This window comes from Allobosea sp. BH3 (genome assembly GCF_025499465.1).
Taxonomy (GTDB): domain Bacteria; phylum Pseudomonadota; class Alphaproteobacteria; order Rhizobiales; family Beijerinckiaceae; genus Allobosea.
Window position 1 is genome coordinate 226,697 of the sequence record NZ_JAIMCA010000006.1, and the last position, 57,671, is coordinate 284,367.

Sequence of the window (57,671 nt, forward strand, 5' to 3'; positions counted from 1 at the left end):
TCGGCGGCATCGGCTTCGGGCCGGACGCGACCGACGTGTTCATGGAAGGCCTCTACCTGCCGATGCTGAAGCTGATCGATGCAGGCCAGGTGAATGAGAGCGTGATGGCGATCATCCGTGCCAACACCCGCCAGCCGGTCGATACGGAAGGCGACACCTATTCGCTCGCCGCTTGCAACGACATGGGCGCCAAACGGCTGGTCGAGATGATGGAGGAATTCGGCATCGAAACGCTCGACGAGCTCGCAGATCATATCTGCGAGCGCTCGCGCGAAGCGGTTCTGGCCGAAATCGCCAAGCTACCCAAGGGCACCTGGAAGAACGAGATGGTGGTCGACGGCTACGAGGCGCCGGTGACGCTATCCGCGACTCTGACCATTTCCGCGGACGGCATCCACGTCGACTACACCGGGACGTCGCCTCAGGCCGCGCGCGGCATCAACGTGCCGCACTCCTACACCACCGCCTATACGGTCTTTGGGCTCGGATGCGTGGTGGCCGCACAGATTCCAAACAATGCAGGCTCGCTGGCGCCGTTGACTGTCTCGGCACCGCCAGGCTCGATCCTGAATGCGCCGAAGCCGGCCGCTGTCTCATCCCGCCATATCATCGGCCAGATGCTGCCTGACGTCGTGTTCGGCTGCCTGAGGCAGATCATTCCGGAGCGGGTGCCGGCGGAAGGCACTTCCTGTCTGTGGAACCTCAATGTCCGTGGGCGCACACATGCCGGCGCACAGGGCAATTACGGTTTCGCCATGGCTGTCACCAGCAATGGCGGGACCGGCGCGCGCTTCGACAAGGACGGGCTCTCGGCGACCGCCTATCCTAGCGGCGTCAAGGGCACGCCCGTCGAGATCGCCGAGACGCAGACGCCTCTGATCTTCTGGAAGAAAGAGCTGCGCCCAGGCAGCGGCGGCGAGGGGCGCACGCGCGGCGGCCATGGCCAGATCATCGAGATCGAGAGCGGTGTCGCTGCCCCCTTCGAGATTCTCGCAGCCTTCGACCGTATCGACCACCCTCCCCGCGGCCGCGACGGTGGCAAGGATGGCGCAGCCGGTTATGTCGGATTGAAATCCGGCAGGAAGCTCAAAGGCAAAGGCTTCCAGGAGATTCCTCCAGGCGATCGCCTCGTCGTGTTGACACCAGGCGGGGCCGGCATCGGCGACCCGGCGGAACGAGACACGACGCTGATCGCGCGCGATGTCGAGGACGAACTAGTCGTAGGCTGAAGGCGGCTGCTGTAGCTGGCCCGTCGGGGCCGGCTTTCGGCCCCGGCGATCCGCGTCTCCGTCTCCCTTCCGGCGGCACGACGCCCGAGACGCGGATGCTCGCCATGCGGACGGGCATGACGCGCACGCAGATCGGCGGTCCAATTCGAACCCGGTCCAGGCTCAGCTTGGCCGCACTCTTGCATCGTCCCGGGAGGAACCAACGGGATACCGCAGAGGCTTTCGACATGGCTGACCATCGCATCGCGCGGCGCGCGTTCCTCCTTGCCTTCGGCGCACTCGGGCTTCTCGCCCAGCCCGCCGCCGCGCAGACCAAGCTTGATCTCTCGACCGTCTGGCCGGAGGCCAATTTCCACACGCAGAACGCGATGCGCTATGCCGCCGAGGTCAAGAAGGCCACCAATGGCAGCGTCGACATCATCGTAAAGGCTGGCGGCCAGCTCGGTTTCAAGGGGCCGGAGCATTTGAGGGCGGTGCGCGACGGCATCGTGCCTATGGCCGATGTGCTGAACATCCAGCAGGTCGGCGACGAGCCCCTGCTCGGTATCGAAAGCGTGCCCTTCCTCGTCGGATCGCCTGAGGAACTCAAGGTCCTGCACAAGCATGTGCGGCCCGAATACGACAAGATCGCCGCGCGCAACAACCAGAAGATCCTCTTCGTCGTGCCCTGGCCGACGCAGTATCTCCAGCTCAAGACCAAGGTCACCTCGGTCGACGGCCTCAAGAACATCAAGATCCGCGTGCCGGACAAGAACGCTGCCGACATGCTCAACGCCGTCGGCATGTCGGCCGTGCTGATCCCCTGGGGCGAGACGATTCCGGCATTGGCTTCCGGCGTGGTCTCCGGTGTCTCGACCTCGTCGGTCTCGGGCGTCGACGGCAAGTTCTGGGAGTTCCTCAAGACCCTGCTACCGACCAACCACGTCTGGTCGTCGCAGATCGTGACGATCAACCTCGATAGCTGGAACAAGCTCAAGCCCGAAGAGCGCAAGGCGATGGAAGAGCTCGCCGCCAAGCTCGAACCGGAGTTCTGGGCCGCTTCGCTCAAGGCAGACACCGATAGCCTGAACCGCCTCAAGGAGGGCGGCATGGAGGTCGTGCCCGTTCCAGACGCCATGATGACCGAGCTGCGTGCCAAGACTGCCCCGATGCTGGAAGCCTTCCTCAAGCGCGTTCCGGCGGCGGAAAAGCCTGTGCGGGCCTATCTCGCAGAGATGAAGCGCTGAAGATGGCGCCTGCTTCCTCGCCCAACGCAGCGGCGCCCGCGCCGCTGCGGCTCCTGCTCGACGGCATCGACCGGCTCGGTCGGCTCGACGGCTGGATCGGCGGCGGCTGCCTGCTGGCACTCACGCTGCTGATGCTCTGCGAAATCGGGACGCGCTTCTTCTCGAATTTCCTGCCCTTCTTCCCGGCCTCGATTCCCGTGGCCTGGGAGTATTCCTCCTATCTGATGGCCGCCTCCTTCACCTTCGGGGCGGCGATGACGTTGCGGGCGGGCGGCCATATCCGTGTGACGCTGCTCATCAACAACACCGCGCCGGCGCCGAGGAGAGCGCTGGAGATCGTGAGCAGCCTGCTGGGCTTCGCCTTCATGTGCTTCCTGACCTACGCCATGGTGCGCTTCACCTGGGGGGCGTTCAGCCGGGGCCAGACCTCGATCTCCAGCGATACGCAACTCTGGATACCGCAGGCCGTCGTCACCTTCGGCATGCTGCTGCTGGCACTCCAGTTCCTCTCCCGAACGATCCAGGCCGTGCTCGGCCTGCCGCTCGAAGACCACCGCATGAAGGCAGCGGCGCCGGCGGACTGAACGCCGGCCCTTCGCCCTCATTTTTCAGCCTTCTGCGAGGCCGGCCACGCCGGTCGGGAACACGCCCATGTCCATCGAAGTCATCGTGATGTTCGCGATCCTGTTCAGCCTGCTGGCATGCGGGCTCTGGATCGGCCTGACGCTTGCCCTGACCGGCACGACGCTGCTCTTCCTCTTCCGCGACATCCCGCTCGACCGGCTGCTGCCGCAATACACATGGAACATCCTGACGACGCAGGAGCTGCTGGCGTTGCCGCTCTTCATCCTGATGGGGGAACTCCTGTTCCGTACCCATCTGTCGAAGGCCCTGTTCCAGGGGCTGGCACCCTGGGCCGGGCTGCTGCCGGGGCGGCTGCTGCACGTCAACATCTTCGGCTGCACGATCTTCGCCGCGATCTCGGGCTCCTCGGCGGCGACGACGCAGGTCGTCGGGCGCATTGCGCTGATGGAGCTTCTGAAGCGCGGCTACTCCAAGGACATCGCCATCGGTTCGCTGGCGGGGGCCGGGACGCTCGGCTTCCTAATCCCGCCCTCCAACATCATGATCATCTACGGCGTGCTGGGCGACGTCTCGATCCTGAAGCTGTTCACCGCCGGATTCATCCCCGGCTTCCTTCTGGCAGGAAGCTTCATGGCCTGGGTGATGATCCACACCGCGATCCGCCGCGACCTCGTGCCGGCCACCGAGAACGACCTCAAGAACCTGAGCTGGACCGAGCGCTTCGCCGCGCTGCGCGACCTCGCTCCCGCGCTCTTCCTGATCTTCTGCGTGCTGGGCTCGATGTATGGCGGCATTGCCACCCCGTCCGAAGCCGCCGCCGTAGGCGTGCTCGGCGCGGCCATTGTCACGGCCATCCAGGGCTCGCTCAATTTCGAGGCGGTCAAGGGCATCCTCATCGGGTCCGTGATCACCTGCGCGATGATCGCGCTGATCGTTCTCGGCGCCTCGATCCTCGGCAATGCCGCGGCCTTTCTCGGAATTCCCCAGGCGATCGCGGCCTTCGTGAAATCGCTCGAACTGACGCCGCTGATGCTGATCGTAGTGCTGATCGCGTTCTATATTGTGCTCGGCTGCTTCCTCGACGGCTTCTCGATGATCGTGATGACGCTGCCGATCGTGCTGCCGATCGTGAAGCAGGCCGGTTTCGACCCCGTCTGGTTTGGCGTCTTCATGGTGCTGGTCGTCGAGATGGCGCAGATTACGCCGCCGGTCGGCTTCAACCTCTTCGTTATCCAGGGTCTGACGGGAGACGGGCTCGGCTATATCGCCAAGGTGACCTTCCCTTATCTCGTCATCATGGTGCTGTTCACGCTGCTGCTCACGATCTATCCGCAGATCGTGCTGTGGCTGCCGGAGGCACTGGCGCGCTGATCGTAATTTCAGCAGCGTGAAGCACCACACAAGCTTCACATCTCGCGAGTTTGAAGCCTGCAGCCTGCTCTCGTGCAATGCGCCAAGAGCAGAAGCTGGTGCCTTGCTCAGAAGCGGACATTTACTAGGGCTGAGCAGCACAGGGCGGCGACCCAGAGCCGAAATCACGCGGACGCACCGGCTTGCCCTTCGCCGATTGCGTCAGGTGTCGCTCTGCGTGGACAGACCGGAGTTCCGTCGACGCTCCGACTGCTATGCTGCGGCGGTGCGTCCGCCGAGATAGGCAGCGCGGATCTCCTCGTTCGACCAGAGTTGATCCGGCGCGCCGGAGAGCACGAGCTTGCCGGTCTCCAGCACATAGCCGCGATCGGCAACGGACAGGCCCATTCTGGCGTTCTGCTCGACCAGCAACACCGTCGTCCCGCGCCGGCGAATCTCGGCGATGATTGCGAAGACCGCCTGGACGATGACCGGTGCGAGGCCAAGCGAAGGCTCGTCGAGCAGCAGAATGCGCGGCTTCGCCATCAGCCCCCGTGCCACCGCCACCATCTGCTGCTGGCCGCCCGAGAGCGTCCAGCCGAGCGCATTGGCGAAGCGGCGGATATCGGGGAAGAGATCGAACATCTCGTCAGCCTCGCGCTTGATCGCGGCGGCCTTCATGCCGGCTCTGTTCGAGGCGCCGAGCATGATGTTCTCGCGGACGCTCAAGCCCGGAAAGACGCGTCGGCCTTCCGGGACATGGGCGATGCCCCGGCGCACGATCTCCTCGGGCCTCAAGCCGACGATCGACTGGCCCTCGAAGAGGATGTCACCCGAGGCCGGCTTCGCGAGGCCGGAGATGGCGCGCAGCGTGGTCGATTTGCCGGCTCCGTTCGAGCCGAGCAGGGTAACGACCTCGCCGGCCTCGACGACGAGCGAGATGCCGTCGACGGCTTCGACCTCGCCATAGCGGACAACGACGGATTTCAGTTCAAGCAGGGACATCGGGAGCCGTTCCGAGATAAGCCGCGATCACATCGGGGTGCTTCAGCACGTCGGCGGAATAGCCGTCGGCGATGCGACGGCCGAAGTTCAGCACGGTGATGTGCTGCGCGACCTCGCTGACCAGGGTCATGTCGTGGTCGATGATCAGGATGGTGAGGCCGCGCGCCGAGATGCGCTTGAGCAGGTTGCGCAATTCGACCTTCTCCGAGGAGTTGAGGCCCGCACCCGGCTCGTCGAGCAGGAGAAGAACCGGATCGGCCGCGAGCGCCCGGGCGATTTCGACCGCCCGCTGGTGGCCGTAGGAGAAATTAGCAACGACCTCGTCGGCCCGCTCCTCCAGATCGACGAAGGCAAGCGCCGCCCTCGCCCGCGCCAGCAGCGCGGCGGGATCGTTGCCGACCGCGCTTCCGGGGCGCTCGGCGCCGACCATGACATTCTCAAGCGCCGTCATCGAGCGCCAGAGTCGGATGTTCTGGAAGGTACGGCCGAGGCCGGCCTTGGTGCGCGCATGCGGCGGCAGGTCGGTTATGTCCTGCCCGTTGAGTTCGACGGTGCCGGCCGTGGCCCGATAGAGGCCGGAGAGGACGTTCAGCGTCGTGGTCTTTCCGGAGCCGTTCGGGCCGATCAGCGCATGCACACCGCCACGCTTGATCGTGAGATCGACCTCGTCGACCGCCTTCAGGCCACCGAAATGCTTCGAGAGGCCCCGAACCTCCATGACGGTCTCAGCGCCTTCGCCGCCGCCCGACATTTGCAAGGCTGCGCCGGAGCGGCTCGGCAGCACGGCGCGCTTGAAGCGGTCGAGCTGGCTGCGCAGATAGCCCCAGATGCCGTCCGGCATGAACAGCACGATCAGGATCACCGCCGCGCCGTAGATGGCGAGGTAGAGGCCGGGGATGCTCTTCAGGAAGCGCAGCCATTCCGGAATCAAGATCAGCAGGCCTGTGCCGATGACGGCGCCGATCGGCGAGGCGACACCACCGAGCAGCACCATGGTCAGGAACACCACGGATTCCGCGAAGGAGAACTGGTCCGGACTGACATAGGCGAAGCCGCCCGCGAAGAGGCCGCCGCCGATGCCCCCGAGGATGGCGGACAGCGCGAAGGCGGTGACTTTGGTCCGGTAGACGTCGATGCCGGCTACGCCGGCGGCGAGTTCGTTGTCGCGCACCGCCCGCATGGCGCGACCGAGCTTGGTGTCACGCAGGCGCCAGACGAGGTAGCCGAGACCGGCGAGCATCGCGATGCAGAAGGCGAGATAGGTCGAGCCGTCGGCGAGGAACCCCGGGCGCGGAATGGCGCGCACGCCGTCCGGGCCCTTGGTGACCGGGATCCAGTTGATCAGCACGAGCGTGACGATCTGCTGGAAGGAGATCGTCACCATGGCGAGGTAATGCCCGCCCAGCCGCAGCGTCGAGGCGCCGAGCAGCGCGCCGAAGCCCGCTGCCATGCTGGTGCCGATCAGCAGGCAGACCCAGAAATTCAGGCCGTATTCGGTCTGGCCGATGCCCACCGCATAGGCGCCGAGCCCGAAGAAGGCCGCCTGCGCCAGATTGATCTGGCCGCAGAGCCCCAGCACGATCGTCAGGCCGAGCACCGCGGTGGCGTAGGTCGTCGCCTGCAGCGAGATGTTCAGCACATACCCGGTCTTGGGCACGACGATGGCGAGCGCCATCGCGGCCAGGACCAGCAGAACGAAGGCCAGGACTCCCCAGCGCAGGCGCGGCCGGATATCGCCAGTGGTGGCGGTGGTTTCGGTCGTGCTCATGCTTTTTCCGCCACGCGCTCGCCGAAGATGCCCTGCGGCCGGAAGATCAGGAAGGCGATCAGGACCAGGAAGGCGAAGCCGTCCTTGTAGGGGACCGAGATGTAAGCGGCCCCGAAGGTCTCGATCACGCCCAGCGCAAGTCCGCCGATGATGGCGCCGGTCACGTCGCCGAAACCGCCGATGATGGTGGCGGCAAAGGCCTTCAGCGCGATGGTCGCGCCCATGCCGATTGAGACGAACAGCACCGGCGCGACGAGGATGCCGGCGATGCCGCCGATCACCGCCGAATATATGAAGGTGATCATGATCATGACCGCGACCGGGATACCGAGCAGCGAGGCCATCTCCTTGTCCTGCGATGTCGCCTGCAGCTTCTTTCCGAGCAAGGTGTGCTCGAAGAACCAGTATTGCAGCGCGACCAGCAGCGCGGTGACCACGATGATGAGCACGTACTGATTGTCGAGGTAGACCGGCCCGAGCATGAAACCGGGTGTATCGAACCAGCCGGACAGCACCTCCGGCTCCGGTCCGTGGATCGCCAACGTTGTATTGGCCATCAGGATCGAGGCCCCGATCGTCGAGATGATCACCGGCAGATAGGTGCGGTGGCGCAAAGGGTAATAGACCGCCAGATTGAAGACCGCGCCGAGCCCCGCCATGCAGACCAGGGCAAGAACGAAAGCGACCCAATAAGGCAGGCCGATCTTGAGGGAGAACACCACCATCAGGAAGGCGGCCACCATCGAGAACTCGCCCTGCGCGAAGTTCACGACATTCGTGGCCCGGAAGATCAGGACGAAGCCCAGCGCGACCAGCGCATAGACCGAGCCGATACCGATCCCGGTGAAGAGAAGCTGAAGAACGAGATCCATCTGTCTACCGCGCTTGGTGGGGCCAATCGGTCCTCCGCGGCGAACGGCCAAGGCCGCCCGCCCCGAAAGGCGTGGTACGAGATGCGCCGGGCGCTTCGACGGCTACGGGGCTCGCTACCGAGCCCCGTCACGGGCACCGACCTCTGGTGAAGAGAGCCGGCCCCTGCGCCAGCGGATCAGCCGAGACTCGGCGTAAAGTCGATCCGCTTGTCGAACTTGATGTCGCCCTTGTCGTTCTTGACGATGTTGTAGCCGTGCAGGCCATCACCGTTCTTGTCGAAGTTGTATTCGCCCTCGGCGCCCTTGTGGCCGCGGATGGCGAGCATGGCCTCGCGCACCTTGTTGGGCTCGGTCGAGCCCGCCTTGTTCATTGCCATGGCAAGGCAGGTCACGGCGTCGAAGGTCCAGGAGGACTGGTTGTCGGGCGCGACCTTGCGGACTTCGCGATAGGCCGTGCCGAAGGCCTTCGAGGCAGGGCTGGAATCCTCGGCGTAGTCGGCGACGCCGTAGGTGTTATGGAGCGCAGGACCTGCGAGTTTCAGCGCCGAGACGTTGACGATCGAGGGTGACCCGACCCAGGGGATGTTGACGCCGAGCTGGCGCAACTGCCGGGCGAAGATGCCGAGATCGGTTTCGAAGGTGAAATAGGTACCGAGGATGTCGGCGCCCGATTGGCGCACCGCCAGCACGACCGGCGTGAAATCCTGGCTCTGGTTGGCATAGCCTTGGTCGAGCGCGAGCGTCGCGCCATTGTCAGGCAGCGCATCGGCGAGCGCCTTGCCGCCGGCCGTGCCAAAGGCATCGGTGGAATGGACGATCGCCCATTTCTTCTTGCCGAGTTCCTTGGAGCCGAACTGTGCGATCACCTTGCCCGAATAGGAATCGTTCGGGCGGAAACGGAAGAGCCAGGGATTGCCGAGCTTGGTCAGGTTCGGGTCCGTGCCGCCGAAGCCGACCGGCTTTCCGATCTTGAGCATGTCGGGCGCCATGGCGTGCATCTGCGTCGAGCGGATCGAGCCAAGGAAAGCGACAATATCGGGCTGGCTGGCGAGCTTGGAGAAGGCCAGGACCGCGCCGGGATTGGTAGTCTGATCATCCTCCATGATCAGCTCAAGCGGCTTGCCAAGTACACCGCCGGCCTTGTTAACAGCTTCGAGTGCGATCTTTGCGCCGGTCTGGGCGAAGGAGCCGGATTCGGCGGCGGCACCGGTCATCGGCACGACCATGCCGATCTTGATGGTAGCACCTTGTGCGAAAGCAGTGCGGATGACGGCTGGAGCGGCAATGCTACCGGCAAGCGCCGTCGCAAACCCGCGACGAGTCAACTTCATCGCTATCCTCCCGATTTTTATGGATTGGATCGGATCTGAACGTCCGATTGCAGCGATGATGGATTATCTGCGGGCTCGCCAGAACCGCATTTTCCGTAATCCTTTAGTCTATATTCCGATGCCCTCCAGCGGTGAGAGCGCTGCGCAGCGATATCGCAGCGCCTCCGGGTCATGGTCTCAGATTGAGATGACCGAAGACGGCCTTAGTCGTTCCAAGAGATTCCTCAAAAACACCTTTGCTCGATCATCGTCAGCGCCCCATGGCGGCTTGCGCGATGCGCTGCGTGGCCTCCGGCCGGCTGCCGGGCGCCAGCAAGCCGGGTCGCGGCACCTGCCGGATGGGATCGTTCAGCAGCCGCAAGCCATTGAGGACGACCAGAACCGTGCCGCCTTCGTGCCCGAGGACTGCAAGCGGGAGTGGAAGGTCGAAGAAGGCTGCGCCGGTCACGAGAAGCAGCATCGCGCCGATCGAGAACATCAGGTTCTGGCGAATGATCCATGCGGCCCTCTGCGAGAGCCGGTGCGCCGCCGCAAGCCGCCCCATATCCTCGGAGAGAAGGGCCACGTCGGCCGCCTGAAGAGCGACTTCGGAACCGGCCGCGCCCATGGCAATGCCGACGTCGGCACGCGCCAAGGCGGCTGCGTCGTTCACGCCGTCGCCGACGAACGCGATCTTCTGCCGCGCTGCTGCTTCGGCAACCAGCCGGACCTTGTCCTCGGGCAGCATCTCGGCGTGAATCTCATCGTCGCGCAGCCCCAGTTCCGCACCAATCCGCAAGGCTACGGGGCGCCTGTCTCCCGTCATCATGAGGATCGTTGCGACACCGCTTCGCCGCAGCGCTGCGAGCGCTGCGGCCGACGTCTCGCGCGGCTTGTCGGCTACGCTGACAGCACCAAGGAGACGGTCGCCGCGGCCCAGGTAGACAACGGTCTCGGCGGCGCTTTGCAATGCCTTCAGAGCCGCGTGATCGATCGCTGCGCCCATGGTTTCGGCCATGCGGCGGTTACCTGCCCAAACAGGGCCGGCATCGTCGTCTCCGATGATACCCTTGCTGGGTAGCGCCTTTACATTGCGCATCTCGCGGATCGTCAGCCCGCGCTCAGCAACTTCGCGCCGCAGGGCGTCGCCAATGTGATGTTCGGAATCGGCCTCGAGACTGGCCAGCGTCGAAAGGAAGCCGCGTTCATCGCCATCCAAGGCGACGACATTCGTCACCGTGGCCCGTCCGGCCGTCAATGTTCCGGTCTTGTCGAACGCAAAGACCCTGACCCCGGCCAAGGTCTCCAGAGCCGCACCACCCTTGAAGAGGACGCCTCCGCGGGCTGCAGCCGAGAGAGCGGAGAGAATTGCGGCCGGCACGGAGATGACAACCGCGCAAGGGCTTGCCGCAACCAGCATCGTGGCGGCGCGATAAAGGGCTATGTCCCAGCTGTTTCCAAGCCAGAGGAAGACACCCAGGGCAGCGACAGACCCGACGAGAACCGCGATCGTGTATCGCTGTCCGAACCATGCGCTGAACCGCTCCGAGGGCGCCTTCGCCGCCTGCGCCTCCGTGACGAGCGCGATCATCCGGGCAACCGTGCTCTGCCCCAGCGATTTCGTGATGCGCACCTCGAGAACGCCATCGAGATTGACCGTCGCCTCGAAAAGCGGCTGGCCCGGCGCCTTTCTGACGGGCATCGACTCGCCGGTGATCGTGGATTCGTCCAGCGAGCCCCGGCCGGACGCGACGGTTCCGTCCGCGGGAACCCGTGACCCGGGTCGTAGGATCACCAGATCGCCGATGCGCAGATCCGTCGCGGGCACCTCCTCCACCCCGCCATCCGGCGCCTTGCGGATAGCCGTTTCCGGCCTCAGCGCCATCAAGGCCTCGATGGCACGCCTGGCGCGCCCCATGGCGCGTTCCTCGAGCGTCGTCGACAGGCTGAACAGCGTCAGCAGGACCGCGCCTTCGAGGGCCGCACCGACGACTGCCGCCGCGAGCGCCGCGACGATCATCAGAAGATCGATATCGAGGATGTGCTCGCGCCAGAGCGCCCGCAGCGCACGCCAGCCAGCCGGCAGCCCACCAGCCAAGTAGGCGAGCACCGTGCCGAACAGGAACGCCAGTGATCCAGCCGGGCCTCCGACAAGCCATTTGCCACACATCGCCAGCGCGAGGCCGATCACCGTCGCCGCGGTGAGAACAACCGGAAGGTTCGATGGAAGACGCGGCAAAAGCCCCTCCAATGCCTGATCGGCGCCAGGCCGGCGTCAGCGCGTATTTAATTTAGAATCATTCTAATGTTTGCATCGAATGTTGTCCAGCGAGCGCGCGCTCCGCGCGTTTGCACTCGATCGATCAAGAGATTCATGGATCGAGAGATTCATGGCCGCACAGGCAAAACGCCGTCCGGCCGGGCTGCAGGCTTCAAAAAGCATCGTGCCTTGCCGAACTCGATGCTTTCGCATCCCCCTCGACGTGAATAGGCGTTGTCACCCTGCCGCATCTCGCCGCCGCGGGGGCCATCGCCCTCAGCTGCGGGTTTTCGGACGGCCTAGGCCTCGGTCAGCAATCGTTCGAGCTCGCGAACCGGATGCCTCGTCAGGTCCTTGTCCACTTCCGCGATGATCGCGGAACGGAGTCCATCATCAAGACTGCGCCGGAGCGCGGAGAGCATGCGCGGCGGCGCGACCAGGACGAAACCGCGCGGTCGCCCGCTGTGATGCAGGTGCTCCACCGCTCGGGCCGTCTCGCGCGCGAACCGCATCTCGGCCAGGTCATGCCAATCGGCCGTTCCGGTCGCGCTCGTCGGCGCGACGGCGTTCTGCATGCGCCCGGGCCGATCCGTTCCCTGCTCGGCATTGGGCGGGTTGGCGGGCGCCTCCGTCACCTGCTCGACCTGCAGATTGGGGACAGTCGCGTCGCCTTCGTTGCGAAGGAAGATGGCCTTGCGGGCATCACAGACGAGAACCCAGGCATCATGGGGAATGCGGAGTTGCATAATCGATCTCCGGCCAATGCGCCAAGCCCCCCGATCAGCATAATCCCGGATTGCCCGGCAACCCTCATTGATTCAACGCAAAGGTTGCGACTGGCCACACGCCCGAGCCGGTTCTTTCCTGTCGCGGGCAGATCATGCGGCGCCGTCGCAGGGTCAGGCCGGCCCTCGCCCGGACATCTCGTCGGCGAAGATCGTTCGACCACGCTCGCCGGCGAAATAGGCCTTGAGCCAGGGATCGTCATGGGCAAGCAAGTCGTGCAGCGTTCCGATGGCGATGACCTTGCCCCGGGCGATCGCTGCGATCCGGTCACAGGTCGTGTGAAGGCTGCTCAGGTCGTGAGTGATCATCATGACGGTGAGATTCAGGCTGGCCGCGAGCGTCAGCAGCAATTGATCGAACGCATCGGCGGCGAGCGGGTCGAGGCCGGAGGTCGGCTCGTCGAGGAAGAGGATTTCAGGGTCCAGGGCCAGGGCGCGCGCCAGGGAGGCCCGCTTGGTCATGCCGCCGGAGAGCTGGGAGGGATACTTGTCTGCGGCATCGCGCGGCAGGCCCACGAGATCGAGCTTCAGCAAGGCCATCTCGGTCATCAGGCTTCGCGACAGTTGCAGGCTTTCCCGCATCGGCAGCTGGATATTCTCGGCAATCGTCAGGGACGAAAACAGCGCGCCGTGTTGGAACATCACGCCGCAGCGCCGCTCCATCGCGCGATGCTCGCTATCCGACAAGGCATCGACGTTCCTGCCGAACATCTCAACAACGCCGCTTCGCTTGGAGATGAGCCCCAGGATCGTGCGGGCCAGCACCGACTTGCCCGATCCGGACGCGCCGATGACGCCCAGTATCTCGCCGCGCACGATGTCGAGGTCGAGGCGATCAAGCACTGTCTTATCGTCGAAAGCGACTTCGAGCGCATGCACGCTGACGACGATCTCGCGCAGGCGCCCCGGCTCCATCGCCGCGCTCCGAACCATGAAAGCCTCCTGCCAGGCGCAGACCGACGGAAACAGGAACGACTCTATTCTGACCTTGAGCTGACGTTCTCGAATTGACGCGGATCAAGAGCCAACGACTTGATGCGGTTTGTCAGGCCCCAAAACATTTCCGTCTCGCGCTCGCTCAGAAGACAACTTCGCGAAAGATAGCCGACCCGTTCTATCAGTCTTCAACGAGACACTGAAAGGCTAGCACGGAGCCCCTGCCCGCTTGGCGACAGGCACCATGCGAATGCACTGGCAACGCCTCCCGACAGCCAGAGACGGGCGGCGGCTCAGATTCTCGCCGCGATCTCAGAGATCGACGAGAACCCAGAGCACCACGGCGTTGGTGGCTCCTTTGGACGTCCAGGTGTGCTCCGTGGTGGCGTCGTAGTAGACGGAATCGCCCTTGTTGAGCTCCAGCGGCTCATAAAGCCGGCTGTGGACCACGAGGGTGCCTTCGAGCACCATCACGAAGATTTCCGCCTCGGACTTCGCCCAGGCCGCGTATTCGTCTGGCGAGCGTGCCGTCACCGTGGTCAGGATCGGCGTGGCGCGCTTGTTCTTCAGATCGGCGCAGAGCAGGACGTTGTTGCAGGTGCCGGTGGTGTGCTTGTTGCCGCCGCCTGCGCGGTTGATGCTGCGACGCCCGGCGAAGCTCACCGCGCCATTGTCCTGCCCGCTCGACAGCAGCGTGACGAGCTCAACCTCGAGGCCGTGGGCGATGCGCTGCAACGTCGAGATCGTCGGCGAAAGCTCGTTGCGCTCGATCTTCGAGAAGGCCGAAGCCGAAACGCCGGTCATCGTGCTGACGTCCTGCAGCGTCAGGCCGCGGCTCTTGCGCAGCTTGAGCAGCAGCGCGCCGATATCGACCCCGCCACGGACCTCCTCACCGGATTGCCAGGCCTCGGGCGGGTCGATCTCCCCCCGCTCCGACAGCGCGATTTCCGGCATGCCGATTCTCCTCATTCCGCCTCTTGGCGTCCTGCCTGTCATAATGTGTCGCGCCGAGAAGGGAAAGAGAATGTCGTGGCGTATGGTCCGATAATTTTCGTATCGGACATTTTTGTATTTTTGTGTTGACAGCCATCGCCACCTGAAACAGGTTTCGATCCCAACGATGCGCCGGCAATGAACTGAGCGCTGTTGGCGAGGGGCCGACACGCGAAACCGGTTGCATCACTGCAGGGATGCTTCAGATGACGCTTACGCACGACTCTCTTGGCGGGCTCTACACCGCGATCGTGACGCCGCTCACCACTGACGGAGCTGTCGACATCAAGGGCCTGCAGGCGCTGGTGCGCTTCCAGCTCGATGCAGGCGCTGCCGGTATCGTGCCGATCGGCGGCACGGGCGAATATCCGGTCTTCTCCCGCGCCGAGCGCCGCGACATCGTCGCCGCCTGCGTTGACGCGGCAGATGGCAAGCCGGTGATCCCGGGCGTGCTCTCCACCGGCTACGAGGATGCGCTGGAGGCCGGCCGCGACTTCGCCAAGGCCGGCGCCTCGGCGGTGATGACGGTGACCCCCTATTATGCGCCGGGCACCCAGGAGGGCATGCGCGCCTGGTTCGCCCGCTATCGCGACGCGGTCGACCTGCCGGTGATGCTCTACCAGATCCCGCGGCGCACCACGGTCTCCGCCTTCGCCGAGACGGTCCAGGCGATGGCCGAGGACCGGTCGATCATCGGCATGAAATACTCTTCCTACGACATGCCGGACTTCATCCGGACGGTGAAGCTCGCCGGCGACAAGATCGCGATCCTCTCGGGCGAGGAGCCGCTCTTCGCCACGCACGTGGCGCTCGGTGCCGTTGGCGGCGTCCTCGCCTCGGCGACGATCTATCCCAAGATCTGGATCGAGATCTTCGAGCTCGCCCGCCAGGGCAAGCTGAAGGAGGCTCTCAAGCTCCAGGACAAGATCGACCCGGTCATCGACGCCATCTATGTCGAGACGAATCCGGGGCCGCTGAAGGAGTATATGGCACTTGCCGGCAGGCCGGTCGGCGGGGTCCGCCTGCCGCTGCTGGGGCCCAGCGCGGAGACGATGGCGAAGCTCAAGACCGCCGCCGCGCGGGCCAAATCCGTCAGCCTCGCCTGAACGGAGACCGGATCGTGATCGAGACACTTCGCGGCATCGTCGGAGAGAAAGGGCTGATCACCGATCCGGCAGAGATGGAGCCGTGGCTCACCGACTGGCGCCAGCGTCGGCGCGGCCGCGCGCTCGCCGTCGTCCAGCCGGCTTCGACCCAAGAGGTCGCCGCGGTGGTCGCGCTATGCGCGGCCGAGGGAGAGCCGGTCTTTCCGGTCGGCGGGAATACCGGGCTGTGCTTCGGCGCCGTGCCGGAAAGCGATCTCGACGACAAGCCCGGCATCGTGCTCTCCCTGCGCCGGATGAACCGCATCCGCGCGATCGACCGGGCGGCCGGCGTCGCCACGGTCGATGCCGGCGTCGTGCTCGGTGATCTGCACAGCGCTGCTGCCGAGGCGGGGCGTCAGTTCCCGCTGCATCTCGGCAGCGAGGGCAGCGCGCAGATCGGGGGCCTGATCTCGACCAATGCAGGCGGCACCGGTGTCGTCCGCTACGGGCCGATGCGCGATCTCGTCGCCGGGCTGGAAGTGGTGCTGCCGGACGGCCGCGTGCTGACGGACCTCGCGGCGCTGCGCAAGGATAATACCGGCTACATGCTGCGCCATCTCTTCATCGGCGCGGAAGGTTCCCTCGGCATCATCACGGGCGCGGCGTTGAGGCTGCATCCGCAGGTTCCGAACACGGCCCACGCCTGGGTCGCCGCGGCCGATCCGGCCGATGCAGTGGCGCTGCTGGCCGCCATGCAGGATCGTGCCGGCTCCGCCATCCAGGCTTTCGAGCTGGTCTCCGCCTCGCAATTCGAGCTGGTGCGGAAACACGCCGAGCGCGCGCGCTTCCCCTTTGCCGAGATCCCCGCCTGGTCGGTGCTGATCGAGCTAGGCAGCGAGGATGCGACGACGGCGCTGCGCGACACTCTCGAAGAGGTGCTCGGCGCGGCGCTGGAGCGCGGCGAATTGCTGGATGCTGTGATCGCCAGCTCAGAGCAGCAGGCGGCCGATTTCTGGCACATCCGCCACTCGGTCTCCGAAGCCAACAAGAAGGAGGGCATGAGCATCACGCATGACGTGGCCGTGCGCTCCTCCGACGTCGCGCCGTTCATCAAGGCGGCGGATGACGTCGCCGCCGAGCTGTTTCCGGAGGCCTATAGCGAGGTGGTCTGCCATCTCGGCGACGGCAACGTCCACTACATCCTGATGTTCACACACGCCTACTGGGCGGCCCTGCCGGATCCCGAAGCCTTCGCGCTGACGGTCGAGCGCGCGATCCATGACGTCGCCGCCCGCTTCGGCGGCACATTCAGCGCCGAGCATGGCGTCGGCCGCAAGCTGACGGAGGAGCTGGAACGCCTCGCCGATCCGCTCCGCTACGAACTCATGAACAAGGTCAAATCGCTGTTCGACCCACAGAACCTGATGAATCCGGGTGTTCTGCTGGCGTCGAAGACAGCCTGAAACGACGAGAGAATCCGCTGCCGCCTCCGGTGAGGGGCGGAAGATCACGGAAGCCCGCAGGGGAAGCGGGAGCCTACCTCACCAGCCAACACGGGGTTCGCCTCATAACGCCGGGAGAATGAAAATGACTACACGTAGGGATCTGGCAGGCCTCATCGGCGCCGGCGCAGTCGCGGCTGGCGCACTGACGCTCGCCTCCAACGGCGCGCGCGCGCAGGCCGCCGGGCAGAACACCTTCGACCGCATCGTCGCCAACAAGAAGCTGCGGCTCGGCGCCGTGACCTCGAGCGCGCCCTGGTTCATCAAGGACCCGGGCACGGGCAAGTGGGGCGGCCATTTCTATACCATCGGCTCGGCGCTCGCGAAGGACATGGATGTCGAGCTCGAGCTCGTCGAGACGACCTGGGGCAATGCCGTGCTCGATCTCCAGGCCGACAAGATCGACATCATGTTCGGCCTCAACCCGACGCCGAAGCGCGCCATGGCGGTCGATTTCTCGGTCGGAGCCTATGACAGCGCGCTGGTCGTCATCGCCAAGCCGGGCTTCGAGCCGAAGAGCTGGGCCGACATGAACAAGCCCGAGGTGAAGATCTCGGTGGACGTCGGCTCGGCGCACGACCAGATCGCCACGCTGCTGTGCCCCAAGGCCCAGATCACGCGTTTCAAGACCATCAACGAAGCGATGCTCGCCCTGCGCAGCGGCCGCGTCGACGCTCAGTGCATCTTCTGGATGGGCGGCGTGCGCGCCGTGAAGGCTGACCCTGCCCTCGGCAAGGTCATCGTGCCGCAGCCCTTCTTCGGCTCGACCTCGAACGCGGCCGTCCGCCGCGAGGTGGACAAGACCTGGCTCTTCTTCGTCAACACCTGGATCGTCTATGCGCGTGGCCTCGGCCTCGTCCGCAGCGCGGTGGTCGAGAGCCTGGAGCAGGTCGGCGTGAAGCCCGAGGACATTCCGCCGGGAATCACCCTCTAAGCCTCTTCCGGCTTCCCGCGCTCATCCGCGGGAAGCCGGATCCATTCTTCAAGCATCCGTTCTTGCGAACGGCTTTCGTCCGCGAGTCCGCGCTGGCGTAGGCAGGGTTGGGCATGTCCTACACTTGGAACTTCGACATCCTCTGGAGCTACCGCTGGATCTTCCTCAGCGGAACCGGCGTCACGATCGGCCTCACGATCGCGGTCGTGGTGCTCGGCCTGCTCGTCGGCCTCGTCGCCGGAATCGCGCAGCTCTCGCGCTCTCCGACGCTGCGCTGGCTGTCCTGGGCCTATATCGAGATGTTCCGGCTGACGCCGCTGCTCGTGCTGCTGCTGTGGTTCTACTATGCGCTGCCGATCCTGACCGGGATCAAGATCGATGCGATCACAGCCTCGATCCTGACGCTGACGCTGTATGGCGGCTCCTTCTATGCCGAAGTCATCCGCGGCGGCATTGTCTCGATCGATCCGGGGCAGAGCGAGGCGGGGCTGGCGCTGGGCATGACGCCGGCGCGGGTGATGCGCCGGATCGTGTTGCCGCAAGCGGTCAAGCGGATGATCCCGCCGCTGATGAACCAGTCGATCATCCAGTTCAAGAACACCTCGCTCGTCTCCGTCCTCGCCGTGCCCGATCTGCTCTACCAGGGTCAGGCCGCGGCGATGGACACTTACCGTGCGCTAGAGGTCTACACGGTGGTCGCGGTGATCTACGTGGTCGTGCTGTTGCCTCTCACCGTGATCGTCAAGCGAGCCGAGAAGCGGCTTTCGCAGAGCAATTGAGGCCAAGGCGATGAGCTACAAGATCGAGGTCTCGGGGCTGCGCAAGAGCTTCGGCGCACTGACCGTGCTGCGCGACATCAATCTCAAGGTCGAAACCGGCCAGGTCGTCGCGCTGATCGGCCCTTCCGGCTCCGGCAAGTCGACACTGCTGCGCTGCCTCAACCTGCTCGTCATGCCCGAGGGCGGGCGTGTCCGCATCGGCGACGACAGCTTCAGCTTCGGCGAGGGCTCGAAGCTGCCCGCCACCCGCGAGCAGGCGCGCTTCCGCTCGAACACCGGCATGGTCTTCCAGCACTTCAACCTGTTCCCGCACATGACGGTGGTCCAGAACGTCATGGAAGGGCCGATCTCGGTGAAGGGCATGCCGAAGGCTAAAGCCGAGGAGATCGCCCGCAAGCTGCTCGCCAAGGTGGGGCTCAGCGACAAGGTCGATGTCTTCCCCAGCAAGCTCTCTGGCGGCCAGAAGCAGCGCGTCGCCATCGCGCGTGCGCTCGCCATGGAACCGGAGGTGATGCTCTTCGACGAAGCGACCTCGGCCCTCGACCCCGAACTCGTCGGCGAAGTCCTCGGCGTGATGCGCGATCTCGCCGCCGAAGGCATGACGATGATCATCGTCACCCACGAGATCGGCTTCGCCCGCGAAGTCGCCGACCGTGTCGTCTTCATGCGCGACGGTGTCATCGTCGAGGAAGGGCCGGCGCGCGACGTCATCGGCGAGCCGAAGCAGGAGGCGACCAGGGCCTTCCTCAGTCATTTCCACAATCGCGGCTGAGACGGACCGATGCCGCAGGATGCGCCTCTGACCGTCGCCGTCATCGGCGCCGGAATCGTGGGCCTGTGCGCGGCGCTCGAGATCCAGCGCGCCGGCCATCACGTCATCCTGCTCGAGCCGGGCGAGCCCGGCGGCCGGCAGGCCGCCTCGTACGGCAACGCGACCTGGATCAACCCCGGCGCGATCGCACCGATTTCCCTGCCGGGACTGTGGCGCAAGGTGCCCGGCTTCCTGCTCGACCGGACGGGGCCGTTCACGGTGCGCTGGCGGGACCTGCCGCGGCACGCCAGCTGGCTCTGGCGCTTTGTCGCCGCCGGGCGGGACTGGGATCGGATCGCGACCTGCGCACGCGAGCGCTATCCGCTCTGCAAGGACACAGTGACCGATCACAAGGCCTATGCGGGCGAGGCCGGTGTCGGCCATCTGATCCGGCAGCAGGGCCTGGTCTATGTCTACCCTGACCGTGCCGGCTTCGTCGCCGAAAGCCGGATCTGGTCGATGCGCCGTGAACTCGGTGTCCGCTTCAGCGAGATCGAGGAAGCCGAACTCCGCCGGCTTCAGCCTGAGCTGTCGCAGCACTATCGTTTTGGCGCCCGGTTGGACGATGCCGGCCAGATTGCTGATCCGGGGGCCTATTGCGCCGCCCTCGCCCGCTTGCTGGAAGCGCGCGGAGCGCAGCGCGTCGTCGCTCGCGCCACCGGCTTCACCCTCAACGGCGGCAGGCTGAACGCGATCTCGACCGACCAAGGCTCGATCCCCTGCGACCGAGCCGTGCTGGCGGCCGGCATCGGCTCGGCAAGCCTCGCGCGGATCGCCGGTGACCAAGTGCCGCTGATTTCCGAGCGGGGTTATCACGTCGTCGTTCCCGACCCCGGCCTGGAACTCGGAGCCGGATTGATGCCATCCGACGGCCAGATGGGCGTCGTTTCAACGCCGCAGGGGCTGAGGCTCGCCGGGCAGGTCGAGCTCGCCGATCCCGACGCCGCGCCCGATTGGCGCCGCACCGATATCCTGCTGGGCTATGCCCGGAAGATGTTTCCCGAGCAGGCCCGACGGTTCGATGCCGCCGAGGTCGACCGCTGGATGGGCAACCGCCCCTCGACGCCGGACGGCCTGCCCTGCATCGGTTTCGCCTCCGGTTCGACCGACATCGTGCATGCCTTCGGCCATGCCCATACCGGGCTGACGCAGGGGCCGGCGACGGGAAAGCTTGTCGCCGCGCTGATCGACGGGCATGAACCGCCCTTCGATCCCGCTCCCTATTCCGCACGGAGATTCGCCCGGTGAACGAGCGCCTGCTCTACCTCTCGCGCCAGGATGTGAAGACCCTCGGCATCCCGCCCGGCGAGGCACGCGAGGCCGTCCTTCAGGCGTTCCGCGATCACGCCGCCGGTCTCAACAGCAGCCTGCCGAAGAGCGCACTCGGGCTCGGCCCCGGACACGGCTTCCAGGCGATGACGGCCGCCTCGCAGGCGGCCGGGATCGCGACGCTCAAATGGGTCTCGATGGCGCCCGTCGAGCCGGGCAGCCCGATCCCCGGCATCAACGCCCTGATCTGCGTCAGCGACTACCGGAGCGGCGCACCGCTGGCGGTACTCGACGGCGACGAGATCACGCTCATCCGGACGGCGGCGCTCTCGGCCGCTGCGGCCTCACGGATGGCGCCGCCCTCCCCCCGGACGATCGGCTTCGTCGGCTGCGGTCTTCAGGCACATGCCCATCTCGCCGCCTTCCTCGATCTCTATCCCAGTCTGACCACGGCGCTGACGCTCAGCCGCAGCCGCTCCTCTGCGGAACAGCTCGCGCAGGCGGCCTCCGAGCGGGGGCTCGCTGCCGAAATTGCCAATGATGCAGATACGCTGCTGGCCCGTAGCGACATCGTCATCTCGATGGTGCCGGGCGCTCCTGGCTTGAAGCCCTTCCTCGACGCCAGCCTCATGAAGCCGAACGCCTTCGCCGCCGCGGTCGATATCGGTCGAAGCTGGATTCCGGAAAACCTGCCGGCATTCGACGTGCTGGCGACCGACAGCCTCGAGCAGTCGAAGGCGCCCTACGACATCGACGGCAACCCGGTGACGACGGTCCGTTTCGGCCACGACCTGATCGAGCTTGCAGCAGCAGCCCATCCGACGGCGCCGGGAGCCCGCTCCTTCTTCTGCTTCCGTGGTTTCGCGCTCGCCGATCTGGCGCTGGCGCATCTCGTCGTCGCCCGCGCGCGCGAACACGGCATCGGCATCGAGCTGCCGCGGTGATGCTGACCCGATGACCACGTTCGCCCATATCCTCAACGTCGCCGACGCGCGCCGCGCCGCTTCGCGGCGGCTGCCGCGCGGCCTGTTCGAATATGTCGACCGGGGCAGCGAGGATGAGATCTCCATTGCTACCAACCGCGCCCAGCTCGACGCGATCCGGCTTTCACCCGCCGTGCTGGTCGACGTCTCGCAACGGTCGACCGAAGCCGAGATCCTCGGCCAACGCCAGCCCCTGCCCCTCGTGATCGCGCCGACCGCTGTCGCAGGCCTCGTGTGGCATGACGGGGAGATCGCCATCGCCAAGGCCGCTGCGGCGGCGGGCATACCCTTCTGCGTCTCGACACAATCGATCACGCCCATCGAGCGCATCGCGGCGGAGTCCGGCGCGCGGCTCTGGTTCCAGCTCTATGTCTGGAAGAACCGGCAGCGCATGCTTGCCCTGCTCGACCGGGCATGGGCCGCCGGGGCCGAAACGCTCGTCCTGACCGTCGACACCGCCGTCGGTCCCAATCGCGAGTACAACCTCCGCAACGGCTTCGGCATCCCGCTGAAAGCCTCGTGGGGCGCGGGCCTCGACGTTGCGCTCCACCCACGCTGGACGGCTTCCGTCATGCTGCGGGCGCTGGCGAATGGCGGCGTGCCGACCTATGCGCATTACCCCGAGGAATTCCGCACGAAGCTTGGCCGGACGTCGCTTTCGGACGAACTCAGCCTGGCGACCGATGTGACCTGGGACGATGTGAAGCTGCTCCGCCGGCACTGGCGCGGCAAGCTCGTGCTCAAAGGTATTCTGCGGGTCGAGGACGCGCAGGCTGCGGCGGACCACGGCGTCGACGCGATCGTCGTCTCGAACCACGGGGCTCGCAATCTCGACTGCGCTCCCGGACCGACCCAAATCCTGCCGGCGATTGCGGATGCCGTCACAGGGCGCCTCGAGATTCTGGCCGATAGCGGCGTTCGCCGCGGCGCCGATATCGCCCGCTTCCTGGCGCTCGGTGCGCAGGGCGTGCTGGTGGGCCGCGCGCCTCTCTATGGGGTCGCCACCGGCGGGGCCGCGGGCGCCAGCCGCGTCCTCGACATCCTCGCCAACGAACTTCGGATCACCATGGGCATGTTGGGCGCGCCGACCCTCGGTGATCTGCGGGTTGCCGCCGGTCAGTAAGGCTGCTGGCTGCTGTGCCGATCGTTACGCGCGATACATGTTGCATCACGCTCAGGACGTTCCAAGACAGGCAGCGGTAACCCCATCAAGGGCTCCTTGCGCAAGGTCCTATCTTCCCAGGCCCAGGTCATTGCCGAAAAAGTCCGTCTGCTGAGGCGGCCTTCCAACGCCGGGCTGCATGTAGCGCGGACCATCGGGTGTCGATCCTCCGCCCGATGTGCAACCGGGAAACAGCAGAGCAGACAGCAGCGCAGCGGTGCAGCCCCACCTCAACGGGTGGGCTGAGATGAATCCGGTCTTGGTCGTCGAATGCGATGCGGATTTATTCAAACTGCCCTCCGTTTCACGAGAGACCTGCGCAGGCGCTCATAGCCCGTTGGATGTCGTCTTAGAGGGCCATCAGTGCGACCAGAATCGGCCCCCAAGCCGTCAGAAGAATATTGCCGATCGCATAGGGCACCGTATAGCCCAAAGCGGGAATGCTGCTCTGGGCCTCGTCCTGGATCGCCCTGAGGGCTGCCGTGATGGTGCCAGCGCCGGCGCAGGCGCCGAGCACGATCAGGGGATCCATCTTCAGAACGTATCGCCCGAAGAGGATGCCCAGCGTGTGCGGCAGCAGCGCTGCGACGAGGCCGACCACGATCAGGCTGAGCCCAGTCGCCTTCAACCCGGCAACGAAGCTCGGTCCCGCGCCCAGGCCGACGATGCCGATGAACATGCACAGGCCGAGGGTATCGAAGATCCAGATCGCCGGCTCGGGGATGCGGCCGAAGAAGGGATAGATCGACCTCAGCCAGCCGAAGACAAGGCCCATGATCAGCGCGCCGCCGCTGGCAGTCAGCGTCAGCGGCACACCGCCGACCACGACGCTCAGAAGGCCGACCAGTCCGCCGAGGAAGATGCCGAGGCCGACGAAGACCATGTCCGTCGCCGATGTCCGCCTGTCCGGATAGCCCAGCGCCACAGCGGCCCGCTCGACGGCAGGCATAGGTCCGACGAGGGACAGGGCGTCGCCACGGTTGACCAGGCTTTCGGCCGTGATCGGCATGGGTATGCCCGCGCGCGTGAGCCTCGACAGGAAAACTCCGCGGGCGAACTCCTGCTTGGCCAGATGCGCCAGCGAGCGTCCGTCGAGCTCGCGACTGGTCAGGACCACGTCGAGCGTCTCGATCGGAATGTCGAGCAGCCCTGGATCGTTGACTTCCGGACCGATGACCTCGCCGCGATCGGCATGGATTTCCTGCCGGGCCATGACGGCGATGATATCGCCCTCACGGATCACGAGATCGGGTGCTGGCTCGATCAGCGAGCCCCCGCTGCGGACGCGCAGGACGTAGACGCGTGCCGCCTTGGGCATCGTCTCGATCTCGCCGATCGTCCGGTCGAAGAGCCGGGTATTGGTGACGCGATAAGCCCGGACGTCGAAAAGCCGCGCGGCCGAAACCACGCCTTCGACCTCTGCGACCGTCCCCACCGATTTGGAGCGCGCCTCAGCGGCCACCTCCTTCAGGTCTATGCCCATGAGCTTCGGCCCGATCTTCGGCAGAAACCAGACGAGGGATGCGGTGCCGACAAGGTAGGTCACGGCGTAGGCGACGGGGATGTTGTTGATCAAGGCGGTGCGCTCGGCCTGAGGCAGGTCGAGGCGCTGAATGGCCTCACCCGCCGTGCCGATCACCGTCGACTCCGAGAAAGCGCCGGCGAGCAGGCCGGCGGCCGTGCCGATATCGTAGTTCAGCAGCTTCGCGAAGCCGAGCGCGGTGAGCAGGCAGGCCACGCAAAGGACGACGGTCAATGCCATCTGCGGGAATGCGTCCCGCTTCAGGGCGCGGAAGAATTGGGGGCCCACCTTGTAGCCGGTGGTGAAGAGGAACAGGTCGAAGAAGATAGTCTTCACCAGCGGCGAGACCTTGATGTCGAGCTGCCCGATCAACACTCCCGCCAGCAGACAACCGACGACGATGCCGAGGCTGAAGCTGCCGAGCTTCACCCGGCCGATCAGAAAGCCAACGGCAATGGTGAGGAAGATCGCGAGTTCCGGGTTCTGACGCAGCGCGTTTGCGACGTAGCTCATGGCTCGCCCCGACGAGGCAGGAAATCCACGGATCGGGCCAATCCCCGATCCGCCAGATGTTTCAGGCCGCTCCGCCGCGGATCCATCTCGCCAGGCCGCTTACTCTCCGGCCGCCGGCGCCGGCTGGGATGCGCGGCCGGCCGCTGGCTTTGCCGCCTGCGACAGCGCGAGCTTGTAGGCCTCGAAGGCCTGACGATATCCGCGCGCCACGGCACGGGTCGCGCGGCCGATCTGGCTGTAGACCTCATCGTCGAGGTTGGCGAAGGAGACGCGCACCGACCAGTCAGGCGCATGGAAGCCGCCGCCGTTGAGCAGCACGATGCCGTGGTCTTCCGCCAGCCGGAACACGATGTCGAGCGGGTGGACGTGCTCCTTCATATAGGCGACGACCTCGGGGCCGACGTATTTGTTGGCCCAGAACTCGAAATCGACCAGGCCGTAGTAGCGGTCGTGAAGGACATTCTCCGGCACCTCGATGCCGAGCCCTTCGATCATCTTCTGCGCCCGGTTATTGACGATCTCCATGCAGGTCTTCTGGTAGAGCTTGGCTTCATCCAACATCTCGGAAAGCGAGAAGAGCGTCATCATCACCTGCTGGGGCAGCGACAGGCCGGCAGTGTGGTTGAGCGCAATGTCGCGGCTATCGGCGACGATGCGGTCGATCAGCTTCATCTCACGCGGCTTCAGCGTCAGCGGGCCGTAGCGCTTATCGAGCGCCGCCATGACCTTGTCGGGATGGTTGGCGATCGCCTTGTCGAAGATGTTCTCGCGATGGATCGCGATGACGCCGAGGCGCCAGCCGGTGCAGCCGAAATATTTCGAGTAGGAATAGACGCCGATCGTGTTCTTCGGCAGCGCCCCGAGCAGGCCGCGGAAGCCCTTCACGAAAGTCCCATAGACGTCGTCGGTCAGCAGCAGGAGATCGGGACGCTTGGTCTGGACCAGCGTGACGATCTTGCCGATCGTTTCCTCGCTCAGGGCCACCGCGTAGGGGTTGCCGGGATTGACCACGAAGAAGGCCTTGACCTTCGGGTCCTCGAGCTTCTTCAGCTCGGCGTCGGTGAACTGGAAGCGGTTCTCCTGCGGAGCGGCAACCGTGACGACGTTGAGGCCGTAGTCCTCGAGATGAGGCATTTCGAGATAAGGCGTGAAGATCGGCGTCGCCAGCGCGATCGTGTCGCCTGGGTTGAGCAGACGGTTGGCCTTGAGCGACTTGAAGATGTAGCACATCGCCGCCGTGCCGCCTTCGACCGCATAGAGGTCGAACTGCCCCGAGGGACGCGGCTCGCCGCACATCGCCCACATCAGATATTCATGCACGATGCGCTCATTGTGGACCAGCATGCGGTCCGGCACCGGGTAATTGTCGCCGATGATCGAGTCGACCAGCTCGTGGACGAAGGCATCGGGCTTGAAGTCGAACTTCTTGACGGCGAAGGCGAGCATGTCGCTGAGGAAGGTCGCGCCGGGCGAATCCTTGTGCGTCGACAGCCAATCCTCCAGGCGCCCAGCGATGCCGTCGGCCTTGGGCATGCCGCCGATGCCGGCGGGCTTGCTCATGACGCGGCGGCTCTCGGTGATCGCGAACTGGCCGAGCAGGAAGAAGCCTTCTCGTGGCGTGGTCGACACCCAGTTCGGATTGCCGCGTCCGGCATTGAGCAGCGCGATCGAGGAGGTCTGCGCCGTCAGCTTGGCGAGGCGGATGAGCTCGTCCTTGATCTCGAAGGGGCTGAGTTTCTCGAAGCTCCGCAGAGTGACAGGATCCATGGAAAACCCCTGATATGAGCTGGAAATCGAACGGTTTCGTCTCGCTTGGTCAGGTCAGCAGGATGATGATCACCATGCCCCAGATGGTCAGAAGCGTGTTTCCGACAGCGTAGGTGACCGTGTAGCCCAGCGCCGGCACCTGGCTGCCCGCCGTCTCGCAGATCATGCCGAGTGCGGCCGTCGTGGTGCGGGCTCCGGCGCAGGCGCCAAGCAGAATCGCCGGATCGAACCGGAACACGTATTTCCCGGCGAACATCGCCAGGATCAGCGGGATGGTGGTCGCCACCGCGCCCCAGAGGAAGAGACCGACACCCTGCGTCTGCAGGCCCTTGACGAAGCCGGGGCCGGCCGAGATGCCGACGACGGCGATGAACATGTTGAGGCCGACCGAATTCATGAACCAGACGGTCGAACTCGGGATGCGGCCGAAGGTCGGATGAACCGAGCGCAGCCAGCCGAAAACGAGGCCGGATATCAGCGCGCCGCCTGCCGTCGACAGCGTCAGCGGAACGCCGCCCACCTTGAACACGAGCGCGCCGATCAGCGCGCCGAGCGTGATCGCACCGCCGATGAACGCGACGTCGGCGACGTCGCTCACCTGATCGCGATGACCAAGCACCTTCGCGACCGCGGCCACGTCCTTGGTACGGCCAACGACCGTCAGGATATCGCCGCGATGGATCGTGGTGTCGGGCAGGATCGGGATGCTGACGGCAGTCGCACCGCGAACGATCTTGCGGAGGAAGACTCCGCGGGCCGTCGGCATATGGGAGAGTTCGGCCAGCGTCTTGCCGTCCACCGCCTTGCTCGTGACGTAGATGTCGACGCCTTCGGCCTTCAGGTCGAGCAGTTCGGGGTCCTCGACCTCGTCGGCATTCTGGCCGATCAGGTTGACCAGCGTCTCGCGCGGACCGGCGAGGGCGACGATGTCCCCTTCCCGCAGGATCGTGTCCGCGGTCGCATCCTCGATCACCCCATCGCGGCGTATTCGCTCGACGAAGACGCGCGCATCGGTCACCAGCGCTTCGGCATCGCCGGCGCGCATGCCGGCGACTTTGGCGCCCTCGCGCAGCCGATAGGCACGCAACTCGAAACGCCGCCAGACGGAGCCGGGCCCACCAATCTCCTTGCCGCCTCCGAGCCGCGCCTCGTAGTCCTTACAGGCCTGGGCGAGATCAATACCGAGCAGCTTGGGCCCGAGCAGGGCGAGTACGACCGCAGAGCCGACGGTCCCGAAGATGTAGGTCACCGCATAGGCGACCGGCATCGCATCGAGATATTCCTTGGTCTGCTCGGCCGAAAGACCGAGGCGGTTGATCGCGTCCGTCGCGAGACCCATCGAGGCCGAAATCGTCTGCGATCCGGCATAGAGACCGGCGGCATAGCCCGGATGGTATCCGGCAAATTTGGCTATGATGACGGGAATGGCGAGGCAGAACGCGGTGACGACCACAGCGAACACCGCTTGCGGCGCGCCGTCCTTGGCGATGCCGCGCACGAATTGCGGCCCGACGCCATAGCCGACTGCGAAGAGGAAGAGCAGGAAGAAGGTCGATTTGACGTTCGAGGAGATCGTGATGCCGAGCTGTCCGATGACGACAGCGGCGATCAGGGTCGAGGTGACGGCGCCGAGGCTGAAGCCCTTATAGGAGAAGCCGCCGACATAGTATCCGACCGCCAACGACAGGAAGAGCGCAATCTCGGGATAGCTTCTCAGGGTCGAAACGAACCAGTCGAACATTCCAATCCCCTTTTTCTTACGATCGTCTGAGGCTTCCGGTTACGCCGCCCGCGATTTCTTCTGGCTCTTGTCGGAAACCGGTTCCTGCTTTCCGGCAAGCGCGTCCGGCCTCAGCAATTTGAGGCCCCTCGCCTTCTCGTATCCGTGGATCTCCTTCACATCGAGCTTGCGCATGAAGGTGATCGTCTCATGCGTCACGACCTGCCCCGGCACTAGGATCGGGAAGCCGGGCGGGTACGGGATGACGAAATTTGCGGAGATCAGCGCCGGGCCCTTATCGAGGCGGCGGTCGCATTCCGGGCTGTTGATCGGCACGTACTCGCATTTCTCCTCCGCATAGGCCGCGAAGAAGGCGGTGCGCATGTCGCCCTCCGGCGTCGTCTTGCCGGCGTCGCCACGAAAGGCTTCATCGAAGCGGCTGAAGTCCGGAAGGTCGGGCACGTCGTTCATCAGACTGTGCACGCGCGCCTCGAACGTCTTGCGCTCCGCCTCGCCGCCATGGCGCAGGCGCTCCTCGATCTCGTTGCTGATCTTGAGCAGGACGCTGATGAGCAAGGCGACATCGCTGCGGGTGTTGTTGATGTTGGACTGCAGCAGCACGGAGTTGCGCGAGGTCTTGTTGACCTGGATGTTGTATTGCGACGCCAGCAGGCCCTTGAACGAGGTGCCGTCGAAGCCTGCCGTGCCGCAGACCAGTGTCATCCTGGTCGGATCGAGGCAGAACTCATCCTCGCGCATGCTGCGGAGCTGGTCGTCCCAATGCGTGTCGGGTGCGAGGAAATCGACGAAGCCGCTGCTGCGATATTTCTGCGGCACCATTCCGTCCGCACCGACGACCTTGAAATATTTCGAGATCAACGGATGCGTCGCAACCTCGCGCCTGATGTCGAGTGCGATCTCGATCGCGTTCATCACGAGCCCGTAGCCCTCGAGCTCCATCTGCCGGCGCGCGACATCGAGGCTGGCGATGAGCTGCTGGTTCGGGCTGGTCGAGGCATGGGTGAAGACCGCCTCGTGGAACTGCGCCTCGACCTTGTGGAAATCGACATCCCTGACCAGCACCATCGAGCCCTGCCGGATCGCCGACATCGACTTGTGGGTCGAGTTGGTCTGGTAGACGCGCAGCCGAACCGCCCGCGGATCGGGCAGGAGGCGCGTGTTCAGGAGCTTCTCGGCGGAGGGCGCAGCGCCGAGTTCCTTCTGCTGCTTTTCGTATTGCGCGAGCGCTTCCGGGCTCGCCATCCAAGCTTCGATATCGGCGGCCGCGCCCATGGCCGTACGTGGCCGCAGGAAGGGCGACCAGCGCGCGAAGCCAAACCAGGCCTCGTCCCAGAGGAAGATGAGGTCCGGCTTGATGGCGAGGCATTCCTCCATCACGCGGCGGGTATTGTAGATGTGGCCGTCGAAGGTGCAGTTGGTCAGGTCGACCATCTTGACGCGGTCGAGCCGGCCCTCCGCCTTCAGGTCGAGCAGAGCCTTCTTGATGGTGCGCAGTGGCACCGCCCCGTACATCGAGAATTCGACCATCGGGAAGGCTTCGACATAGAAGGGCTGCGCGCCGCTCAGCACCAGCCCGTAGTGGTGTGATTTGTGGCAGTTGCGATCGAGGATAACGATATCGCCGGGCGCGATCAGCGCCTGCAGCACCATCTTGTTCGAGGTGCTGGTGCCGTTGGTGACGAAGAAGACGTGGTCGGCGCCAAAGGCGCGCGCCGCCATCTCCTGGGCGCGCTTGATGTTGCCGGTAGGCTCCAGCAGGCTGTCCAAGCCGCCCGTCGTGGCGCTGCTCTCCGCGAGGAAGAGATTGATGCCGTAGAACTGGCCCATGTCGCGGATCCAGGGCGAGCGGAACACCGACTTGCCGCGCGCGATCGGCAGCGCGTGGAAGGTGCCGATCGGCCTTTGCGCATAGAGCTTGAGATTGTCGAAGAAGGGCGTGTCGTAGCGCGCCTTGATGCCCTCCAGCACCGACAGATGCAGCTCGAGCGGCTCCTCGATCTGGTACATGACGCGCCGGATCATGGCTGCTCGCGGGTCGCCCGCGAGCTTCTCGACGCGCCGGTCCGAGAGCAGGTAGATGTCGAGCTCTGGCCGGATCGCCTTCAGGCCCGCGGCAAGGCGCAGGGCCAGATCCGCCTCGTCCCCGCTGCCGAGCAGTGGCTGCTGCGTGGCGAGCACGCTACGCAGGATCGGGGCGTCGTGCCGGGACCTGAGCGCGAAGCCCTCATAGATGGCGACCGCGGCGATATTGGGGTTCAGCACCGCCGCGCAGACGGCATCCTCCAAGCTTCCGACCAGCACCGTTTCGTAGACGAAGGCATCCTCGGGGCGCCTCAGACGACGAAACTCGGCGGCCAAATGCGGCCAGCGCCCCGTCGGAGCAGGTGTGACGGCCAGCATCTCGAAATACGGGCGATGCCCCGCGCCCTCTCCCAGCGACGACGGCATGATGTCGACCGGCTCGGCGAGCGAAAGGTCGGCCGACTGCCATTCCTTCGAGTCATGCTTGTAGTTGCCCGTGATGATCGCGAGCGAGATGCGCTTGGCGAGCGAGAGGAACCCGCTGGCGTCATCGTTCTCTAGGAGGCTCCGCAGGGCTGCGAGAAGGTCCGCGCCCGGGAAAGCATGAAACTCCTCGATGACGCCAAGTTCCTGAAACGCAGCCTCGACAGCGGCGCGGCTCTTTGCCCCATTCGACCAGGAACGCGCCATGGCATGCAGATCCCGCCAGCGGTCGGTTCGGCCGGAGGGAGCTGAGAAGAAGTGGTCGATGGAGCGCGATTCCTGGACTGGAGAGGCCATCTTGAATCCTTCCCTGCAGCTCGCGTGCTGCGGGTGTGCCCCGCTTCGCCCGGATCGGGGGCGCACCACCCTATGGCAGCGGAGTTCAACACAAGCCGGAGCGGCAACGTATTGTCCTTGAGGACAGGTTCGCGCGGCGCAGTTTCGACTAAAATCGCTGGTCGATGCGCGCCGCGAGCGCCCGATAGCGCTCTGGAACCATCAATGTCGTCCGCGCTCAGCCGCGCCTCGTCGGAGTTCAGACAATGCTCAGAACAATCACCCTCGGAGGTCTATCTGTAGCGGCATGGATTCTCGGTCCCGTCAGCCAGCAAACCGCCTTCGCCTGCAATCAAACGCAGGGGTGCATGATGGATGTTCTTCACCAGAACCATGACATGATGGTCGACGGACGGATGACCGAGGCCATGCGCGCAGGCCAGGAGAACATGCAGGCCTTTCGGCGGCAGCAAGAGGCCGATCGGGCTGCGTCGGCCCGGAGGTCGGTCACGGGTAGGTAATTGTCATTTCGACGTCCGGCGTGGCTTCGAAGCCGTTGCGAGGTAAGCCCATGCATCTGCGATTTATGCTCGCCAGCGTCGTCGTCGGCAGCATGGTGTCCCACGCGCTGGCGCAGACCGTGCCGGCTCCTTCACAGCCGCAACCTCAGCCCCCAGCGGCCGCTCCGGCAAGCCAGACGCAGCCGCCTCTGTCCGGCCCCGAACTCGATGCGCTCGTTGCGCCGATCGCGCTCTACCCGGACGATCTGCTGGCCCAGGTTCTGATGGCCTCGACCTATCCGCTCGAGGTGGTACAGGCGGATCGATGGCTGGCGGCGAACAAGAAGCTGAAGGGCGACGAACTCAAAGCAGTAGCCGAGAAGCAGCCCTGGGATACGAGCGTGAAATCCCTCGTCGCCACTCCACCGGTCCTGGAGATGATGAGCAAGAACCTCGACTGGACGCAGAAGCTCGGCGATGCGGTGCTGGCCCAGCAGCCCGATGTCATGGACGGCATCCAGCGGATGCGGTCGCGGGCCTACGAGACCAAGAAACTCTCCACCGGCGCACAGCAGAAGGTCACCGTCCGGCAGGACAGCGGAAAGCAGACGATCTTGATCGAGCCTACCAATCCGAGCACGGTCTACGTGCCCTATTACGACCCGGCCGTGGTCTATGGCTCGTGGCCCTACCCCGCCTACCCACCCTATTACTTCCCGGCGCCGGGATATATCGCGACCGGCGTCATCGCGACGGGCCTCGCCTTCGGCGCAGCCTACGCGCTCGGGCGCTGGAACAACGGCAATTACTGGGGCGGCAACGTCAACTGGAACAACAACAACATCAATATCGACCGCAATCGCGTGTCGCATTGGGAGCACAACTCCCAGCATCGCCACGGCGTCCAGTATCGCAACGATGCGGTCCGGCAGAAATTCTCGAACAATAACATTCGGGCCGGCAGCGAGGGCCGGATGGATTTCCGCGGACGCGACGGCGGGCAGGTCCTGCGGCCGGACGGTGACCGCGGCGGCGCGGGAGCAGGCATCGCCCGGCCGGATCAAAGGCCGGGCGATCGCCCTGGCGCCGGCGCCCGACCCGATCGGCCGGGCGGAGATCGCCCAGGTGCCGGCAACAGGCCGGATCGTCCCGGGGGTGATCGCCCCAGTGCCGGCCAGCGGCCCGACCGACCTGGCGGAGATCGCGCGCGGCCGGGCGGCGGCTCCGGCCAACCACGGGCGGCGACCAGACCGAACCGTCCCAATCCCGGCGCGAACCGCCCAGGACCGTCGCGCGACAGCGCCTTCAGCATGCAGTCCGGCCGTGCCGCCAACCTGCAATCCCAACGCGGGCATGCGAGCATGGCTCGGTCGCCCGGCGGCGGAGGGCGCGCGATGCATGCAGGCGGCGGAGGCGGCGCGCGCGCAATGGGTGGCGGAGGAGGAGGCCGTGTCGGAGGCGGCGGCGGTCGTGGGGGCGGTGGTCGTGGGGGCGGTGGTGGCGGGCGCCGCTCCGACATCCAGCTCAAGCACGACGTCGTGCTGCTGGGGCATCTGGACAACGGGCTCGGCTTCTACCGCTTCGCCTATAACGGCTCCGCCGTAAGCTATGTCGGGGTGATCGCCCAGGAGGTGCAAGGCGTCGCGCCCTGGGCGGTGCATCGCGGCGCGGACGGGTATCTGCGGGTCGACTACCGCATGATCGGCGTTCGCTTTCAGACCTTGGACGGTTGGCAGGCTTCGGGCTCGCGGATTCCGGCGGGAAAGCCCGGAAATTGAAGCGCTCCCGCCCCCTGCCCGGATGGCTCGCGACTGAGGATGCAGTTCGATGATGATGGCATGGCCAGCAATGCGTCTGCTCGTTCGTCTGCTTTGCGGGGCCGCGGCCGGGCTCTGCCTGGCGTCGTCCGCAGCATGGGCGCAGCAATCGTTCCAGTCTCCCGAGAAGGCCGCCGCAGCGCTCGCGCAAGCCGTGCGCGGCGACGAGCCCTCTCGCGTCTATTCGATCCTCGGACTGTCCGCGCGCGACATCCTCTCCTCGGGAGACAAGGTCCGCGATGCCGGCGATCGCCAGCGCTTCGTCGCGGCCTTCGATGCCCGGCATTCGATCGTCGAGACGGACCGGACGGCAACACTACTGGTCGGTCAGGATCAGTTTCCGTTTCCGATCCCGATGGTCCGTGCGCGTGGCGGCTGGAAATTCGCCATGGAGCAGGGGCGGCGGGAGATCCTCGCCCGCCGGATCGGCAGGAACGAGCTCGACGCCATCCAGACCCTTCTGGCCATTGCCGATGCCCAGTTCGAATACGCGGCAAAGGGACATGACGGCCGCAATCCGGGCCTCTATGCGCAGCGGATCGTCAGTCAGTCCGGCAAGCAGGACGGACTATACTGGCCGACCGCGCCGGGTGCGGAGCAGAGCCCGCTCGGCGAGCTCGCCGCCGGCGCGGCATCCGAAGGCTACAGGGCCAGCGAGACACGGCAGCCCTATCATGGCTATTACTTCAAGATCCTCGGCCGGCAGGGCCCGGCGGCCACCGGCGGCGAGGCCGATTATATCGCCGGCGGCAACATGATCGGCGGCTTCGCCGCCCTCGCCTACCCCGCGAGCCATGGCCGGTCCGGCATCATGAGCTTCATCGTCAATCACGCGGGCACGGTCTACCAGAAAGATCTGGGAGCCAACACGCGCCTCGTCGCATCGCGCATCCGTAGCTTCAACCCGGACAAGGGCTGGGAGAAGGTGGCGCCGCAGAACTAGGAACTGTACCCTAGGGTAGCCGGAATGCAGGCGTTGGCAGTTATGGATCAATCCTCGGCACTCCTCCCTGAGCGGGTCCGGGCTGCCGGGCCGGACTCCGGGATACTCTGGCTGCGCTGCGCCGAGGGAGACCAAGCGCCGCTCCTGAGGCGCCTGCGGGCAACCGGGGCGACGCAGATGGGCTCCGCGAAGGTGGTGAGGTCGGTCTATTGCGACACCGGCCGCCGCAAGCTGCTCCGCGCCGGCTATCACCTCTCCGTTCGAAGGCAGGACGGCAAGCACTTCCAGGATATCGAACTGGCGAGCGCGGCTGGGCTCGCTCCTACCCGGCGCTCGACGACCGAGATCGAAGACGACGCCCCAGGCGATGCGTCTCTCGCGGACACGCCGCTCGCCGGCATCCTCGGTGACGGGGGAGCGGACAAGCTGAAGCCGGTCTTCGTCGTCGGCATGCGCCGCCGCTCCTGCACCATCGAGCGCGCCGGCTCCAGCATCGCGGCGACCTTCGACAAGGGAACAATCAGGGTGCAAGGCACCGTCGAGCGCATCTGCGAGTTGCGGCTGGAGCTGGTTTCCGGAGCAGCGGATGCGCTGTTCGAGGTTGCGCGGGAACTCGGCTCGTCCGTGCCGCTCACGCTGACCCTGCGCCCGCCCGGCGAAAGGGGCTTCCGACTGCTGCCTCCTGAAGCGGACCAGCCGGCGGCCGATCCGGCCGTCGACCGTTTGGCTGCGATGACGACCCGTGCCGCTGCCGACTGCATCTGCCGGGCTTGCGCCGCGTCGTTGCTCGACGATCTCGCGCAGCTGTCGTCCGGCGGAGGGCAGGACGCTCTGCACCGGACCCGCATCGGACTTCGGCGATTGCGGGCCCTGCTCTGGTTCCTGAAGCCGATCCTTGGCGCCGAAGCGGCGGCCCTGAGCGGCCATCTACGATCATTTGGTCAGTTCCTCGGCGGCGCCCGCGAACTCGACGTCTTCTGCGATCGGGTGCTTGCGCCGCTGCGGCGCAGCAATCCGGACGCGCCGGGCATCGATGCGCTGTTCGAGAGCTTCGATCGCCGAAGACAGGACGAACATGAGAAGGTCCTGGCCTTCTTGCGATCGCCAGCGATGCTGAATTTCGGCCTCGGTCTCGTCGAAGGCCTCGGCGCGTTGTCGGTCGCGGAACCCACCGCGAGCAAGACCGCGCAGCTGCGGGATCGCCCCATCGCGGTTTTCATGCGGGCCCGCCTGGGCAAGCGCCTGAAGGTGTTCCTCAAGGAAAGCCGCGGCCTGCAGAACTACGCCCCGGACCGCCAGCATGGCATAAGGATCAAGGCCAAGAAGCTACGCTATGCCGTCGAGGCGTTCCATCCGGTGATCGGGGCCAAGGAGGGCCGCAGGTTGGCTACCGGGCTCGTGCGCCTGCAGGACTTGCTGGGCGACCTCAACGATGCCCGGACCAACCGCGCGATGGCGCTGGCCTATGCGCGGGAGAATGCGGGGGCCGGCGTCTCCGGGCCGACGCTGTTCGCGGCAGGGCTGGCTGCGGCGGCCTGCACGCTCGATCCGACGGCCACGCTCGCCCGCGCGGCCAAGGCTCGCAAGGAGCTGGCCGCGCTTGCTCGATCATGAGCTGACGCAGCGAGGAAGCTCCGGGAGATAGGCCATGATGGACCGATTGCCAGTCCCGAGCGGCATGCGCGGATACCGGCCGCAATGGCTGCGTAGCGACGTGACGGCTGGGCTCGCCGTCGCTGCCGTCGCCATTCCCAGCGCCATAGCCTACCCAGCGATTGCCGGCCTGCCGGCCGAGGTCGGGCTCTATGCCAGCATCGTGCCGCTGGTCGGCTATGCGCTGTTCGGGCCCTCGCACAAGCTGATGATCGGCCCCGATGCAGCGACGATGACGGTGCTTGCCGCGGCGCTCGCCAACCTGCCGCTCGGCAACCCCGCGGACCGCATCGCGGCCGCCGCGGCGCTGGCCCTGTTGGTCGGCGTCATGTGCATCGTCGCGGGCCGGCTCGGGCTTGGCGTCGTCGCGTCGTTTCTGTCGCGGCCGATCCTGATCGGCTTCATCAGCGGCATCTCGATCTCGATCCTGATCGGCCAGATCGGCCGCCTGACCGGGGTGCGCATCGAGGCGGACGGGCTGATCGAGCCGCTCGTCGAACTCCTCAGGAAGGCGGAGCTGATCCATTGGCCGTCCGTGCTGTTCGGCGGGGCGATGTTCGGGCTGCTCGTGCTGCTGGCGCGACTGCGCTCACCGATCCCTGGGCCTTTGGTCGTGGTGGTGCTCGCGGGCCTCGCCTCGGCCCTGTTCGACCTCCAGGGCCATGGCATGAAGGTGATCGGCAGCCTGCCGAGCGGCATGCCGAAGCTCGCGCTCCCCGACGTCTCGCGGTTACCTCTGACGGACCTTCTGCTCGACGCCAGCGCGATCTGGCTTGTCGCCGTCAGTTCGGGGCTCGTCGCGGCGCGCAGCTTCGGGGCGCGGGAGCGTTTCGAGATCGACGCGGATCGGGAGCTCTCCGGGCTGGGCGCCGCCAATGTCTTTTCCGGCCTGTTCAGCGGCTTCCCGGTTACGGTTTCGGATTCACGGACCGCGATCAACATCTCGGCTGGCGGCCGCTCGCAGGTCGCGGGGCTGGTCGCCGCCCTGGCGCTGACCAGCCTCCTGCTCTTCCTGAACGACGCCCTGCGCCTGCTGCCCAACCCGGCCCTGGGCGCGATCCTGGCCTTCGCCGCGCTGAGCCTGATCGACATTCAGGGCTTTCGCGAGATCTGGCGCGTCAGCCGCATGGAATTCGCCTTCGCGCTGATCAGCATGTGGGGCGCCATCAGCCTCGGCGTGCTGAGCGGTGTCGTGCTCGCCATCGCCGGCACGCTGCTGCATGTCCTGCTCAAGGAGATGCGGCCGCGTGACGCCCTGCTCGGGCGCGTTCCCAGCCGGCCGGGCTTCTACAAGCTGCATCGGACCGCGACCGCCGCCCCCTTGCCGGGAATGGTGCTCTTCATGGTCCAGGGCAGCATCCTCTTCTTCAACGCCGACTATGTCCGCGAGCGCTTCGAAAGCGTCGCCGGAGAGGCGCCCGCCGGCACGGCCTGGCTCGTGCTCGACGCCAGCGCCGTCGCACAGATCGACTCGACCGGGGCCGCGATGCTGCGGCAATTGCGAGCGGAACTGGCCGAACGCGGGATCACCCTCGCGCTAGCGGAACTGCACAAGGAGCCGCGGGATATCCTGCGGCTCGCCGGACTCTTCGACGGCCCGGATGCGACGCCGACCTTCGAAGATCTCGAGGACGCAGCGCGCGCGCTCTCGGAGCGCAAACCCTGAAGAGCGACTGCGGCGGGAGCGACGCTCAGGCCGGCGGCCCGGCGCGCCGATATTCGCGCAGCAGGATGTCGCAGCTGACAATCAGCACCCAGGACGGGAAGACGAGGAAAGTCCAGTCGACCATGTGGCTGCCGAGCAGAATGACCGCCGCGGCCGCATAACCGGCGATCGCCGTCCAGCGCGCCGTGATCCCGGTGCGCAGGACGATGGTCGAGGCGGTCAGCAGGAAGACGCTCGCGACCTTCATCGCGTAGATGCTGGCGAGGTTGTAGGCGAAGGCTCTCGCCAGGGCGAAGGTCAGCGAGCCGGGTAGCTCACCCGGCCGCGCGGCATGCGTGATGAGGATCGCGCCGATGGCCGAAGCCGCAACGAACAGCATGCCGACGAAAAGGAGCCCGCTGCCGAGGAAGACCGTCGCGAACAGCCTGTTCTCCTGTTCACCCAACCTGTCGCGCAGCACCCCCATGAACCACAGGAAAGCGATCCCTGCGAAGGGGATCAGGTTCAGGGCCAGGGCGACCTTCCAGGACTGAGCGCCGACCCAATCCCCCGGATCCTGCGGATGCAGTCGCAGCGTCTGCAGAACCAGAGCCAGCGCGGACAGGAGCAGGACCGAAAACAGGATTCCGGCGACGGCCGCGGCCTTCGGTGTCTTGAGCCCGCCCGGCACGCGTTGAGCAGCCCGCACGTCACGATCCCCCATCTCAGAACCGTGCGCGGATATTCCCGCGCCGCACCCTCCGGCGCTCCTGCCCTGGGTTCGTTTATGGAATGACAGGCCGGAGCAGGCCGAGCCGCTCAGCACAGGTCACGAGTTCCACGACGGAGCGGACCTGCATCTTCTTCATCACCTCATGGCGATGAGCCTTCACGGTCCGTTCGGTGGTCCCGATCTCGAAAGCGACCTGCTTGTTCATCTTGCCACGAACGACGAGATCGAAGACCTCCCGCTCGCGCCGGGTCAGTCGATCGAGCCGCGCGCGGGCCATACGAACCCAGTTCTCCTGTTCATTTGCGATCTGGTGGCGCAGGACGGCGCGATCCACTGCTCCGATGAATTCTTCACGCTCCACCGGCTTCGTGAAGAAATCCTCGGCCCCAGCCTTGATAGCCCTGACGCCGGCCCGCACATCGCCACGGTCGGCCAGGAAGATCACCGGAAGGCTCACGCCAGCCTTGCTGAACAGGCTGACCAGGTCGGGAATGGAGCTGTCGGGGGCCGGCGCATCCATGACGATGCAGCCTGCGCCCTCGCCAGACGGTATCTGGCTCAGTATCTCGTCCGCGCTCACATAGGCTTTGGTCCGATAGCCGCAGGCCCTGAGCATGCGATCGATGCCAGCCTGGGATGCTGCGTCACCATCGACGATATGTACGAGAGCGGACATGGCGATCCCCCGATCTGACGAGCGACAAATGCCTCGCTGAGAGTGCGCGGCGGCCCAGCGCTACGGTGCCTTCAATGCCTCCGAAGTGCAGCGTCGATACCTGGTGGCCATCCCTCCATCGGCAGCGCTGTAGCGATTGAGGCCGCCATCCGGCCTCAAGGCGAAAACCGCGCGAGCAGCGTTGATCGAGATGGATGTCGTGCAGCTGAGTTGCATGATCTGTCGTTCGCCTTGCTGGCTGATGCGGCCGATGCGGCAATGTGCCAGCGGCGTGAGCAGCTGCCGGCCCTGAACCATGAAGGCCGCCGAAAATGCGCTTGCAGGTCTGCGAAAGGCGAGCGCCTTGCCGTTGTCGATGAAAACATCGGCGCAGATTTCCCCTTCCTCGAGCCATGCCCCCTGAAGGGAATCCGGCTGGGCCCGGGCTCCCTGCGCGGCTAACGCCAGCAGGGCAGAGATGAGCAGGAGCGCTTTAAAAGCCATCGCAATCTTCGAGCCTCCGTCCGGGGCACATGCCCGGGCCAACCCCGTGGAGACGGCAAAGTCGGGAGCTGTGTTGACGATCCCGGAAGGCCACCGGCGACGCGGCCTCTTATCTCTGCCGGCTTCCATTCCGGCAAAAATGACGACCGGGAACGACCGAGGGGTAGTAGGTTACGGTTGGCTACGCCTCGGCCCCAGATCGGAGCCGGAGTGCCGGTCCAATGCGGCAGCGAACTTGGCCGGCACCGGGAAGCCGGCCTCGATGGCGCCCCGGATCAGAAGGGCGCGGTCCCTCGCGTTGAAATTCCGGCTGTCGAGCTCCCCGTCGAAATCGTCGAAGAAGCCCGGCCTCAGGCGCAGGAATTCGATGCGGCTCTGCGCAGCCTCGTCCAGAAGACCCTGCCGCGTAAAAATCAGGGCGGCGACGAAATGATAGATCGAAAAGCGACGCAGATTGGCGCGGCGAATGAGTTCGGTGGCCCGCACATCCTCGCCCTGCATATAGGCCGCCAGGGCGAGAAGCCCGACATAATAGTCCGAATGGCCGGGGTTCCTCGCCATCGCCTCTTCGAGCAAGGCCGCTCCGCGCCGCCAGTCGCCTGCCTGCGCCACCCTGCTGCCGAACTCGCCGAGCAGCTCGGTGTCGTTCGGATTGAGTGCCAGGGCCTGGGCACCGATGCGAAGCGCCTCGACGGGCTCACGGCTGAAGTAGAGAACCGTCATCTGCGCCTGAAGCGCGCGGATGTTCTCGGGATCGAGGCGGACGGCGCGCTCGGCGGCACTGCGTGCCCGCTCCCGTGGCGCCGGCGAACCCGGGCGCGTGTTCAGCCTGAAGCGATCCTCGTCGAGATACAGAAAGGACAACATCGCCCAGCCCGTCGCGTAATCCGGATAGAGCGCCATGACGCGCTCGAGACATTCGCGCGTCGCTGCGTGCTCCTGCCGGTCCAGCACGGTGCGATAGCGATAGAAGCGATAGGTGCATTGATAGGTTTCGAGATTCTGCACGCTCCCCGGCCGCGCCGGCAGCGGCGCCGCGCTGAAGATGATCCCGTATGGCTGAGCGATCGCGGTCGCGACCTTCGCGGCGATCGTCGTCTCGATCTCGACGATATTGCTGGTCTGCGGATCGGAGTCGTAGGTCCCCGACCAGAGGATTGCGGACGTCTCCGAATCCAGGACCCGGCTGGTAACCCGCAGCCTGCCCCCGGAGAGCCGAATGCCGCCCTCCAGGATGTAGCGATTTCCGAACCGGCTGCGGATCTCCGAGGCAGAAGCGTTCGGCGAGACGGCGCTCGAGGTCTCCCGTCCGAACACCGTCAGTTCCTTGAACCGCGCGAGTTGCGCCAGGAGCTCCTCCCCAAGGCCCGCCGCATAGAAGTTGACCTCCGGCTGCCCCGAAAGGTTGGCGAACGGCCTGACGATCAGCGAAGGCCCCTCAGGGCGCTGCGCCGGCTTGACGGGGTTGCCAGGCTTCGACCAAGCGGCCATCCAGACCAGCGGCACGGCGACCGCCACGGCTGCCGCGATGGCGACCCAGGTGGTCCGGCCCCCCCTCAGGTCGGCGTTCGCAGTTCCGGCGAGGTTCTGCTCCGGTGAAGCGTGTTGCTCAGCCGCCGCGTCTGCCCTGGCCTGCAGTTCCCGCCAATGAAAATGAGGGACGTAGCCCCCCTTCGGGATCTCGACGAGGACCGGGTCCGCGCTTCCGGCAAGGAGATAATAGCGCTCGAGCGCGCGCCTGAGGCGCCCGGCCTCGATCCGGACGACGGGATCGTTCTGGATGTCGAAATTGGCGTCCCGGCCGAAGACCTCGACCGCGACGGTGTAAGCCTTGATGCGATCCGCGTGGCCCGCGAGCGTCTGATTGACCACATAGGTCAGGAACTGTCGCACCCGTGCGGGGACATTGAACTCCGGGCTCGCCAGAATTCGGTCCAACTGTATGCGGACCGCACCCTCCTGGGGTTCTCCCCCAGCGAAGACACCGGATCCAACGGGGCAATTCTGAAGCCGTTGCCCTTCCATGGAATTGGCTCCCCTCAGCCGAATATCCATACGAAAGTTGGGAAAACTAGCAGCAGTCTTGGCGTAACCTCCCGTTATTTACTCCCAATCCCAGAGCCCGACCACATAATTCTCACCTTCTGCGGAGGGCTCGTTCCTATGGATCAGGGCGTCCTGGCCGCCATCCGGCTGCTTCCGAAACACAAGAAGGCCATCGAAGAGCTCGTCCTGGGCAGCGACAACTTCAGGTCCCTCTGCAGGGACCTAGCCGACGCGGAACAGGCTCTTCGGCGGTGGGAAGGTTCCGACGGCCCCGGCGCGGCGGCGCGATGCGTCGAGTATCGGCATCTCATCGACGGCCTCGAAGCCGAGCTTCGACAGTCGATCAACGAATGGCAGGCCAAATCCGCGGGAAGAAGCAACCGAACATAAGGCGCGCGGAATTTTCAGAGTGGAGAGCGACGATGTCGAAATACGCGAACTGGATTCTGGCCATCTCGCTGGCCCTGGGCACGGCGGGCTGCGCGACCCCTACGGTGACCAGCCGCACCGTGATCGTGGCAGGCGTCGGGCCCGTCGAGGTGGAGCAGATCAATGTCGAGGTGGCGCGCGTCACGCCTGCCATGCGCCTCGTCACCGTCCGGCAAGGCCGATTCCTGTGGGATGTCCATGTTCCGGAAATCTTCGGCGACCTCGAGAACCTTCGCGTCGGTGATCGGCTCGCGATCCATCGCGCCGAGGGAGCGCTCCTGAGCCTGCAACGCGCGAGGAAGGGAGCCAAGCCGGGGATCGTCTATACCGAGGCGTCAGACACTCCCGTCTTCAGCAGCATCCCAGAGCGGTTCGTGGCGCGGACGCTGACGCTGACCGCGCGGTTCGAGCGGTTCGATCCGGCCACGAACATCGTGAACTATGTCGGGCCCGCCGGCCCGCGCAGCCTGACCGTGGCCGATCCGGCGATCAGGGAAGATCTCGCGCGCTTGCGGCGTGGCGACATGGTGTCCCTGACCTTCGCCGAAGCCATCTACATCGAGAAATACTGAACGCGTTTGGGGAGGAAGGGCACCGATGTCGACCGGAAACCCGAATCTGAACGCAGGGACGCTCGCCGACGAGAGCTTCATGTCGGCCGACGATCTGCGGTTGTACATGAACGATATCGAGATGGCGCGGGCGTCCAAGCTGGCCGGAGCCATGACCAAGGCCGAGGAGGCGCAGCGCAAGCTCGCCGCCACGCTGCGCGAGGAAATCGAGGTCACGCCGCAGAAGATCGAGGAGATCAAGCACAGCCTTGCGACGAAGACCCGCGCAGCAGCGAGCCGGGGCGAGACCGAAGTGCTGGTGATGCGCTTCCCGAGCGCGCTGTGCACGGACCGGGGCCGCGCCATCAACAATGCCGAGGCCGATTGGCCGACCACGCTGACCGGCCGGCCCAGGCAGGCCTATGAGTTCTGGAAGGAGCATCTGCAGCCCGCCAAATTCAAGCTTCGTGCCATGATCATCGACTGGCCGGGCGGCTTGCCGGGCGACGTCGCCTTCTTCCTGAGCTGGTCCTAGCGAAGGGGGAACTGCCATGAAGAAGAATGCCGTCGAGCCCCTGGGCCGGAAGCCCTATGAGCGAAAGCTGCGCGATCTGCATGGGGAGCTGGTCAAGCTGCAGGAATGGGCCAAGCATGCGGGCGGAAAGGTCTGCATCGTCTTCGAGGGGCGTGACGGCGCCGGAAAGGGCGGCGTGATCAAGGCGATCACCGAGCGCGTCAGCCCCAGGGTGTTCCGTGTCGTGGCATTGCCGCCGCCGACCGAGCGCGAACGTTCGCAGATGTATGTGCAGCGCTACCTGCCGCACCTTCCGGCCGCGGGCGAGATCGTGATCTTCGACCGCAGCTGGTACAATCGAGCGGGTGTCGAGCGGGTCATGGGCTTCTGCACGGAGGAGCAGGCCAAGAGCTTCCTGCAGGTCGTCGCCGGCGTCGAGAGAGCGATCGTCGATTCCGGCGCAATCCTGCTGAAATACTGGCTCGAAGTCGGCCCGGAAGAGCAGACCCGCCGCATGGAGGAGCGGATCAACGATCCGCGCAAGATCTGGAAGCTCTCGCCGATGGATCTGAAATCCTACTCTCGCTGGTACGACTATTCGCGCGCCCGCGACGAGATGTTCCGCGCCTCCGATACGACCTGGGCGCCATGGTACGCCGTCCACTCCGACGACAAGCGCCAGGCGCGGCTCAACATCATCTCCCACATCCTCAACTCGGTCCCTTACGAGGCGCCGCCGCGGGAGAAGATCAAGCTGCCGAAGCGGCAGAAGTCCGAAGGCTACGAGGAAGCCGACTTCGCCCGGAACTGGATCGGCTGATGTCGAGACTGGAGCCTATGCATGGCCGCTGATCTGCATCCTCTCGCGCCGCACAGCCTGCCGGCCTTCATCACCGCGCCGGGGGAAACGGACACGCTCATGGTCGTGACGGCCGTGATCCTCCTCGCCTCAGTCCTCGGCGTCGGGCTGGTCTTCCTTCGGCTGCACACCCTGCCGGAGCGCATGGCGCACAAGTCGCAGAAGCTCCAGTTCGAGATCGTCGCCGTCCTCGGCCTGCTCGCGCTGTTCACCCATGTGCATCTGTTCTGGGTCGCGGGGCTGCTCCTCGCCCTGATCGACATCCCCGATTTCTCAGGGTTGTTCGGCCGTATGGCGCATGCGCTCGAACGCATGGCCGGCGTGACGCCGCGGCGGGCTGCCAGCGATGTCGATGCGGAGGTTTCGGAAGCGGACGATCGCATCCCGGACGCTCCTGTCCCGAAGGCTCCTGCCGCCGACGCTCCTGCAGCTTCCCATCGCGCGGAGAGCAGTCATGCTTGAGCTCTTGTTCTGCTCCCTGCTGACGATCGTTCCGGACTATCTCTACCGCCGCTACCGGCAGGGAAAGCGCCTCGGCAAGGAAATCACCTTCTACTCCGTCTGGTTCGAGCTGAGATGGGGCATCACCGCCTGCCTGATGCTGACCATCGGGCTGATCACGGTGATTTTCTACAACCACCCCTCGACGGACAACGCGGCCGTCATGTTCCGTACGGTCCCGATCGTTCCAGAGGTCAATGGGCGCGTGGACCAGGTCCATCTCGGCGTCAGCGGGACGGTGACAAAAGGCGATCCGATCTTCAGCCTGGACAGCAGCAAGCAGCAGGCAGCGGTGGAGACCGCCCGGCGCAAGATCGCCGAGGTCGACGCCTCGCTCCTGGTGGCGCGCGCGGAAATCGTGACCGACGAGAGCCGCATTCTCGAAGCCAGGAGCGCCCTCAAGCAGGCCGTCGACGAACTGGAGACGAAGAAGGAGCTGCAACGCCGCAATGACGACATCGTCGCGCGGCGCGAGATCGAGCGGCTCGAGACGCTGGTGGCCGGGCGCGAGGCCGCCGTTGCGGCGTCTACCGCCTCCAAGACCGCGGCAGAGACGCGTATCGCGAGCCTGTTGCCGGCCGAAAGGGCGAGCGCGGAGGCGGCGCTCGCCCAGGCGCAGACCGATCTGGACAAAACCGTCGTACGCGCGGGCGTAACCGGCCGCGTCGAGCAGTTCACGCTGCGCGTCGGCGACATCGTCAACCCCTTGTTGCGGCCGGCCGGCGTCCTGATCCCGCAAGAGGCCGGGCGTACCACCTTGCAGGCCGGGTTCTCGCAGATCGAGGCGCAGGTGATGAAGCCCGGCATGGTCGCCGAGGTCACCTGCATGTCGAAGCCATGGGTCGTGATCCCGATGGTGGTGACCAACGTTCAGGACTTCATCGCCGCAGGCCAGGTGCGCGGTGGCGAGCAGTTGCTCGACGTGCAGCAGATCGCCAAGCCGGGGACGCTGCTCGCCTTCCTCGAGCCTCTTTATCCCGGCGGGCTCGACGGGGTCACACCAGGCAGCAGCTGCATCGCCAACGCCTATTCGAGCAACCACGAGCTGATCGTATCGGGCAAGCTCTCGACGGGGCGGAAGATCGCCCTCCATGCCGTCGATGCGGTGGGGCTCGTGCATGCCCTTCTGCTGCGCATCCAGGCGCTGGTTCTTCCGATCCGGACGTTGGTTTTCGGCGGACACTGAGGCAACCTCTCATGCATCTGGGGGATGCGCGTCGGCACGGCCTTCAACAATTTGGCTTGATCGGAATCGCACTTCCGGCTGTTCTGAGGACGAGATCGGCCCTCTCCTCGCGCAAACGTCGAGAGACGGCCCGCCCGCTGCCTAAGATGGCGCCGCGCCTTTCTGCCAAGCGCGCAGCGTCCCGAATGCGATCTGCCCTATAGGAGCCGGGCTGATGCCCTGCCCGGCTTGCGACACCTTGACGACTTCGTTGCCATGGAGGGGTGATGCGACAGCCTAGCCGGACCAAGCTTCTTTCCGCCGCTATTCCAGCCAGCATGATGATCCTGCCTCTCCTGCTCGCCGGCTGCGGCGGCGGCGAAGGCCTCTCGCCGGGCGCAAGCACGGCCGCGGTCGCGCCCGCCCCCACCAATGTCACGCGCGACCAGTTGGTCGGGCGCTGGGGTATCGCCTCCTTCCACACCGACAAGGACCGTAGACGCACCGAGGCCGAGGCGAAGTCGCAGTGCAGCCAGCCCTACACCATCGCCAAGGGGCCGCATGACGGTGTGATGATGCATGTGGCCGACGATCCCAAGCCTTATGAGCTCAGGCTGAAGGCCGGGGCGGGCGGCAGGAACTTTCTCGGCTTCGAGGCGCCGGCTGGCGATCCGCAGGACCGCGAACTGCTGTCGGTCGCGCCGAACATGCTGGTGATGCGCTTCGTCGATCCGGACGCCCACCGGCGCTACGGCACCTTCATCTTCTCCCGCTGCGGCTGACGGAGCAGACGAGACATGGATATCTCCCGCGATATGGCCCGCAGAATCCCCGCCATCGGCCTCGCTCTGATCTTCGGGCTTGCCCTGCCTGCGGCGACCTCCGCCCAGCCGCGCCCTCCGGCGGGCATTGAGGAAACCATGGACGTCGGCGACGAGCCCGGGCGCATCTCGACCGAAGAGGTCAGCATCTCGGACGGGCCCTATGCCCGGCAGATGGTGCTCTTCCGCTCGACAGAGGCGCCCGGGACCGTCGTGATCCATTCGGCCGAGCGCTTCCTCTACGTGGTCCAGGGCAATGGGCGGGCTCTGCGCTACGGCATCGGCGTCGGCCGCGAGGGCTTCACCTGGTCCGGACAGGTGCAGGTGAGCCGCAAGGCGGAGTGGCCGGATTGGCGCCCTCCCCCGGAGATGCTGCAACGCCAGCCCTATCTGCCGCGCTTCATGGCCGGCGGGCCTGGCAATCCGATGGGTGCGCGGGCGCTTTATCTCGGCTCGACCGTGTTCCGCATCCACGGCACCAACCAGCCCGAGACGATCGGACAGGCGATCTCGTCCGGCTGCTTCCGGCTCGCGAACGGCGACATCGTCGATCTGTATTCGCGCGTGCCGATGGGAACCAAGGTCATCATCCGCCACAAGGCGACGTTGTAAACGGCTCAAAAGGGGAAGCATGCCATGTCGAAGGCTCAACGCATTCGCCTGCGCCGTATCGGCCTCGCCGCCATCGGCGCGCTGGTAGGCGGCATTCTCGCAGCCCCGGCCGGCGCCGGCACGCTCGATACGGTCAAGCAGCGCGGGACGCTGCAATGCGGCGTCAGCGAGGGCGTGGCCGGCTTCTCGGAACAGGACGGCCAGGGCAAATGGAACGGCTTCGACGTCGACTTCTGCCGCGCCGTCGCGGCTGCTGTCCTTGGCGACGCCGGCAAGGTGACCTTCACGCCGCTCTCGGCGAGCCAGCGCTTCGATGCGCTGAAGGGCGGGCAGGTCGATCTGCTCGCGCGCAACTCGACATGGACGCTCGGGCGCGAGGCGGAACTCGGCCTCGCCTTCGCTGGCATCACCTATCATGACGGGCAGGGCTTCCTGGCCAAGCGCGCGCTCGGCGCCGATGGGGCGCTCGCCCTCGACAAAGCGAAGATCTGCGTGGAAGCCGGCACAACGACCCAGCTCAACCTCGCCGATTTCTTCCGCGCCAACTCCATGACCTATGAGGAGAAGGTCTTCCCGAGCGCCGCGGAAGCCTTCAGCGCCTTCCAGTCCGGCCAGTGCGACGTGCTCAGCCGTGACCAGTCGGCCCTGCATGGCGAACGGCTGAGGCTGGCCAAGCCGTCCGATGCCGTGGTGCTGCCGGATGTGATCTCGAAGGAGCCGCTCGGCCCGGTGGTGCGCAGCGATGATTTCCCCTGGTTCAACGTGGTGAAATGGGTGAACTTCGCGTTGGTGAACGCGGAGGAGCTCGGCATCTCCGGCGGCGCGATCGACGAGGCGTTGAAGTCGCAGAAGCCTGATGTGCGCCGCTTCACCGGAGCCGAGGGCGGCTTCGGCAAGGCGCTCGGCATCGATGCCGATTGGGCGATCCGTGCCGTCAAGGCCACCGGCAGCTATGCCGAGATCTATGAGCGCAATCTAGGCACCAGCTCCAAGCTCGGCATACCGCGCGGCCTCAACCAGCTCTGGAGCATGGGGGGCGTGCTCTATGCCCCGCCGCTGCGGTAACCCGGCGGCAGAAGCCCTGCCCCCGGTGAAGCAGACCGCGCCGAAAGCGAGCAACCATTGAGACTTTCCTGCGCCAGCGGTCTCGCGGCGCGGCTGGTGGGTAGCGCCAGCCTCCGTGCCCTGATCGCAGTTGCCTTCGGCGGCCTTGCGGCAGACGGCGCGCGCGCCGCGAACCGGCCTCCGACCTTTGTGCGGAGCTGCACGATCGAGGCGCCCGATCCAACGCCGCTGTTCTCCGCGCCCGCCACGCAAAAGCCGGATGAAGAGGAAGACGACGACGAGGCGGACTCGGACGACGATGATGACGACGACGACCCGCCGCCACGCGGATTCATCTCGCCAGGCTCCAGTGCCTGCATCGCTATCTCCGGCACGGTGAATGCCGGCTTCCAGCGCGATGAATACCGCGCCAACGCCCTGACGCGAGCGACCGGCCAGGTGCCGCCGAACCTGACGAGCTTTCCGCTCAGCACGACCTTCCGGATCGAGAGCGGGCAGAGCGTCGGGGACGGTTTGTATCTTGCCACGGCCTTCGAGTTCTCCGTCGACACGAACACCGAAGGCGGCAACGACCTCACTCTCAGTGAGGCGAGCGTCACGTTCGGGGCCTTCGCCTTCGGTCTCGCGAGTTCGCGCTTCGACTTCTGGACCGGCGACGAATTCGCCTTCATCGGCCGGATTCCGAGCCGCACCGTCGCCCTTATCGGCTATGAGCGGCAGATCACGGAAAGCCTGAGCCTCTCGCTTTCCGCCGAGGACATCTCCGCCGACCAGCGTGTACGTCTGTTAACGGGCGGGCAGCGCGTGCCGGATGCGGTCGCACGCCTGCTCTATGAGAGCGGCTCGCTGACGCTGCATGGAGCTGTGGCGCTGCGCGAGGTGCCGCGCCTGGGCGCTGCCAGCCTCGTCGGCCGCGCCGCCATCCTCGGCGCGACATGGGAGGCGACGGTGCTGGAACGGTCTCTGACGATCACCGGCCAGATCGCCGGCGCTGTGAACGCCCCGCCCTATATCGGCTCGCAGCTCGACCGGCGCAGCGTCCTGCCGTTGCTGACCGGGGAGGACACGACGCGTGGCTGGTCCGGCGTCGTATCCATCGGCCGGGATTGGACGGATGACTGGTCCAGCAACGCTTACGTGAGCCGCTACGATCTCTCCCTGCCACCGTCCGCAGCCGGAAAGAACCAGATCCGCATCGACCGCGTGGCGGCGAACATCGTCTGGGCTCCGGTCGAGGGCCTGCGGATCGGCGCCGAGGCCTCGGTCGCATGGCAGCGGACGGAACTCGCCGGCCGGACGATCGCCGCCAGCTTCAGTGGCAGGCAGAGCTCGGCGCAGGTGTTTATCGAACGGACTTTCTAGAGCCTTCTCATGGAAGCGCGAGACATCCCGGACGCAGCGAAGCGAAGATCCGGGATCCATGCCGAAACCTTAGTCGGACGCGTTCCTGCATGGATCCCGGGTCAAGCCCGGGATGACGGCGCGGTTCCGCAACGCATCCGTTATCTCTCAGCAGCTTAGAGAGACATCCGCCCAAATTGATTCAACTTGTTCGGACCTCACTCCAACCGTTGTCGCGTCACCCCGCCGTAGCGGCGATGACCGCGTCGACATCCGTGACCACGCACACGTTCTGCAGCGCGTAGTTCACCGAGGCGGTGTGCCATTCGGCGTTCATCGTCGAGCAGGCGTCCTCCGGCACCACCATGAAATAGCCCTTGTCGGCGCCGGTGCGGGCGGTGTGCTCGATCGACATGTTGGTCCAGGCGCCGGTGACGATGACGACGTCTCGGCCGAGTGCCTTGAGAACGGTCTCCAGCCGCGTCCCCTCCCAGGCGCTCATGCGCTGCTTCTCGACGACATGATCACCACCCTGAGCTTCCAGCCCCGGCACGGCCGCCGCCCCCCATGTGCCGCGCACCAGCGCCGTGGCATCGGCCAGCCCCTCGAAGAGCGGGGCGTTCATGGTGACGCCCGGCGCACCGGGCTCGACGACGAACCAGACATGGATGACGGGTATGCCCCTCGCCCGCGCGGCCTGCGCCAGCCGCGCGGCGTTGCCGATGGCATTCTGTTCCTTGCAATGGGCGGGCGAGCCGGAGGCCGCGAAGGCACCGCCGTCCATCACCACGTCGTTCTGCATGTCCTGGATCAGCAGCGCGCAGCGAGAGGGATCCAGCCGGTAGCCCGCCGCCGCTTTCTTGACGCCGCCGGGGGAAATGAAGGCCGCCGCGTCGAGGTTACTGACCGGCCGGTCCGGCGCTGTTGCGCCGCCGTGACGGGCGCCTCCCGTCGCGCCGGCCTTCATATAAGGCTCCATCCGCGGGCCGACCTTGGTCTCGACAGCATAGAGCGAATGGCTGGCGGTCAGGAAGAGTGTGCGCCAATCCGGACCGCCCCATGTGAGGTTGCCGACGAGTTCCGGCACGCGCAGCTTGCCGATCAGTTCGCCCTTGATCGTATAGACCCAGACGCCGCCGGGGCCGCAGACCCAGACATTGCCCTGCGCGTCGCATTTCATGCCGTCCGGCACGCCGGGCTCGCTCTGCGAGACGATGCCCGAGGCGAAGACGCGGCCCGGTCCCAGCCTGCCGTCGGGCAGAATATCGAAGACGCGGATATTACACTGCACCGTATCGTTGACGAAGAGCCGGTCCTCGGTGGGGCAGAAGCAGAGCCCATTGGGCTGGTCGAAGAGGTAGCGATCGACCAGCAGCTCCGGCGCCCCGCCGCCGGGCGTAATGCGGTAGACCCCTTGAAAGCCGAGCTGGCGCGGTCGCTCGACGCCGAAGACCGGCATGCGGCCATACCAGGGATCGGAGAAATAGATCGCTCCATCCGACTTCACGACCACGTCGTTGGGGCTGTTGAGCTCCATGCCTTCGAAATGCGAGGCGATGGTCTCACGCCTTCCATCGGGCCGCTCGCGCACGAGGGTCGAAGTCGAGTGCTCACAAACGATGAGGTTGAGGTCGGCATCGTAGGTCATGCCGTTGCATTTGTTCGCCGGCCGCATGGCCTCGCGGATGCCGCCCTTGTCCCAGCGGCGGCGGACATCGCCCGGCATGTCCGAAAACAGCAGGTGATGCTCGCGCGGATGCCAGACCGGCCCCTCGCAGAATTCAAAACCGGTGCCGAGCTGGCGCACCGGCGCCCAGAGGTCGACCAGATCGGCGAAGCCGGGGCTGACGGCGAGGTGCGTGGTCATGGCGCCCTCGGGCTCACGCCGCAAACCAGTTGCGGGACGGCAGCGACTGCACCACCGGGCCGGGCACCGCCATGTCCATGCGGCCAACGACCTGGCCGTGGGCGATCTTGGCCGGCTTGTCGTGCACCGGCAGCAGGAAAGCGCCGGCGGAGAGCAGCTTCTTGATCGCCGCCTTCTCCTCGCGCTTGGAGACGCCGTGATTGCCGGTGGTGCGCGGCTCGTTGGCGCTGATCTCGTGGAAGGGCGTCACGATCTGGTCGTTGAAGTCATAGATCACGTCGCCACAGATGATCGCCCTGCCCTCGACGGTGTCGACATGGACGTTCATCGAGCCCTCGGTATGGGCGCCTGCGGCCTCGAGATAGCAGCCGGGGAAGAGTTCGATCATCCCGGAGAGTTCGAGATCCTCGAAGCGTAGCGCATCTCGCGTGTGCAGCCGGTCGATCAGGTGCTTGATGTCGGGCGCCGGGTATTGCGGGTGCATCAGCCCCGAGACGGAATATTCCAGCTCGCGTCGGTTGACGAGGACGGTGGTGTTCATCGGGAAGAGCTCGTCCTTCCCGGCATGGTCGATATGGAGATGGGTGTGCATGACGTAGCGCACGTCGCCCATCCGCACGCCGTATTTGGCGAGCTGGTTCTCGATCATGTTCTCGTGGAACTGGAGCCCGCGCATGCCGAGCGTCTCCATGATCTGGTTATGGCGGTAGCCAGTGTCGACGACGACCGGCCAGGGCCCGCCGAGGATCAGGAAGCCGTAAGTCGGGACGCGGCGGGTGCGGCCGCAGTCACGGCCCAGCACCAGGAAGCTCGACTCGAGCTCGATGTCGCCATAGTCGAGAATCTTGATTTCGAGCGCCATTGTCGTCTCCCCTCGGACTTATCGGGCGAGGCGGTAGACCCGCCTCGCAGTGTCGTTGAACACGGCCCCATGCGCGGTTGCGGGCACGGCGGCGCGATGGGCGTCGATCAGCTCGGCATAGGTGGTCCAGAGCTTCTCGATCGGAAAATTGGAGCCGAAGAGGCAGCGATCGGCCCCGAACAGCGCCAGCGTCTCCCTGGCGATGAAGGCGATCTGGTCCGGGTCGTTCCGGCGCTGGAAGGTGCCGAGACCGGAGAGTTTGCTGACGATGTTGGGCCGTGCGGCGAGCAGCATCATGCCGGCACGCCAGAGGGCGACGCCATCGGGCGAGAGGTCCTCCAGCATGCCGGCGTGCTGGAGCACGAAGGTCACGCGCGGGCAGGCAGCGGCAAGCTGCGCGGCGCCCGCCATCTGGCCGGAGAAGACCTGCAGATCGAAGCTGAAGCCGTAATCGGCCAGCGCTTCGACATTGGCCATCAGTTGCGGATCGAGCGCGAGATCGGGGCCGCTGGCGAAGCGGTAGAGCGGGTTTTCGTGCCAATGGAGCTGCATGCGCACGCCGCGAACGCGAGCGTTGCGGGCGAGCTGGTCGAATTGCGGGCGGGCATCGCCGGACAGCAGATCGGCATAGGCGACGATGGCGATCGGAAAGCCGGATTCCTCCGAAGCCTGCGAGACGAAGGCGACCTCGTCGAGATAGCGCGCCGGCGCCCAGTTGGCCTGGACATAGACGGCCTCGGTAACGCCCAGCGGGCGGCAATCGGCGAGATATTCACTCACAGGATAGTCGCGCCGCAGCGGCTCGTAAGGGCCGAAGATGCGCGGCAGCATCGGCCCGACGAGCCAAGGCAGATCAGCCTGCTTCCAGATATGGAAATGGGAATCGACGATGTCGGTCATGCGGCCTCGACGCCTCCGAGCGAAAGGATGTGGCGGCAGATGCGGGCGGTGCTTGCGCCATCGGAGAGGCTCGCGAGCTGCGGCGCGATCAGGCGCAGCGCCTCGGTCTCCGGGCGGTAGGCGGGGTCGGCCGCGAGCGGGGTCAGCCAGTCGATGCGATGGGCGCGCGCCGAAAGCCTTGCGACAGCCGTGACCAGCGCCGTGGGATCGCCGCGCTCCAGCCCGTCCGAGAGCACGACCACGACCGCGCCGCGCGCATAGGAAGCAAAGCGCGGCACGGCGAGGAAGGCCTGCAGCGCGTCGCCGATGCGCGTGCCGCCGTCCCAGTCAGCGACGAGCCCCGAGGCCTCGGCCAGGGCCTGCTCGCGGCGACGGCGTCTTAGCGCGCGCGTCACGCGGGTGAGCCGCGTGCCGAAGGTGAAGACCTCTGCCCGCGGCGCGGCCTGCACGATGGTGTGGGCCAGCGCCAGATTGGCGTCGCTGCGCTGCTTCATCGAGCCCGAAACATCGATCAGCAGCAGGATCGGGCGCGGACGGGTCACTCGCCTGAGCTTCTTCAGGCTCATCACCTCGCCGTCATGGCGGATGGCGTCCCGGAGGCTGCGGGCGAGATCGACTGTTCGCCCGCGCCGTGCCGCCCGATGGCGATAGCCGCGCCGGCGCGGCAGGGCGGCGGGCAACGCCCGGCCGAAGCGGCGCAGTGCCTCGCTCTCGTCGAGGGCTCCTAGGCGGCGGATCGAGAGCGCTTCGGCCTCGGTCGAGGCCTGGCCGGTCTCGTTGATCTCGTCCCCGATCAGGATCTCGCGCGAGCCCGTGTCCTCCTGCACCGAGACATCTTCGTCCGGCGCCCATTCCTCCTCGCCCGGCACGGCGATGGCGCCGAGGAAATGCATGTCGAACAGGGCGTCGAAACGGGCGCGCTGCTCGGGATGGGGGCTGAGCGTCGCGGCCGCCGCCTTGCGGACATGCTCGATGCTGCGCGGGCCGAGTAGTTCGACCGCCATCAGGAAGGCCGTGGTCTGCTCGGGCGCAACGGCGATGCCGTGCGCACGCAGCAACGTAGCAAAGGCCACGAAGGGCCGGGCGGCGGGGGGCAGCGGCGCGATCATGCCGCCAGTCCCGGAATGAAGAGCGGCAGGCGCGGGCGTAAGTGGGCGAGGTCTTCTTCGTCCTTGATCGCGGCGCCCAGCGAGCGGCGGAACGCCTCGGGCCAGGGCGCGCCGCTGTGCGCGAGTGCCGTCGCGGCCTCGGCCCAGTCGACCGCCTCGGCGACGCCGGGCGGCTTGGCGAGCGGCTCCTGACGCAGAAGGCCGACCGCATGGACCACTGCCCGCGCCGTACCCTCGGCGACGGCGGAGGAACGCAGCATGATGATCTGCGCCTCCCGCTCCGGCTCTGGGTAGGCGATGTAGTGGTAGACGCAGCGGCGGCGCAGCGCCTCGTGCAGTTCGCGCGTGCGGTTGGAGGTCAGCACGACGACCGGCCGCTCTGCCGCGCGCAATGTGCCGCGCTCGGGAATCGATATCGAGAAATCGGAGAGGAATTCGAGCAGGAAGGCCTCGAACTCATGGTCCGAGCGATCGATCTCGTCGATCAGCAGCACGGTCGATTGCGGCCGCCTGAGCACCGTCAGCATCGGCCGCTCGATCAGGAAGTCGTCGCTGTAGATGTCGAGGCTCTCGCCCTCACGCGACTGGCGGATGGCGAGCATCTGGCGCGGGTAATTCCACTCGTAGAGAGCCGCTGCGGCGTCGATGCCCTCGAAGCATTGCAACCGGATGAGCTGGCGGCCGAGGATGCCGGCGAGCGCCTTGGCGGCCTCGGTCTTGCCGACGCCGGGCGCGCCTTCGAGCAGCAGCGGCTTGCCGAGCGCCAGCGAGAGGTAGCCCGCCGTCGCGATGCCGTCATCGGCGAGATACATCGCCGCCTGCAGGGCCTCGGCGAGGTCCTCAGGGCTCGATATACCGGCGACGGTGGTCCTCAGCGCCATGAAGTCACCGCCAGTTCACCGGGCCGCCGCGGCGCGGACCGGGCTTGACGCCGCCATTGGCGCGGATGCCGCGCAGGATCTTCTCCGGCGTGATCGGCAGCTCGTCGACGCGCACGCCGACCGCGTTGTAGACGGCGTTGGCAATGGCGGGCAGTACCGGGTTGGCGCACATCTCGCCCGGCCCCTTGCCGCCGAACGGCCCGTCCGGCGCCGGCCGCTCCAGCACGGTGACGTGATAAGGCGCGACATCCCCCGGCCCCGGCATCAGATATTCGTTGAAGTCGCGCGGGCCGTGGTCAGGGTTGGGGTAATAGGGCTCCGGTGTCTCGTAGAGCGCGTGGCTGATGCCCATCCAGGCACCGCCGACGAGCTGCTGCTCGACCATGCGCGGGTTGATGACGCGGCCGAGTTCATAGGCGCTGGTCATCCGAAGTACCTCGACCTCCCCGGTTTCGTCGTCGACCGAAACGTCGGCCACGAGGGCGGCATGGGCGAAGGCGGTGTTCGGGTTCATCTCGCCCGTCTCGGCATCGACTGCCGAGAGCGGGATCAGGAAGATGCCGCGCCCGGCGATGGTCTTGCCCTGCTTGAACTGCGCGGCCTGCGCCGTCGCCTTGACGGTGATGGTCTTGGAGGGAGCGCCACGGACATGGATGTTGCCGCGCCCGTCGGTGACGAGATCGGCGGCGTTGACCTCTAGCTCCTCGGCCGCCGCATCGAGCAGCACGCCGCGAGCCTCGCGCGCGGCGGCGATGACGGCGTTGCCCATGCGGTGCGTGCCGCGCGAGGCGAAGGAGCCCATGTCATGCGGACCGGTGTCGCTGTCGGCGGTGTCGACGAACACGTCCTCGATCGGCACGCCCAGCGTCTCGGCCGCGATCTGCCGCGAGACCTGCTTCATGCCCTGGCCGAGGTCGATGGCCGAGAGCGCGACGGTGAACTTGCCTTCCGGGTTCGAGTGGATCAGCGCCTGGCTCGGATCGCCGCCGAGGTTCATGCCGATCGGGTAATTGACCGAGGCCATGCCGCGGCCTTCGTGACGGGCCATCTCAGCGCCTCCTCGTGCCGAAGACGGAGGAGAACCGCACCGCGCCGTGCTGAGGCTGCGCGGGGGCGGCCGGCGGGATCGGCAAGGGCGGCGCGCTCGCCGCCGGTTGATAGGCTGGCTGCAGTGACGGCGGGGCGATGGCCGGGTCGTAGGGCGGCGGATTCTGGCGCGGCGGGGCTTCGTAGCGAGGCACCTGTACAGGCGCCGGCTTGCCATCGCGCGCGCCCTCGAAGACCGGCTGCTTGCTGAGCGGGATGCGGGTGGTGCCGGCCGGCAACGTCTGGGTGGCGGGGCCGTTGCGCGTGTCGGGGCGGCCGATCTGGCCACGCTCGTCGAGTGGTGTCGCCGGGATCTGCGCGCGCTCGCCGCCTCCCCCGGTCAGCGAGGAAGCCCGCCTTGCCTGCTCCGAGATCGGCCAGTTCGCTTTCTCGGCAGCGACCTGCACGCATTCCACCAGTGCCGTGTTCTTGGCGACGCGGCGATGCGGCTTCATGTCCCCGTCGCGATACGCGTTGAGAATCCGGAACTCGACCGGGTCCATGTTGGCCGCCTCGGCGAGGCGGTCCATCTGGCACTCCAACGCGAAATCGACGGCAGTGACGCCAAAGCCGCGCATGGCTGTCGAAGGGCAGCGGTTGGTGTAGGCGACGTAGATGTCGGAGGCGACGTTCGGGATCGAATACGGTCCCGGGACGTGCGCCGTGCATTTGATCGCCGCATAGCTCGAGAGGCGCGTGTAGGCGCCGGCGTCGAAATAGCTGCGGATGTAACGGGCGACGATCCGCCCATCTCGCATCAGCCCGTCCTTCACGTAGATGCGCTCGGCCCCGCGCGGCGAGCCGTAGAGCATCTCCTCCTCCCGATCGAGGACATATCGCACCGGCCGGCCCGTCAGCATGGCGCCGAGCACGGTCAGCGGCTCGGTGAGTGAATCGACCTTGCCGCCGAAACCGCCGCCGACCGTCCCACCAACGAAATGAAGCTGGTTGGACGGAACATTGACGATCTTGGCCGTCGTATCGAGCGAGAAGAACAGGCCCTGCGCACAGGAATGCACGAGGTAGCGCCCATTCTGGTCCGGCGCGGCGATGGTGCCATTCGTCTCCGTCGGCGCGTGCTCGATCGGCGACATCTGGTAGCGGTGCTCGATGACGTGGTCGGCCCGGGCGAAAGCGGCCTCGACATCGCCGAAGCGCAGCTTCTGATGGTCGAAGCGCTGGTGATATTCGAAGTAGTTGCCAGGATAGGTCTCGTTGACGACCGGTGCGCCGGGCTTCAGCGCCTCCTCGACATCGAAGACCGTCGGCAACAGGTCGTACTCGACCCGAACGAGCTTGCGCGCCGCCAGCGCCTCCGCCTCGCTGTCGGCGAGGATCGCCACGACCGGCTCGCCCTTGTAGCGCACCTTGTCGACAGCGAGCGTCGGTTCGTCGTCCTTGCCGAAGTTGATGAGGCTCAACAGCGTGTTCTTGTTGACCGGCA

Annotated in this window: 49 protein-coding genes (2 of these 49 running past the window's edge); 26 read left to right on the plus strand and 23 right to left on the minus strand. The window is 66.0% G+C overall.

The window, feature by feature from the left end:
- From BoBH3_RS20765 to BoBH3_RS20780, 4 genes are all read left to right on the plus strand, one after another.
- Positions 1–1,229 carry the 3' portion of a hydantoinase B/oxoprolinase family protein gene (locus BoBH3_RS20765; RefSeq protein WP_262332764.1) on the plus strand. The gene continues 394 nt to the left of window position 1, outside the view, so the window shows 1,229 of its 1,623 coding nt (coding positions 395–1,623); its start codon lies beyond the left edge, outside the window; its stop codon occupies positions 1,227–1,229.
- 227 nt (positions 1,230–1,456) lie between these two features.
- Positions 1,457–2,455, plus strand: a complete 999-nt coding sequence (locus tag BoBH3_RS20770; protein ID WP_262332765.1) for a TRAP transporter substrate-binding protein — start codon at positions 1,457–1,459, stop codon at positions 2,453–2,455.
- Between the two features lie 2 nt (positions 2,456–2,457).
- Entirely contained in the window at positions 2,458–3,039 is a 582-nt protein-coding gene (locus BoBH3_RS20775; protein WP_262332766.1) for a TRAP transporter small permease subunit, read from the plus strand.
- A 67-nt stretch (positions 3,040–3,106) separates the two neighbouring features.
- A complete protein-coding gene (locus tag BoBH3_RS20780; protein WP_262332767.1) occupies positions 3,107–4,411 on the plus strand; it encodes a TRAP transporter large permease in 1,305 nt (434 codons plus the stop codon).
- 252 nt (positions 4,412–4,663) lie between these two features.
- Here the strand turns inward: BoBH3_RS20780 and BoBH3_RS20785 are convergent, their stop codons facing one another.
- From BoBH3_RS20785 to BoBH3_RS20820, 8 genes are all read right to left on the minus strand, one after another.
- Positions 4,664–5,395 (minus strand): ABC transporter ATP-binding protein, encoded by a 732-nt coding sequence (locus BoBH3_RS20785; RefSeq protein WP_262332768.1) that lies wholly within the window; start codon positions 5,393–5,395, stop codon positions 4,664–4,666.
- Complete coding sequence (locus BoBH3_RS20790; protein ID WP_262332769.1) at positions 5,382–7,163, minus strand: branched-chain amino acid ABC transporter ATP-binding protein/permease; 1,782 nt, start codon at positions 7,161–7,163, stop codon at positions 5,382–5,384. The genes BoBH3_RS20785 and BoBH3_RS20790 overlap by 14 nt, the downstream gene beginning before the upstream one ends.
- Complete coding sequence (locus BoBH3_RS20795) at positions 7,160–8,035, minus strand: branched-chain amino acid ABC transporter permease (protein WP_262332770.1); 876 nt, start codon at positions 8,033–8,035, stop codon at positions 7,160–7,162. The genes BoBH3_RS20790 and BoBH3_RS20795 overlap by 4 nt, the downstream gene beginning before the upstream one ends.
- 176 nt (positions 8,036–8,211) lie before the next feature.
- The gene (locus tag BoBH3_RS20800) at positions 8,212–9,366 is read right to left on the minus strand and encodes an ABC transporter substrate-binding protein (RefSeq protein ID WP_262332771.1); all 1,155 of its coding nucleotides are present in this window, start codon (positions 9,364–9,366) and stop codon (positions 8,212–8,214) included.
- A 250-nt stretch (positions 9,367–9,616) separates the two neighbouring features.
- Positions 9,617–11,515: a heavy metal translocating P-type ATPase gene (locus BoBH3_RS20805; protein ID WP_262333065.1), complete on the minus strand. Its 1,899-nt coding sequence runs from the start codon at positions 11,513–11,515 to the stop codon at positions 9,617–9,619.
- A gap of 389 nt (positions 11,516–11,904) precedes the next feature.
- Positions 11,905–12,351, minus strand: a complete 447-nt coding sequence (locus BoBH3_RS20810) for a host attachment protein (protein ID WP_262332772.1) — start codon at positions 12,349–12,351, stop codon at positions 11,905–11,907.
- A gap of 153 nt (positions 12,352–12,504) precedes the next feature.
- On the minus strand, positions 12,505–13,305 hold the full coding sequence (locus BoBH3_RS20815) for an ABC transporter ATP-binding protein (RefSeq protein ID WP_262332773.1): 801 nt from the start codon (positions 13,303–13,305) through the stop codon (positions 12,505–12,507).
- Between the two features lie 333 nt (positions 13,306–13,638).
- Positions 13,639–14,280 (minus strand): helix-turn-helix domain-containing protein, encoded by a 642-nt coding sequence (locus tag BoBH3_RS20820; protein ID WP_262332774.1) that lies wholly within the window; start codon positions 14,278–14,280, stop codon positions 13,639–13,641.
- A 245-nt stretch (positions 14,281–14,525) separates the two neighbouring features.
- Here BoBH3_RS20820 and dapA point away from each other — a divergent pair, with 245 nt between their 5' ends.
- The 8 genes from dapA (at position 14,526) to BoBH3_RS20860 (ending at position 22,805) form a co-directional block, all read left to right on the plus strand.
- Complete coding sequence (dapA, locus tag BoBH3_RS20825; protein ID WP_262332775.1) at positions 14,526–15,425, plus strand: 4-hydroxy-tetrahydrodipicolinate synthase; 900 nt, start codon at positions 14,526–14,528, stop codon at positions 15,423–15,425.
- A gap of 14 nt (positions 15,426–15,439) precedes the next feature.
- Entirely contained in the window at positions 15,440–16,867 is a 1,428-nt protein-coding gene (locus BoBH3_RS20830) for an FAD-binding oxidoreductase (RefSeq protein WP_262332776.1), read from the plus strand.
- A gap of 124 nt (positions 16,868–16,991) precedes the next feature.
- A complete protein-coding gene (locus BoBH3_RS20835) occupies positions 16,992–17,840 on the plus strand; it encodes a transporter substrate-binding domain-containing protein (protein WP_262332777.1) in 849 nt (282 codons plus the stop codon).
- A 113-nt stretch (positions 17,841–17,953) separates the two neighbouring features.
- On the plus strand, positions 17,954–18,619 hold the full coding sequence (locus BoBH3_RS20840) for an amino acid ABC transporter permease (RefSeq protein ID WP_262332778.1): 666 nt from the start codon (positions 17,954–17,956) through the stop codon (positions 18,617–18,619).
- 10 nt (positions 18,620–18,629) lie between these two features.
- Positions 18,630–19,391: an amino acid ABC transporter ATP-binding protein gene (locus tag BoBH3_RS20845; protein WP_262332779.1), complete on the plus strand. Its 762-nt coding sequence runs from the start codon at positions 18,630–18,632 to the stop codon at positions 19,389–19,391.
- 9 nt (positions 19,392–19,400) lie between these two features.
- Complete coding sequence (locus BoBH3_RS20850) at positions 19,401–20,678, plus strand: NAD(P)/FAD-dependent oxidoreductase (RefSeq protein WP_262332780.1); 1,278 nt, start codon at positions 19,401–19,403, stop codon at positions 20,676–20,678.
- Complete coding sequence (locus tag BoBH3_RS20855) at positions 20,675–21,643, plus strand: hypothetical protein (protein ID WP_262332781.1); 969 nt, start codon at positions 20,675–20,677, stop codon at positions 21,641–21,643. Before BoBH3_RS20850 ends, BoBH3_RS20855 begins: the two co-directional genes overlap by 4 nt.
- 10 nt (positions 21,644–21,653) lie before the next feature.
- Positions 21,654–22,805, plus strand: coding sequence for an alpha-hydroxy acid oxidase (locus tag BoBH3_RS20860; protein WP_262332782.1), 1,152 nt, complete (start codon positions 21,654–21,656; stop codon positions 22,803–22,805).
- A gap of 388 nt (positions 22,806–23,193) precedes the next feature.
- Here BoBH3_RS20860 and aspT (BoBH3_RS20865) read toward each other — a convergent pair whose 3' ends face one another.
- The 4 genes from aspT (BoBH3_RS20865) to BoBH3_RS20880 form a co-directional block, all read right to left on the minus strand.
- The gene (aspT, locus tag BoBH3_RS20865) at positions 23,194–24,879 is read right to left on the minus strand and encodes an aspartate-alanine antiporter (RefSeq protein ID WP_262332783.1); all 1,686 of its coding nucleotides are present in this window, start codon (positions 24,877–24,879) and stop codon (positions 23,194–23,196) included.
- Positions 24,880–24,978: 99 nt separating this feature from the next.
- Positions 24,979–26,646, minus strand: a complete 1,668-nt coding sequence (locus BoBH3_RS20870) for a bifunctional aspartate transaminase/aspartate 4-decarboxylase (protein ID WP_262332784.1) — start codon at positions 26,644–26,646, stop codon at positions 24,979–24,981.
- Between the two features lie 49 nt (positions 26,647–26,695).
- Positions 26,696–28,387: an aspartate-alanine antiporter gene (aspT, locus tag BoBH3_RS20875; RefSeq protein ID WP_262332785.1), complete on the minus strand. Its 1,692-nt coding sequence runs from the start codon at positions 28,385–28,387 to the stop codon at positions 26,696–26,698.
- Between the two features lie 39 nt (positions 28,388–28,426).
- Positions 28,427–31,189 (minus strand): aminotransferase class I/II-fold pyridoxal phosphate-dependent enzyme, encoded by a 2,763-nt coding sequence (locus tag BoBH3_RS20880; protein ID WP_262332786.1) that lies wholly within the window; start codon positions 31,187–31,189, stop codon positions 28,427–28,429.
- 550 nt (positions 31,190–31,739) lie between these two features.
- Between BoBH3_RS20880 and BoBH3_RS20885 the strand changes: the two genes are divergently transcribed.
- The 4 genes from BoBH3_RS20885 to BoBH3_RS20900 all read left to right on the plus strand — a co-directional run bounded on the left by BoBH3_RS20885 (position 31,740) and on the right by BoBH3_RS20900 (position 37,747).
- On the plus strand, positions 31,740–33,446 hold the full coding sequence (locus BoBH3_RS20885) for a DUF3300 domain-containing protein (RefSeq protein WP_262332787.1): 1,707 nt from the start codon (positions 31,740–31,742) through the stop codon (positions 33,444–33,446).
- Between the two features lie 70 nt (positions 33,447–33,516).
- Positions 33,517–34,428: a DUF2950 domain-containing protein gene (locus BoBH3_RS20890; RefSeq protein WP_262332788.1), complete on the plus strand. Its 912-nt coding sequence runs from the start codon at positions 33,517–33,519 to the stop codon at positions 34,426–34,428.
- A 450-nt stretch (positions 34,429–34,878) separates the two neighbouring features.
- Positions 34,879–36,042 (plus strand): CYTH and CHAD domain-containing protein, encoded by a 1,164-nt coding sequence (locus BoBH3_RS20895; protein WP_262332789.1) that lies wholly within the window; start codon positions 34,879–34,881, stop codon positions 36,040–36,042.
- Positions 36,043–36,076: 34 nt separating this feature from the next.
- A complete protein-coding gene (locus tag BoBH3_RS20900) occupies positions 36,077–37,747 on the plus strand; it encodes a SulP family inorganic anion transporter (protein ID WP_262332790.1) in 1,671 nt (556 codons plus the stop codon).
- A 25-nt stretch (positions 37,748–37,772) separates the two neighbouring features.
- Here BoBH3_RS20900 and BoBH3_RS20905 read toward each other — a convergent pair whose 3' ends face one another.
- The 4 genes from BoBH3_RS20905 to BoBH3_RS20920 all read right to left on the minus strand — a co-directional run bounded on the left by BoBH3_RS20905 (position 37,773) and on the right by BoBH3_RS20920 (position 41,556).
- Positions 37,773–38,435, minus strand: a complete 663-nt coding sequence (locus BoBH3_RS20905) for a hypothetical protein (protein ID WP_262332791.1) — start codon at positions 38,433–38,435, stop codon at positions 37,773–37,775.
- Positions 38,436–38,511: 76 nt separating this feature from the next.
- Positions 38,512–39,135 (minus strand): response regulator transcription factor, encoded by a 624-nt coding sequence (locus tag BoBH3_RS20910; RefSeq protein WP_262332792.1) that lies wholly within the window; start codon positions 39,133–39,135, stop codon positions 38,512–38,514.
- A 60-nt stretch (positions 39,136–39,195) separates the two neighbouring features.
- Entirely contained in the window at positions 39,196–39,618 is a 423-nt protein-coding gene (locus tag BoBH3_RS20915; protein WP_262332793.1) for a hypothetical protein, read from the minus strand.
- Positions 39,619–39,789: 171 nt separating this feature from the next.
- A complete protein-coding gene (locus BoBH3_RS20920) occupies positions 39,790–41,556 on the minus strand; it encodes an adenylate cyclase (RefSeq protein WP_262332794.1) in 1,767 nt (588 codons plus the stop codon).
- A gap of 225 nt (positions 41,557–41,781) precedes the next feature.
- Between BoBH3_RS20920 and BoBH3_RS20925 the strand changes: the two genes are divergently transcribed.
- From BoBH3_RS20925 to BoBH3_RS20970, 10 genes are all read left to right on the plus strand, one after another.
- Positions 41,782–42,054 (plus strand): hypothetical protein, encoded by a 273-nt coding sequence (locus BoBH3_RS20925; RefSeq protein ID WP_262332795.1) that lies wholly within the window; start codon positions 41,782–41,784, stop codon positions 42,052–42,054.
- Between the two features lie 32 nt (positions 42,055–42,086).
- Positions 42,087–42,665, plus strand: a complete 579-nt coding sequence (locus BoBH3_RS20930) for a hypothetical protein (protein ID WP_262332796.1) — start codon at positions 42,087–42,089, stop codon at positions 42,663–42,665.
- Positions 42,666–42,690: 25 nt separating this feature from the next.
- Positions 42,691–43,179 carry a hypothetical protein gene (locus BoBH3_RS20935; protein ID WP_262332797.1) on the plus strand — a complete coding sequence of 163 codons (489 nt, stop codon included), beginning with the start codon at positions 42,691–42,693 and terminating at the stop codon, positions 43,177–43,179.
- A 16-nt stretch (positions 43,180–43,195) separates the two neighbouring features.
- Positions 43,196–43,978: a polyphosphate kinase 2 gene (gene ppk2, locus BoBH3_RS20940; RefSeq protein WP_262332798.1), complete on the plus strand. Its 783-nt coding sequence runs from the start codon at positions 43,196–43,198 to the stop codon at positions 43,976–43,978.
- 21 nt (positions 43,979–43,999) lie between these two features.
- Positions 44,000–44,479 (plus strand): hypothetical protein, encoded by a 480-nt coding sequence (locus BoBH3_RS20945; protein ID WP_262332799.1) that lies wholly within the window; start codon positions 44,000–44,002, stop codon positions 44,477–44,479.
- Entirely contained in the window at positions 44,472–45,704 is a 1,233-nt protein-coding gene (locus BoBH3_RS20950) for an HlyD family secretion protein (RefSeq protein WP_262332800.1), read from the plus strand. The genes BoBH3_RS20945 and BoBH3_RS20950 overlap by 8 nt, the downstream gene beginning before the upstream one ends.
- A 266-nt stretch (positions 45,705–45,970) precedes the next feature.
- Complete coding sequence (locus tag BoBH3_RS20955; RefSeq protein WP_262332801.1) at positions 45,971–46,465, plus strand: hypothetical protein; 495 nt, start codon at positions 45,971–45,973, stop codon at positions 46,463–46,465.
- 15 nt (positions 46,466–46,480) lie between these two features.
- Entirely contained in the window at positions 46,481–47,116 is a 636-nt protein-coding gene (locus BoBH3_RS20960; protein WP_262332802.1) for a L,D-transpeptidase, read from the plus strand.
- A gap of 48 nt (positions 47,117–47,164) precedes the next feature.
- Complete coding sequence (locus BoBH3_RS20965; protein ID WP_262333066.1) at positions 47,165–48,181, plus strand: amino acid ABC transporter substrate-binding protein; 1,017 nt, start codon at positions 47,165–47,167, stop codon at positions 48,179–48,181.
- 96 nt (positions 48,182–48,277) lie between these two features.
- Complete coding sequence (locus tag BoBH3_RS20970; RefSeq protein ID WP_262332803.1) at positions 48,278–49,543, plus strand: porin; 1,266 nt, start codon at positions 48,278–48,280, stop codon at positions 49,541–49,543.
- Positions 49,544–49,760: 217 nt separating this feature from the next.
- Here BoBH3_RS20970 and BoBH3_RS20975 read toward each other — a convergent pair whose 3' ends face one another.
- The 7 genes in view from BoBH3_RS20975 to BoBH3_RS21005 are tightly spaced (at most 18 nt apart) and all read right to left on the minus strand, a layout consistent with a single transcriptional unit that may run on beyond the window.
- Positions 49,761–51,389 (minus strand): isochorismatase family protein, encoded by a 1,629-nt coding sequence (locus tag BoBH3_RS20975; RefSeq protein ID WP_262332804.1) that lies wholly within the window; start codon positions 51,387–51,389, stop codon positions 49,761–49,763.
- Positions 51,390–51,402: 13 nt separating this feature from the next.
- A complete protein-coding gene (locus BoBH3_RS20980) occupies positions 51,403–52,251 on the minus strand; it encodes an N-acyl homoserine lactonase family protein (RefSeq protein ID WP_262332805.1) in 849 nt (282 codons plus the stop codon).
- A gap of 18 nt (positions 52,252–52,269) precedes the next feature.
- Entirely contained in the window at positions 52,270–53,151 is an 882-nt protein-coding gene (locus BoBH3_RS20985; protein WP_262332806.1) for an amidohydrolase family protein, read from the minus strand.
- Positions 53,148–54,260 carry a vWA domain-containing protein gene (locus BoBH3_RS20990; protein WP_262332807.1) on the minus strand — a complete coding sequence of 371 codons (1,113 nt, stop codon included), beginning with the start codon at positions 54,258–54,260 and terminating at the stop codon, positions 53,148–53,150. The genes BoBH3_RS20985 and BoBH3_RS20990 overlap by 4 nt, the downstream gene beginning before the upstream one ends.
- A complete protein-coding gene (locus tag BoBH3_RS20995; protein WP_262332808.1) occupies positions 54,257–55,141 on the minus strand; it encodes an AAA family ATPase in 885 nt (294 codons plus the stop codon). Before BoBH3_RS20995 ends, BoBH3_RS20990 begins: the two co-directional genes overlap by 4 nt.
- Before the next feature lie 4 nt (positions 55,142–55,145).
- Positions 55,146–56,189 carry a xanthine dehydrogenase family protein molybdopterin-binding subunit gene (locus tag BoBH3_RS21000; RefSeq protein WP_262332809.1) on the minus strand — a complete coding sequence of 348 codons (1,044 nt, stop codon included), beginning with the start codon at positions 56,187–56,189 and terminating at the stop codon, positions 55,146–55,148.
- A gap of 1 nt (position 56,190) precedes the next feature.
- Positions 56,191–57,671: the 3' portion of a xanthine dehydrogenase family protein molybdopterin-binding subunit gene (locus tag BoBH3_RS21005; RefSeq protein WP_262332810.1), read on the minus strand. The gene runs 256 nt beyond the window's last position; only the last 1,481 of its 1,737 coding nucleotides appear in the window; its start codon lies off the right edge, out of view — the gene reads right to left on this strand; its stop codon occupies positions 56,191–56,193.

Bases quoted from the DNA above. Each gene is read 5' to 3' on its own strand.
- BoBH3_RS20770 (WP_262332765.1), top strand. From the start codon at position 1,457: ATGGCTGACCATCGCATCGCGCGGCGCGCGTTCCTCCTTGCCTTCGGC.
- BoBH3_RS20775 (WP_262332766.1), top strand. From the start codon at position 2,458: ATGGCGCCTGCTTCCTCGCCCAACGCAGCGGCGCCCGCGCCGCTGCGG.
- BoBH3_RS20780 (WP_262332767.1), top strand. From the start codon at position 3,107: ATGTCCATCGAAGTCATCGTGATGTTCGCGATCCTGTTCAGCCTGCTG.
- BoBH3_RS20785 (WP_262332768.1), bottom strand. From the start codon at position 5,395: ATGTCCCTGCTTGAACTGAAATCCGTCGTTGTCCGCTATGGCGAGGTC.
- BoBH3_RS20790 (WP_262332769.1), bottom strand. From the start codon at position 7,163: ATGAGCACGACCGAAACCACCGCCACCACTGGCGATATCCGGCCGCGC.
- BoBH3_RS20795 (WP_262332770.1), bottom strand. From the start codon at position 8,035: ATGGATCTCGTTCTTCAGCTTCTCTTCACCGGGATCGGTATCGGCTCG.
- BoBH3_RS20800 (WP_262332771.1), bottom strand. From the start codon at position 9,366: ATGAAGTTGACTCGTCGCGGGTTTGCGACGGCGCTTGCCGGTAGCATT.
- BoBH3_RS20805 (WP_262333065.1), bottom strand. From the start codon at position 11,515: ATGTGTGGCAAATGGCTTGTCGGAGGCCCGGCTGGATCACTGGCGTTC.
- BoBH3_RS20810 (WP_262332772.1), bottom strand. From the start codon at position 12,351: ATGCAACTCCGCATTCCCCATGATGCCTGGGTTCTCGTCTGTGATGCC.
- BoBH3_RS20815 (WP_262332773.1), bottom strand. From the start codon at position 13,305: ATGGAGCCGGGGCGCCTGCGCGAGATCGTCGTCAGCGTGCATGCGCTC.
- BoBH3_RS20820 (WP_262332774.1), bottom strand. From the start codon at position 14,280: ATGCCGGAAATCGCGCTGTCGGAGCGGGGGGAGATCGACCCGCCCGAG.
- dapA (WP_262332775.1), top strand. From the start codon at position 14,526: ATGACGCTTACGCACGACTCTCTTGGCGGGCTCTACACCGCGATCGTG.
- BoBH3_RS20835 (WP_262332777.1), top strand. From the start codon at position 16,992: ATGACTACACGTAGGGATCTGGCAGGCCTCATCGGCGCCGGCGCAGTC.
- BoBH3_RS20840 (WP_262332778.1), top strand. From the start codon at position 17,954: ATGTCCTACACTTGGAACTTCGACATCCTCTGGAGCTACCGCTGGATC.
- BoBH3_RS20845 (WP_262332779.1), top strand. From the start codon at position 18,630: ATGAGCTACAAGATCGAGGTCTCGGGGCTGCGCAAGAGCTTCGGCGCA.
- BoBH3_RS20850 (WP_262332780.1), top strand. From the start codon at position 19,401: ATGCCGCAGGATGCGCCTCTGACCGTCGCCGTCATCGGCGCCGGAATC.
- BoBH3_RS20860 (WP_262332782.1), top strand. From the start codon at position 21,654: ATGACCACGTTCGCCCATATCCTCAACGTCGCCGACGCGCGCCGCGCC.
- aspT (WP_262332783.1), bottom strand. From the start codon at position 24,879: ATGAGCTACGTCGCAAACGCGCTGCGTCAGAACCCGGAACTCGCGATC.
- BoBH3_RS20870 (WP_262332784.1), bottom strand. From the start codon at position 26,646: ATGGATCCTGTCACTCTGCGGAGCTTCGAGAAACTCAGCCCCTTCGAG.
- aspT (WP_262332785.1), bottom strand. From the start codon at position 28,387: ATGTTCGACTGGTTCGTTTCGACCCTGAGAAGCTATCCCGAGATTGCG.
- BoBH3_RS20880 (WP_262332786.1), bottom strand. From the start codon at position 31,189: ATGGCCTCTCCAGTCCAGGAATCGCGCTCCATCGACCACTTCTTCTCA.
- BoBH3_RS20885 (WP_262332787.1), top strand. From the start codon at position 31,740: ATGCATCTGCGATTTATGCTCGCCAGCGTCGTCGTCGGCAGCATGGTG.
- BoBH3_RS20890 (WP_262332788.1), top strand. From the start codon at position 33,517: ATGCGTCTGCTCGTTCGTCTGCTTTGCGGGGCCGCGGCCGGGCTCTGC.
- BoBH3_RS20895 (WP_262332789.1), top strand. From the start codon at position 34,879: ATGCGCCGCCGCTCCTGCACCATCGAGCGCGCCGGCTCCAGCATCGCG.
- BoBH3_RS20900 (WP_262332790.1), top strand. From the start codon at position 36,077: ATGATGGACCGATTGCCAGTCCCGAGCGGCATGCGCGGATACCGGCCG.
- BoBH3_RS20910 (WP_262332792.1), bottom strand. From the start codon at position 39,135: ATGTCCGCTCTCGTACATATCGTCGATGGTGACGCAGCATCCCAGGCT.
- BoBH3_RS20915 (WP_262332793.1), bottom strand. From the start codon at position 39,618: ATGGCTTTTAAAGCGCTCCTGCTCATCTCTGCCCTGCTGGCGTTAGCC.
- BoBH3_RS20925 (WP_262332795.1), top strand. From the start codon at position 41,782: ATGGATCAGGGCGTCCTGGCCGCCATCCGGCTGCTTCCGAAACACAAG.
- BoBH3_RS20930 (WP_262332796.1), top strand. From the start codon at position 42,087: ATGTCGAAATACGCGAACTGGATTCTGGCCATCTCGCTGGCCCTGGGC.
- BoBH3_RS20935 (WP_262332797.1), top strand. From the start codon at position 42,691: ATGTCGACCGGAAACCCGAATCTGAACGCAGGGACGCTCGCCGACGAG.
- ppk2 (WP_262332798.1), top strand. From the start codon at position 43,196: ATGAAGAAGAATGCCGTCGAGCCCCTGGGCCGGAAGCCCTATGAGCGA.
- BoBH3_RS20945 (WP_262332799.1), top strand. From the start codon at position 44,000: ATGGCCGCTGATCTGCATCCTCTCGCGCCGCACAGCCTGCCGGCCTTC.
- BoBH3_RS20950 (WP_262332800.1), top strand. From the start codon at position 44,472: ATGCTTGAGCTCTTGTTCTGCTCCCTGCTGACGATCGTTCCGGACTAT.
- BoBH3_RS20955 (WP_262332801.1), top strand. From the start codon at position 45,971: ATGCGACAGCCTAGCCGGACCAAGCTTCTTTCCGCCGCTATTCCAGCC.
- BoBH3_RS20960 (WP_262332802.1), top strand. From the start codon at position 46,481: ATGGATATCTCCCGCGATATGGCCCGCAGAATCCCCGCCATCGGCCTC.
- BoBH3_RS20975 (WP_262332804.1), bottom strand. From the start codon at position 51,389: ATGACCACGCACCTCGCCGTCAGCCCCGGCTTCGCCGATCTGGTCGAC.
- BoBH3_RS20980 (WP_262332805.1), bottom strand. From the start codon at position 52,251: ATGGCGCTCGAAATCAAGATTCTCGACTATGGCGACATCGAGCTCGAG.
- BoBH3_RS20985 (WP_262332806.1), bottom strand. From the start codon at position 53,151: ATGACCGACATCGTCGATTCCCATTTCCATATCTGGAAGCAGGCTGAT.
- BoBH3_RS20990 (WP_262332807.1), bottom strand. From the start codon at position 54,260: ATGATCGCGCCGCTGCCCCCCGCCGCCCGGCCCTTCGTGGCCTTTGCT.
- BoBH3_RS20995 (WP_262332808.1), bottom strand. From the start codon at position 55,141: ATGGCGCTGAGGACCACCGTCGCCGGTATATCGAGCCCTGAGGACCTC.
- BoBH3_RS21000 (WP_262332809.1), bottom strand. From the start codon at position 56,189: ATGGCCCGTCACGAAGGCCGCGGCATGGCCTCGGTCAATTACCCGATC.